Here is a 57,671-nt window from a genome sequence, read left to right on the forward strand (position 1 = left end):
GGTGTGCTCGCGCATGTTGGTGCTTCCGGTCTCGATCCAGATGGTGTGGTGGACGATGCGGTCCATGATGGCATCGGCGTGGACGCCGCCGCCGAGTCGCTGGTGCCAGTCCTTCTTGGCGTACTGGGTGCAGAACACCGTCGACGCTTCGTCGTAGCGACGCTCGAGCAGTTCCAGGAGCATGCTGCGGACATCGCCGGTGGGCGGGTCGAGGAGCCATTCATCGATCACGAGGAGCGTGAACGCCGCGTATTTGCGCAGCCACTTGTCCTTGCCGCCGGGCCGGTCCTTCGCCGCGACCCACGATTCCTCAAGGTCGGGCATGCGGATGTAGTGGGCGCGGTAGCGGTGCGTGCAGGCCTGCTTCGCCAACGCCGATCCCAGATACGACTTGCCCGATCCCGTGAAGCCTTGGAACACGACGTTCTGATGGCGGGTGATGAACTGGCAGGTGCCCAGCTGCGCGATGACGCCACGGTCCAGGCCGCGCTGTTCGAGCAGGTCGAGCCGTCGCAGGTCGGCGTCGGGGTAGCGCAGTCCGGCGCGACGGATCAGGCCATCGACCTTGGCGTGCGTGTAGGCGGCGTGGGCGTCATCCACGGCGAGCTTGATGCGCTCCTCGAACACCATCCCCAGCGTGAGTGCCTCGTCCTGGGCGTCGAGGGCGTCGACCAAGGTCGCGACGCCCATCTCTCGTAGCTTGCGCTTGGACTCGACGTCGATGCGGCTCATCGGGCACCACCGGCGTAGTAGTCCGCACCACGCACATAGCCGCTCGTATCGGCGGCCGACGCAGGTTGCTCGGCTGCATGGCGTTGCAGTTCTTGGCGGGACTCGAGGATGGGGCGCAGGTGCGCGTAGCGGGGCGAGTGCACCGCGGTCAGCGCGATGCCGGCGGCCGCTTCGACACGTTCACCGGAGTAGCGGCGTGTCAGGCGCAGCACCGCCAACGCCGCATCGAGGCCTTGCTCGTCGATGGCGACGGATTCGAAGATCCGGTTCACGACCGTGGTCGTGTCGGGACCGATCCGTCCCGCCCACTGGCGTACCCGAGCAGCGTCCCACGGTTCGTAGCGGCCACCGTCAGGGACATGGCTGTCGTGGGTGCGGTAGTCGTTGACGACCCCCGGCGGGGCCAGCAGGTGCGACGCGATGCGCTGATCGGAAGCGAAGATCTCGACCATCGAGTCCGTGACGCGCAGATCCACCGCCGTCCCGATGTGGGCGTACGGCACCGAGTAGAAGTTCTTGTCGAAGACCACGTGGCCGTTCTTCTGCACACGACGGCCGTAGACCCAGGAAGCGATCTCAAACGGCACGGCCGGCAGCGGCCGCAGCAGCGGGCGCTCCTCAGACGTGAAGACGCTCGTGCGGGATCCGGCACGCTTTTGGAACGGCTCGGCGTTGAAGACTGCGACGCGCTCATGGATCGCGGCCCGTAGGTCCGCCAGGGTCGCGAAGGACTCGTGGCGCAGCGTGGCGATGACGGCGGTGGCGATGTTGCCCACGGTTCCTTCCACCGACGCCTTGTCCTTCGGCTTGCGAACGCGGCCCGGCAGCACTGCGGCCGAGTAGTGCGCCGCGAGTTCCCGATACGCGTCGTTGAGGACGATCTCGCCTTCGCGGGGACGCTTGGTGACGCCGGTCTTGAGGTTGTCGGGCACGATCCTCGGCGTCGTGCCGGAGCCTGTCAAGTTGTTTGTGTAAGGCGCGGGGTTCATAGGTAGGGCTCGATGCGCTCGGGGTAGGCCAGCGCGAGTTGTTCGAGGGCTTGCTTCCAGTTGGTGGTGACCTGGCCCTCGACGAGTCGTCCGGATGCCTTGCGTTCGGATGCGGGTGCTCCGCGTTCTCGTTGCCGGTCGCGTGCGCGCTTGTCCTCGATGTCGCAGATCGCCAGCCACAGCAGCTTGATCGCGGCTTGGTCGTTGGGGAAGTGGCCGCGGTTCTTGGTGACCTTGCGCAGCTGGAAGTTCAGCGACTCGATCGCGTTGGTCGTGTAGATCACCCGCCGCAGCGCGGGCGGGAACGCGAGGAACGGGATGAACTTCTCCCATGCGTCGCGGAATGCCTTCACCGTCGACGGGTACTTGACGCCGAGTTCGGATGCGGCGAACTCCTCGAGCGCCTCAGCGGCGGCATCGACGGATGGGGCCTGGTAGATCGGTTTCAAAGCGGCTGCGACGGTCTTGCGGTCCGCGTAGTTCACGAACCGCATAGCGGCGCGGATGAGGTGCACCACGCACGTCTGGACGGTCGCTTCGGGCCAGGTCGCGCCGATCGCCTCAGGAAAGCCGGTCAGTCCGTCGCAGCACACGATGAGGACGTCACGCACGCCCCTGTTGGCGAGCTCGGCGCACACCGAAGCCCAGAACTTCGCTCCCTCGGTGGTTTGGAGGCTCTTCGCAGATGGGGCTGTAGCGCCGTCGCACGGGTGACTGGTCGGGGGTAGGGGTCGAGGTCCCCCAGGATGGAAGTTCCTACACACCCATCCGGAAGACCTCGACTTGCTCAACGCTACCTTCGGCGCGCCCGACCTCACGACCTTCTGCAACCTCGACGCCCTCGGCTTGACCGTCACCGGGCAGCGGATCGACACCCACCGCGCGGTGCTCGAGTGCCGCGTCGCCATGATCGACGATGTCTGCCACGAGTGCGGTGACCGGGGCCGTTCCCTGGGTACGCAGTCGCGTTACCTCGCCCATGAGCCCTTCGGGTGCCGACCTACGACGCTGCTGGTGCGGGTGCGTCGCTACCGGTGCGAGCCGTGCGACAGGTTCTGGCTCGACGACCTCCGTGCGGCGGCGGAGCCACGCGCGAAGATCTCCCGCGGCGGACTCGCATGGGCGCTGCGCGCGCTCGTCGTGGACCACCTGAGCATCTCCCGCATCGCTGCGGGCCTCGGCGTCGCATGGCACACCGCGAACGACGCGGTCCTGACCGAGGGGCACCGCCAGCTCATCAACGACCCCACCCGCTTCCAGGGCGTGCGCGTGCTCGGCGTCGACGAGCACGTGTGGCGACACACCCGCTACGGCGGCAACTACGTCACGGTCATCATCGACCTCACCCCGGTACGCGACGGGGTAGGTCCGGCACGGCTGCTCGACATGATCCCTGGCAGGTCGAAGGCGACGTTCCAGACGTGGCTGGCCGAACGGCCCCGGTGCTGGAGGGAACGGATCGAGTCGATCGCCATGGATGGCTTCAGCGGGTTCAAGACCGCCGCCGCAGAAGAACTCCCGACCGCGACCGCCGTGATGGACCCGTTCCACGTCGTCAAGCTCGCCGGCGACGCCCTCGACCAGTGCCGTCGCCGACTACAGCAAGCCATCCACGGCCATCGAGGACGGGCCGGCGACCCGCTGTACATGGCCCGCCGGATCCTCCACACCGGCTTGGAGTACCTCACCGACCGCCAGTGGGCACGCCTCGAGGCGCTGTTCGACACCGACGACCATGCTGAGGTCGAAGTCACCTGGGGTGTCTACCAGCGCATCATCACCGCCTACCGCCACCCCGACCGCGTCGCCGCCCGCGCCAACTTCGCCGGCCTCATCGAGTCACTGCGCACCGGCGTGCCGGCACCGCTCGTCGAACTGCGCCGCCTCGGCCGGACCCTGAGCCATCGCGCCGCCGACGTCCTGGCGTACTTCGACCGGCCAGGAACCTCGAACGGACCCACCGAGGCCATCAACGGTCGCCTCGAGCACCTCCGCGGATCAGCCCTGGGCTTCCGCAACCTCACCCACTACATCGCCAGGTCCCTCCTCGAAACCGGCGGCTTCAGGCCGCAGCTACAGCCTCATCTGTGAAGAGCCGGTTTGGACCCAGATCCCCAGGACGTGCTTGATGCCGTCCATGTCGACGCCGACGGCGATGTGGGCGGCCTTGTTGCGTACGTGGCCGCCGTCGCGGATCTTCACCACGATCGCGTCGAGGTAGATCACCGGATACAGGGGCTCCAGCGGGCGTGACTGCCAGGCAAGGACCTCGTCCGATACGGCGTCGACGATCTTCGAGATCGTCTCGTGGGACAGCTCGGTGCCGATGGTGGACGCCAGATGGTGGCCGATGTCACGGATCGTCATCCCGCCCGCGTACAGCGAGATGATCATCGCGTCCAGGCCGTCGAGTCGGCGCTGCCCTTTGGGGATCAGCATCGGGGTGAACGTGCCATCACGGTCGCGCGGGATCGCAAGGTCCACGTCACCGATCTCGGACGCGACCGTCTTCGCGTAACTGCCGTTGCGGGAATCGGGCAGGTACTGGCCGGCGGGGTCGCCACGTTCGTAGCCCACGTGAGCGGTCAGCTCGGCCTCGAGCCCGCGTTCGAGGGTGGCTTTGAGCATGCCCTTGATCAGACCCTCATGGCCGGTCAGGGGCTCGCCGGCATCGATGAGCGCGAAAACCTCATCCAACGCGCCCGACGCTTTCAGCGCGTCAGCGACCTGCTCCTGCTGACGACGCCGCAGTTCACGCTCCGGGTCCGTACTCGCCATGGACATCAGTGTTCTCCGATCAGATCGGAACCACAGCCTTTACACAAACCATCTGACACGCCCGCTCAGAGCCCGCTACAGTTCGAGAACACCCACCCATCACGAGCACTCGACTCCTCAGACGCGAGCCCGTGAAACCGGGGCAGGATCACCGTGTCCACGAGACCGGGTCAGGCTCCGGGCGCATCACTCGAGCACGCCGACACAACCCTTGGTTTGGGCTCCGACGCCGACTCGAAAAAGCGACATCCTTCTCGGTGCGACAGCGGCAAGGTCCCAACCATCACCCGGTTGAACAACCTGCCCGAGCACTACACCTAGCCGTCGATGCGGCGAAGCTTGCTCAGCGGAGCCAATTCGCCGGGAAAAACCTTCTTGACTCCATCGCCAAGAGCCTCCTCAATGATCCGGATATCCCGGCACAGCGAGATGAACCCCTTGGGCTCCAGCGACGCCGCATGATCCGAACCCCACATGGTGCGGTCAAGAGTGATGTGGCGCTCAACGGCCACGGCGCCCAACGCCACAGCGGCGATCGAAATCTGCAAGCCCGGCTCGTGACCTGAGTAGCCCACGGGCACGCCATAGCGGTCCTTGAGCGTTCGAATCATCAGGAGGTTCGCCTCGCCCGGGGGCAACGGGTAGGTCGACGTGGCATGCAAGATGATGAGGTTGTCCTTGCCGAGGGTCTCGACCGCGGTGTCGATCTGCTCGATGGTCGACATGCCCGTCGACAGGATGACCGGCTTCCCGGTCGCCCTGATCCGGCGCAACATGCCCAGATCCGTGACCGAGGCGGAGGCGATCTTGTAGGCGACCGCGTTCATCGACTCAAGGAAGTCGACGCTCGGCTCGTCCCACGGCGAGGCGAACCACACGACGCCCTTCTCCTTGCAGTACCCATCGATCTCGGCGTACTCGGCCTGCTCGAACTCCACCTTGAAGCGGTACTCGAGATAGGTCATCGTGCCCCACGGCGTCTCGCGAGGGGTCGACTTCATGTGCTCCGGGGTCGCGATCTCTGGGGTGCGCTTCTGAAACTTCACAGCTTGGGCACCAGCCTCGACGGCGACGTCGATGAGCCTCTTCGCGTTCTCGACCGAACCGTTGTGGTTCAGCCCGATCTCTGCGATCACGTAGACCGGCTGGTTGGCACCGACGAGGTCCGCGCCGATCTTCACTGTGTCAGCCACGAGGGGCTCCTTTCGTCCCGTTGCTCGTGCTCAGCGTAGTCGCTTCTGCAGGCCTACCGCGCCGCAGCAGTCGGACTAGAGGCCGCAGCGAGCGTGTGGCATGCCGGGCGGTTCTCCCCAGGATTCGGCGCAGCGCGAAGTCCTCGTCACCAAGCGCCTCGAAGCGACGTCGAGAGCGGTTTGCAATCCCCACCGCACCGCGACGAGGAGCACGATATGACGGACGCGCACCACCCTCTGCCTCGCCGAGTAGCCGGGTCGCCGCGGCTACCCAATCGTCAGCGTCTGATCCGTGGAAGTAGTTGTCTCGCATCCAACCAGGGTCGGGGTGGCGGAAGTCGAGCCGAGTGAGGTCCGCGAGCGTTCCGAACAGACCCGAACCTTCGAACACGACATTGATGGTCTTGGCGTCGACGCCGAAGTCGGAGAGACACAGCACCGGCACTCCCGCCGCGATGGCTTCAAGCGCAGCGGTCGAACTGACGGTGACGAAACCCGCGCAGCCGGGGAGGTGCTCGCGAAGTGGCCCATAGCCGAATCCCAAGTTCAAGGGCCACCTGTGCTCGGGAACCTCTGCGGCGAGTTCGGGGAAGGATGCGAACTCCGCGTGCGTCTGCGCCTCGCCCTCTTCTCCGCGCAACTTGATCACGAACTCGAGCTCGGGGTGCTGGTACGCGGCCGTGACAAGACCAGCGAGCAGCTGTCGTCGGTCGCCGACGGTGCGAGGCACGAGTGCCTGGGGAGCGAATACAACTGTGCGCGGCGGCGCACTCGCCAGCGCATCCGTCGAGATCAGCGATGCGAGCCCCGTGGCACGCAGGTTCCCGAGCGGCAACAGGGCGCCCACGTGCTTGCGCTCGCGCTCGCTGTGCACGATGATCAGGTCTGTCGCTGACCTCAACTCGAGGCCGAGCCGCGTGGGCGGCATCCAGATTCCGGGAATGCCCGCGATCGCCACCCGGCACGGGGGGGTACCCGCGAAGGTCTCCTCGAGCAACAGTTGAATGAGCGGGCCACGGCACGCGAGCAGAAGAAGATCGGGCTCGTCTGTGCGTAGCCGCGCGACGAGTTCGGGGTAGCCAATTACGGGCAGGTCATCGAGACGACCGTCGACTGCCGCTTCCCTTTGGGCGGCACTGGGGGTCACCGCGTTTCGCACCACGACCACCTCGACGTCCCACTCGGGCGGCGCCTCGAGAGCGCGGGTCACCCCCCATTTCAGGTATGAATCCGAGTCCGCGACGATGAGCAACCGCACCCGGCGTGGCGGCGTCATCCGAGCTCCCGCGCCACGAGAATCCGCTCAGCCAGCTCGCGCAGGGCGCCCGCCCCGCCAGGACGAGTCAGCGTGACGCGCGCCGCGCGCGCCGCGTCAGGGTGCGCGTCCGGCACCACGACGGGCCACCCGACGATCTCCAGCGCCGGAACGTCGTTCACGTCGTTGCCAACATAGGCCACGCGCTCCAGGTCGAGACCGTGGCCGACGCACCACTCGCGCAATGCAGTGGCCTTGTCGTCGACGGCGTGGAGCACTTCGATGCCCAGCTTCGCCCCGCGTGCGGCGACCACTGGGTTGCGCTCCTTTGACAGGATCAGCATGGGGATACCGGAAGCCCGGAGCTTCCCGATGCCCATGCCGTCGGAGCGGCTCACCCGCACCGCCTCGACACCATGCTGGTCGACGGAGACGGTGTCGTCCGTATGCACCCCGTCAAAGTCCATCACCAGCGCGTCGACATCGATCGGCTCCATCCCGTCGAGGAACGAGGCAAGTGTTCGAGCGAGATCCAGTTCGTGGACCGCATCAATCTCAACCCCTGCGGACTGCTCGACCTCGGCGATGCCGACACGGCCAAAGAACCGGAAGCCGCGGTCGCGGAAGCCGGCGGTCTCCATCACGTAGAACGCGCCGGTCTCCTGATAGTGCGGCTCCCGGTCCTGACGACGGGGTCGAAACGAGCGATCATGGTTGACCCCAACGGCGCCCTCGGCGCTGTCTGCCCACAGGAAGGCGTAGGTCTCGAACGCCGAGAACATCGAGTCGTAGTTGCCGTCGAGCACTGAGCGCACGGCGGAGTCGAGCGCAGCGGAGTCGATGAACGGCGAAGTCGCCTGGAGAAACGCAAGGACCCGCGGCTCGATGCCGTCCGCGGCGAGTACGTCGAGCGCATGCAAGAGCGCAGACTCGGAGGTCGCGGTGTCGCCCGCGATCTCCGAAGGTCGGTCAACCACCCGTGCGCCCGCGGCGCGGGCGACAGCGGCGATCGCGGCATCGTCCGTTGACACATACACAGCGTCGATGCTGGGCGCCGCGAGCGCGGCGCGCACCGCGCGGGTCACCAGGGGTACACCGCCGACGCGCGCGATGTTCTTGCCCGGAACGCCCTTCGATCCTCCCCGCGCAGGAATAATGGCTACGGCCTTGGTTTCGGGTGATGACACCTCTAGCTCCTCGGAACGGTATCGGATAGCGCGCGCCGCATGCTGGCATCTGCCGCATCGGTCCACCAGTGCGGAGGCACGGGCTCGATCCGGTGTAGCACGGCGCTTGGCAGCACATGAGCGAGAGTTGCAGCTGTGCTCGACGGCAAGGAGATCACCGACCTCAGTCCGGGCGACGTTGCTAGCACCAGTTCAGCCGGCAACTCGGTGCGCACCACGTTCAAGCCCGCATCGGTGAGTCTGTACAGGACTTCGGCGGACTCGCGGCGATGCGGGAGGTACGTGGCGCCCGGGCCTCCGGCCGTAGTTGCCCAACGCTCATAGGCATCTGCATCGATGTAGCCGTCTGCCGCAAGGGCCGAGCCGATGACCACGTGCTGCCCGACTGCGTGCGGTTCCAGTGGCGTCACGGACCGCACCCACTGGTAGCGGTTCATCGTCACGGTCACGCCCAGGTCGACGAGGCCCCGTACCTCGGCGACGTCATAGGCTGTGAAGAGTTCGAGGCGGCCGGCGCTGGCGGCCCTGACGAGGCGCGCGCGCGTCGCGAGGCCGAGCGCACGTGCCACGGTTGACTCGTGCTGCCCCATACGGCCAAAAGCCTCCCCATGCCGGAGAACCCTCGCCAGGTGAAGGGTAGCGGAACCGTCGTCGACGACCACAGCCTCACGGGTCGTGGAAAGCACGGTCAGTAGCCGGAAGTGACCGGAGAACGCGTCGCCGACCACCCATCGTGTTGCAGACCGTAGCCCCGCGCGGAACGGGTCCGCAGCCGTCACCATCTCGACATGCGGAATCGAGTTGGTCACCAAGGGCAGCAGCCGTGCACGCAACGGATCTAGCGACGGTACGCCACTGCGCAACACGACGTTGCACGGCTCGCCCGTGGCGTGCGCCCACTCGAGGACGTTGAGTGCTTGAAGCGGCGATTCGACCCATGCAGCGGTGGTCACTTCGACCTCTCGTATGCCCTGATCACCTCTTTGGGCGTACCGTCCATCTTGAGAACTCCGTGGTCGATCCAGATGACACGATTGCAGGTGTCGCGGATCGATTTCATCGAGTGGCTCACCAGGAACACGGTGCCCGCTTGATCGCGAAGATCCCTGATACGTTGCTCGCTCTTCGCCTGGAACTCCTTGTCGCCTACGGCGAGCGCCTCATCTACGAGCAAGATCTGGTGGTCCCTCGAGATTGCGATGGAGAACCGCAGCCTCGCCTGCATGCCCGACGAGTAGGTCTTCATGGGCAGGTCGATGAACTCCTCGAGACCCGAGAATTCGACGATCTCGTCCCTGATCCCGTCGATCTCGTCAAGGCCGTGGCCGAGCGCTAGCGCACCCAACGTGATGTTCTTGTCTCCGGACAGGTCGGGGATTAGCGCCGCGTTGACACCGAGCAGGGCTGGCCTACTGGCGGCGTGCACGCTCCCGCGGGTGGGTGCCTGTAGACCCGCGATCGTGCGCATGAGAGTGGACTTGCCGGAGCCGTTGTGACCGATGACACCGATCGACTCGCCCTCGTGTGCAACGAACGACACGCCCTTGACGGCGCGGACGATACGCACGCCGCGCTGTCGCTTGAGCAACGCGCGCCTATCGCTTGCCGCCTTGCCGGACGCAAACGTGCGGTATTCGACATGGACCCCGTCGACGACGATGTTCGGCCTACCGATCTCAGCCACGGCCGTACCTCTCCTCGGCCCGCCAGAAGAAGACAAGGCCAGAGACGAGGAACACGACCGCCGCAACGGACGCGGTGACCCACAGCACTCCCGGCACATCTTGCGTCTCTTGCAGCGCGCCCCGCGAGAGCTCGATGAATGCATGCACGGGGTTCAGCTGCGCGACCTGGAGCACCCACGCCGGGTGCTTCGGAGGCGCGAGGACCAGCTCGAGCGAGTAGAAGATTCCCGACATGTAGAAGATGATGCGGGTAATGATCGGGATCAACTGCGAAACGTCGCGCAGATGCACGGTCAGTCGAGCCGCGATGAGCGCGATGCCGGTATTGAACATGGTCATCAGCACGAGGATGGGGACCATCATCAGCCAGGTCCAGCTCGGGAACTCACCGAAGCCGACAAGGATCACCGCAAGCACCGCGAGCATCGGCACCAGTTCATACAGTTGGCGCATGACCGCGGAGATCGGCAGGAGCATGCGCGGGAATGCGAGGCTGCGCACCAGTGAGAGGTTCGCCGAGATCGACTTTGCGCCCTGCGAAAACGACTTCGAGAAGAACGTAAAGATGAAGAAGCCGGTGACAAGGAACGGGATGAACTTAGGTGGGCGTGACTCGCTTGACATGATGACGCCAAAGATGAGTCCGTAGACGGCGGCCTGCAGCAGAGGGTTGAGGACCACCCACGCCAGGCCGAGCCGGTTCTCCGCCATGGTCGCCTCAACCCGGAACCGCGCCATCGTGGATGCGAAGTGCCGGCGTCTCCACAGTTCGCGCATGTAGGCGATGAACGGTGCCCGCGCCCCCACGCGCGGCAGCCCCGCGTCCCGCGCCACCCCGCCGTAGTCGATCTCGCTCACATCTCTCCTGGATCCTGCGCAGCCGTCAACGCCCCGCGTACGCGTTCTGCCCCTCAGGGGCTTTCACGATACCCGCGATGCAGCCCGCCCCCCACGCGGCGTGCATGGTGGGCAGCACCGCCAGCAGCCGAACGCGCAGCGCCGGCGCCACGTCCGCGCGCGAGGCGGTCCACGCCAGCCATCCACCGTAGACGATGAACGGGCTGGCCCCAAGCCCGGCCACGAGCCACGCGATCGCGCCGTGCAGCGCGAGCGGCCCCACGACGAGCAGCACCGCGCCGATGACGAACGACACCACCAACGCGGGCGGCACGAAGTAGCGGATGGGTTGGCTCGCCCCGAGCCTGCGAATGAGCTCGCCGCGCCACCGGCCGGAGGCGTGGAACTGGCGCACCAGGGCGGGCAGGTTGGGGCGGGGCCGGTAGACCACCTCGAGTTCGGGCTCGAACCACACCACACCGCCCGAGCGCGCGAGGCGCCGGTTGAACTCCCAGTCCTCGCCGCGCGCGAGATCCTCGTCGAACCCCCCGATGGCCAGGACCGGCTCACGGCGGAAGACGCCCAGGTAGGCGGACTCCGCGAGGCCGGCCTCGCCGCCCGTGTGATAGATGGCGCCGCCGAGACCGGCGGGCGAGTTGTAACCCCACGCGACCGCCCTCTCGAAGCGGGACACGCCCTCGGCGCGCATGCGGCCTCCCACGTTCGCCGCGCCCGTCCGCTGCAGCGTGCGGATCGCCGTCTGCGCGTAGTCGGGCGGGAGCACCGCGTGCGCGTCGACCCGCACGATGTACGGGTGCACCGCCTCGGCGATGCCGATGTTCATCGCGATCGAGATCGCGTTGCGCGGATTGGGCAGCGCCCTCACGCGCGAGTCCTCTGCCACGAGCCGCGCGACGATCTCGTCGGTGCGGTTGCGGTTGCGGGAGCGCCCGAGCATCACGAGCAACTCGAACTCCTCGAGCCCGCGTTGCGCGAGCACCGATCGGATCGCGGCCTCGACGTGCCGCTCCTCGTCGGGCACAGGTATGACGAATGTCGCCGCGAGGCGCGCGGGGCGCGCATCCATGCGACGCTCGCGCGGCACCCCCGGCTCGCTCACGCCTCTCCCCTCATGCGCCGCACCACGGCATGCGGTTCATCGTCCATCACGACCACCCCATGCTCGAGCAGGATCCCGCGATCGCACAGGTCCGCCACCATGTTGAGATCGTGGCTCACGATCACGAGCGTCTTGCCCTCGGCGCGCAGCGAGCGGATGCGGTCCAGGCACTTGCGCTGGAACGGCTCGTCGCCCACGGCCAGGATCTCGTCGACCAGGAACACATCGGGATCAGTGTGCACCGCGACCGCGAACGCCAGGCGCAGAAACATGCCCGACGAGTAGAACTTGACCTCCTGGTCGATGAACTCCTCGATCTCGGAGAACGCGACGATCGCCTCGAAGCGCTCCTCGATCTCCGCCTCGGTCATGCCCAGGATGGCACCGTTGAGGTAGACGTTCTCGCGGCCCGTGAGGTCCGGGTGGAAGCCGGCGCCCACCTCGATGAGGCCCGCGATGCGGCCGCGCACGCCCACCTGGCCCTCGTCGGGGGTGAGCACACCGGAGATGCACTTGAGCAGCGTGGACTTGCCAGAGCCGTTGAAGCCCAGCAGCGCCACCGTCTCGCCCTCGGCGATGGTGAGCGAGACATCCTTGAGCGCGGTGAACTCGTCGACGTTCTCCGAGCGGCCGCGCACCCACCGGGCGACGGTCTCCTTGAGCGAGTGGACGTGGCGGAACCGGAAGCGCTTGACCAGCGCGTCGACGACGATGGCCTCGCGGCCCGTGGCGGACCCCATCACAGCTCCTGCGCGAACGTGCGGGACATGCGGGTGAACACGCGGTCGCCCACCCACAGCAGCACCACGCTGACCGCGAGCGCGATGACGCCACGGGTCATGACGTGGTCGACCAGGGCGCCGTCGCGGATGCCCGGCTCGGCGGCGTTCCACCAGAAGGCCCGGTGGAACAGCTCGACGGCGATGGTGAGCGGGTTGGCCTGGTAGAGCCAGGTGAGCCAGCTGTCGGCGCCGAAGTGGTCGCGGACCAGGGCGATGTTGTACAGCACGGGCGAGAACCACACGGCGACCATGAGGATGAGGTCGACCGTGTTCTCGGTGTCGCGGTAGGCGACGTTGATCGCGGCGAACAGCAGGCCCAGGCCCAGCGCGAACACCAGGGTGAGGGCGATGCCCAGCACGCCGGCGACCACGCCCAGCAGGTCCGGCCGCCATCCGGAGATGAGCGCGCCGACGACGAGGATCACCAGCTGCGGCAGGAAGTGCACCAGCGCAACCAGGACGGAGGACAGCGGGAACAGCTGGCGCGGCAGGAAGATCTTGCGCACGAGCGCGCCGTTGCCCACCACGGAGCGGGTCGCGTTGCCCAGGATCTCCGAGAACAGGTTGATGACCACGATGCCGGAGAACAGGAAGATCGCGTACGGCGGCAGCGACCGGGACAGATTGAGGAACTGCCCCATGACGAAGTAGAAGACGGCGAACTGCGCGCCGGGCTTCACATAGGACCAGGCGAGGCCCAGCACGGAGGCCTGGTAACGCACGCGCAGCTCCTTGCGGACCAGCAGCGTGAGCAGGTAGCGGTCGCGCACCAGGCTCAGCAGCCCGCGCGCGACCCCCGGACGCTCCATCCCCTCGGGAAGGGGACGGAGCGCGGCGTCAGTCATCCGTGTCGACGGCGTTCGCCTCGAACGTCGCCTGCCACGCCTCGGGCGAGGTCAGCTCGCCGTGGGCGGCCTGGTACTGCGCCTGGACGCGGTTCCACCGCGCCGCGAGGCGGCGGTGCAGCGCCGCGCTGCGCATCAGGTAGCTGCGGAACTTCTCCGGGTCGCGGACGTACAGCGACGCCCCGGTGCCGTCCGCGGACGTGACCACGGCCGAGTCGAGGTGCGACAGGCGCCACCACTTGGCGGCCATCGCCGCCACGCGCTCCTCCGGGACCTCGAGCGCGGCGGCGCGGACGGGGCGCATCTGACGCATGGCGCCCGTGATCGCGGAGGCCACGAAGCCGACCGCACTGTGGGGCCGCTCCGGGTCCCTGCCACGGGCCGGCGGGCGGTGACGGCGAGTCAGCGGGTACGCGGCAGGGTCCTTGCTCACGCGGGCGTCAGGGTGCTCGGCGCGCATGGCGCGCACCTCGGGAAGCGAGGTGCCCAGCGTCCGGTGCAGGTGCGCGGGGCCGTTGAGCAGGTCCTCGAGCGCCTTGAGTCGCAGCTCCACCGCCGAGTACTGCAACTGCAGCAGGTGGCGGATGTCGTTCTGGAAGCTCTCGCGGATGAGCGAGCCGCCTCGCATGTAGGGCGAATAGATCAGCGCCATCAGCCAGCGGTTGCGCTGGTGGTAGTACGCCTGCCAGTCGATCGTGTCGTCCTTGTCCGTCCACGGCACGTGCCACACGGCAGCGCCCGGAAGGGTCACGGTCGGGTAGCCCGCCCTAGCCGCGCGCAGCCCGAACTCGCAGTCGTCCCACTTGATGAACACGGGCATCGCCAGGCCGATCGCCCGCACCGTCTCCACCGGGATCAGACACATCCACCAGCCGTTGAACTCGGCGTCGAAGCGGCGGTGCAGCCACCGCGTCGCGGAGAGGTTCTGCTGTGCGAAGTCGTGAGCCTCCTCGGTGCCCGGGAAGGGCCCCCAGAAGAAGCGGTACTTGTTGACGCGTTCGGCCCAACTGTGCAGCTGCGCTTTCGAGTACATCGAGAACATGTGCCCGCCCACGATCGACGGCTGGCGGCAGAAGTCGGCGAACATGACGGCGCGGCGGATGCCCTCGGGCTCCGACACCACGTCGTCGTCGAGCAGCAGCACGTAGGTCGAGTCCTGCGCCTGCGAGGCCTCATACATGCCGCGGGCGAAGCCGCCCGATCCGCCCAGGTTGCCCTGGCGGATGAGCGCCAGCCGGTCGCCCAGGATCTCCTGGGCCTCCTCGAAGCCGGGCTCGTCCTGCACCAGCTTGTTGCCCTGATCGATCACGAAGACACGGTCGATCACGTCGTTCAACGCGAGGGCCGAGCCGAGCACCTTGAGCTGCGCGACGCAGTAGTCGGGCCGGTTGAAGGTGGTGATGCCGATGCTGGCGGTGCCCTCGCAGCGGCGGAACGAAGACGCGACGCTCCACTCCGCGGAAGTGAGGACCACGTCCTCATCGTTCGCGTGGAGGTCGAACCAGTACCAGCCGCCGTCGCCGAACGGCGCGAGCGGCAGGTCCACCGTCGAGGTTCCCGCGACCGCGTTGATGAGGGTGACCCGCTGCGACTCGCCGCGGGAATTGGACTTGTAGACCACCACGGTGGCCTCGCCCTCGAGCTCGACGGACAGGCGCACCTTGTCGACGTCGGTCCACCGCCGCCAGTAGGAGGCCGGGAACGCGTTGAAGTACGTCGCAAACGAGACTCGCGAGCCCTTCTCGAGGCCGAGCGAGCGGCGACCCAGAATCCCGACCCCCGCATCGGTGCCGATCGCTGCAACCGCGCCCACGACGGGCTGCGGATTCTTGCCCGAGGGGCCCTCGGCCGCGGGGCGCGCCATGGCGAAGTCGAGGTACAGCGGCAGGGTGTCCGGGTCGCCGCCCTCGGGCAGCACCACGCGGTGCACCACGGTTCGCTCGCCGGTCTCCTGCGCGGTCGAATCGGGTGCCACGACGGTCACTTGGTGCCTCCGAACATCGCCTCGAGCTTGTTGTCCACGAGCGACAGCGCGGAGCTGATCGCCATGTGCATGTCGAGGTACTGGTAGGTGCCCAGGCGACCGCCGAAGAACACGTCCTTCTCGCCCGTCATCAGGTCGCGGTACCTCTCGAGGCGCTCACGGTCCTGAGGGGTATTGATGGGGTAATAGGGCTCGTCGCCGCGCTCGGCGAAGCGCGAGTACTCCTTGACCACGACGGTCTTGTCCTTCGGGTACCAGTCGCGCTCGGGGTGCAGGTGGCGGAACTCGAGGATGCGCGTGTACGCCGCATCGGCGTCCGCGTAGTTCATCACCGAGGTGCCCTGGAAGTCGCCCACCGGAAGCACCTCCTGCTCGAAGTCGATGGTGCGCCACGACAGGTCGCCGGCCGAGTAGTCGAAGTAGCGGTCCACGGGGCCGGTGTAGATGACCGGGACCTGGCCCACCACGGCGTCCTTGTTGACGGGGCTCGCGGAGTCGAAGAAGTCGGTGTCCACCCGCACCTCGATGTTCGGGTGGTCCGCCATGCGCTCGAGCCACGCGGCGTAGCCGTCGACCGGTAGGCCCTCGTACGTGTCGTTGAAGTAGCGGTTGTCGTACGTGTAGCGCACCGGCAGGCGGCGGATGATGGACGCCGGCAGGTCCTTGGGGTCCGTCTGCCACTGCTTCATCGTGTAGCCCTTGATGAAAGCCTCGTACAGCGGACGGCCGATGAGGTTGACGCCCTGCTCGTCGAGGTTCTGGGGCTCCTTGCCGCCGAGCTCCGCGGCCTGCTCGAGGATGAGCGCCTTCGCCTCCTCCGGCCCCATGGCGGCGCGGAAGAACTGGTTGATGGTGCCCATATTGATGGGCATCGGGTACACCTCGCCCTGATGCGTCGTGTAGACGCGGTGCACATAGTTCGTGAACGCGGTGAACCGGTTGACGTACTCCCACACGCGCTCGTTCGAAGTGTGGAACAGGTGGGTGCCGTATTGGTGGACCTCGATGCCCGTCTCCGGCTCGGGCGCGCTGTAGGCGTTGCCGCCGATGTGGGGACGCCGGTCGAGCAAGAGGACCTTGGCGCCGAACCGGCTCGCGAGTTGTTCGGCGACGGTGAGGCCGTACAGGCCCGAACCCACCACGATTGCGTCGGTCATGAATGCACTCCTCGAGGTCGACGGGCGTCCGCTAGGGTCCCAGCACGACAGTATCAACCATGAGGCCTGGGACCGCGAGCAGAGCCCGGCCCGCCGCGGGCCCGTCCGGTATCCTCCTGAACCGAACCCGCGCCGCGACGCGCGCCGCTGACGGAACCGCAGCGCCGGCCTCCGGCGCCTCAGACCAAGGAATCCTCGATGCGCCTCACCTCCTCCCCGATGCCCTTGAGCTTCACCGGGGAGAGCCCCAAGCCCCAACTGCGCGACAGCCGCTGGTGGTGGGTGCTCGCCGCGGTGTCGGTGGTGGTGCTGATCGTCGTGACCATCGTCGTCGCCCGCTCCGCGTGGGCCCCGCGCACGCCGTGGGACGAGAACGGCGTGCTCATGCTCGCGCGCGTGATCGCCGGCGATGACGACGTCCCGCTGATGATGACCCGCGGCTACTACCCCGCGACGTCCTTCCTGGTGGCGCCGGTCTACTGGTTCACCCACGATCCGCTCGTCGTCTACGGCTGGGCCAACGGCATCACCAACGTCGTGGGCCTCGCCACCATCCTCCCGCTCATCGGGATCGCGCGCCGCGTGGGCCTCAACCTGCCCCAGGCGATCACCGCATCGGCCATCGCCCTGTGCATGCCCGGCCACACCGGCCTGTCCGACTACGTGCTGACCGAGCAGCCGCTCCAGCTGTTCGTCGCCGTGGCGATGTACGCCGCGCTGCGCTTCTGGGAGACGCCGCGTTGGGGCTCGGGCGCGCTGCTCGTGGGATCGTCCCTGCTCGCGCTGTTCACGCACCCGCGGGCCATGATCGCGGTGGTGGTGGCGGGCATCTGGCTCGCGGGACTGCTCATCGACCGCACGCGCCGCATCCCCGCGCTCATCGCGCTGGCGCTCCTGGTGCCGGGCGCGCTCCTCACCAAGGCGGTGGGCGACCACATGGCCGCGCTCATCATCGTGGGCGACTTCGGCCAGGGCGCGTCGCTGTTCCAGGCGCTGACCGACCCGAACTTCTTCCTCATCGGCAAGATCACGGTGATGCAGACCTGGGCGCAGATGGTCGGCACGCTCGGCATGATCTCGCTGGGCCTCGTGGTCGTGTCCCTCTGGACCTACGTCGAGATCGTCCGCCGCCGCGGGTTCGGCCCCGGCGTGTTCATCTTCGGCATGACCGTGGGCGGCGCAGTCATCTCCTTCCTCAACTGGTCCACCGAGGCCAGCCAGCTGGACCAGGGCAACCCGCGCTTCGACTCGTGGGTCTACACGCGCTACATCGACCCGTTCGTCACCGTCGCCGTGCTGCTCGCCATCGCGGCGCTCTTCATGCGCCTGTCGTGGCCCGTGATCGCCTCGGCGCTCGCCTTCACCGGCGTCTGGTGCCTGGTCGCCGTCTACGTGTTCGGCGACTCGCTGCCCACGTGGGGCTCCTCCGCCGGGCCGGGCAACATCGCCGCGCTGCGCGGCTGGGACTGGTCGTGGCCCACCGAGGCGCACGAGATCCCGCTGACACCCACCTTCACCAGCGCCAACCGGTTCTGGCTGCTTGCCTCGGTCACCACGTTCGCGGCGCAGCTCGTCAGCGCGCTGGCCTCGCGACACCCGCGCCTCCTCGCCGGCGGCCTCATCGGCGCGTACGGCGCGTACTCGCTCGTGTCCAACCCGGAGCTCGCCCGCGAGACGCCGTACCGCATGGAGCGGGCGATCGACGAGGTGGAGCAGTACACCGGCGGCGCTCAGGTGAGCATCGACTTCGATATCGAATGCGGCACCAACCTGGCCACCCGCGAGACCACCATCAACTGGCTGGGGTACTGGTTCGCGCCGCGCGACGTCGACGTGATCTGGCCCAGCGAGGAGGAGGCCGATGCGGAGGTCATCGTCGCCTGCGCCGGCTGGGAGCGCGCGGACGAGTACGGCGCGGTGGCCGTGATCGACTCGAACAACTACGGCTACGAGGTGTGGGTGCCGGAGGGCGCCCTCCAGGACGTCCTGGTGGCCACGGGCTACGCGATCGAGCGCTGACGCCCCCGCCGAACCCCGGGTTCGTCAGCGGGCGAGCGCCCGGACGCGGTCGATGAGCGTCCGGCCGAGCGCCTCGGGGCTGTAGGTCGCGGCGGCGAAGTCGCGCCCGCGCGCGGCCAGTGCCGCGGCCCGGGAGCGATCGGCTGCGAGCGCCTCCAGCGCATCGGCCAACGCCACCGCGTCGCCCGGCGGGACGAACGCGACCGCGTCGCCGAGCATCCGGCGCTGCGGCGGGGTGTCCGAGGTCACCACCGCGCATCCCGCGGCGAGCCCCTGGTAGACCTTGTTGGGCACCACGCGGGCGCCCTTGTCGGTGGTGCCCACGATGCCCAGGCACACGTCGTGCGACGCGACCAGCGCGGGCAGCTCGGCGGGCTCCACCCAGTCGCGCCACTCGACGTCCGCGTCGCCCGCGGCCTCGCGGGTGGCCTCGAGGTCCTGCCCCGAACCGATCATGGTCAGACTCACCGCCGCGCCCCGGTCGGCGAGGATGCGGGCGGCGGCACCGATGGTGGGCGCGCCCTGCAACGGCGTGTAAAGGCCGTAGAAGACCACGCGCAGCGGGCCGTCGTGCGCGCCGGCCGGCGCGCGACCCTCCCCCACCGCGAACCACTCCCCGGGCGCGCCAACAGGGACCACGACACCCTTGGGGGCCTGGCGCGGGGACAGCATCGCGAGGTGCTCCTCCGTGTCGAGCACCACGACGTCCGCAGACGCGAGCGCCCAGCGGTCCAGCAGCTTCAGCGCCGCGCGCATCGCACCCCCGCCCACCTGCCTGTCGCTCGCGGTGTCCGCGGCGAAGATGAGGTGGTCGAGGACGATGCGGGCGCGGGGGAACATCAGGCGCGCCGCGATGACGTCGAGATGGCCCAGGTAGCCCACCAGCAGCACGTCGCGCTCGGGCAACGCGCGCGTGCGCCGGTGCAGCCTCGCCCACACGCGGGGCATCTTCGCGACGCGGCCGAGCGCGGCCCGCTTCGACGCAACCTGCGCCACCCGGTCCGCGGTGGATGACGTGTCCGGCTCGTTGACCTCGACCACGCGGGCTCCGGCCGCGCGCAGGCCGGCGAGCAGAATACCTGCGCGGGGGTGGCGGGCGGCGTCGTAGGTGCCCCAGCCCACCACGGTCATGCCCTGACGAGCTCGCCGTTCGACGGCCCGATTCATGCCACCGACGCCGCGACGAGAGCCGACCCGTCAGACGCGGGCGAGGTGGACCGCATGGGCTCTTCCTCGGACGGGAGGTCACGGGGATGGATCAGCGCGTGACGCGCGGCTGGGCACCTGCCGAGCGGTGCACTCGTCACGCACGCGACACTCATCGGCCGTTGTTCCACCTCGGCCTCAAACGCCGTCGCTCAGCGGGGACGCCGGGCGGGCAGGTCCGTACTGGCGCTCCTTGAGCCTCTCGAGCGTCTGTTCATGCAGGATGCGCCCCGTCTTGAGCAGGTCGGAGAGGACTCCGAGCGCAATGGAGAGCAGCGCCCCGATGATGAGCAGCGTGCCCAGCATGAGCGACTGGAAGTGGTTGCCCTGGTCGTTCATCAGCAGCAGCACCGCGTACCGCACGAACGGGAACAGGCCGATGAGCCCGAAGATGGTGGCCAGGGTCGCGAAGATGGTCCACGGCTTGAACATGATGTACGAGCGCAGGATGGCCTGGCCGGACTTGAGCATGTGCTCGAACACGTTGGAGAACAGCCGCGACTCGCGTGTCTTGGGGTTGGTGTCGACCTCGATCGATGCGATCGCGAGGCGCTTGTTGCCCGCCTGGATGATGGTCTCCATGCAGTAGCTGAACTGGGTGACCACGTTGAGCCGGTACAGCGAGTAGCGGGAGTACGCGCGGAAGCCGGACGCCGCATCGGGCAGGTCCGTGCCCGCGGCCTTGTTCACCACCCACGAGCCGAACCGCTGCATCGTCTTCTTGAACGGTGAGAAGTGCTCGATGGTGTGCGTTTGGCGGTCGCCGATGACAATGTCGGCCTCGCCGCGCAGGATCGGCTGGACCAGGTCGTCGATCCGCTCCTGCGGGTACTGGTTGTCGCCGTCCGTGTTGACCACGATGTCGGCCCCGTTGGCCAGCGCGTAGTCCACGCCGTCGCGGAAGGACTGGGCGAGGCCCATGGGTTTGGGGTGACGCAACACATGCGCGCCGAACTCCTTGGCGATCTCACCCGTGCGATCCGAGGAGCCGTCGTCGATGATCAGCAGCTCGATCTCGTCGATTCCCTCGATGTGGCGGGGGATCGAGTCGAGGACGATCGCGAGGGTCGCCTCCTCGTTGAGACAGGGGACCTGGACGAAGAGCTTCACGCGAGCCAGGGTAGCCGAGCAGCGCCTCAGGGCGCGTGATGCGGGGCGTGAGCCTCACACACGGCCGAGATCTCGGCCACCGTCCCACCGACCGTCACCCAGCCCGCGGGCCGTCCCAGTCACCCACCAGCACCACGTCGTCAGGACGCCCGTAGTCCACCACGTGATCCGCCGCTCCCGAGCCGAGCGAGTTCTTGATGTGGTAGGTGCGACCCCGGCGGATGGTGAAGGTGTCGCGACCGTCGGCGTTCCAGTCGCCCACCAGGACCGCGTCGCCCACCCGGCCGTAGGTGAAGGTGTGATCGGCCCCGCCGCCCGCAAGGGAGTTCTTCACGTAGAGGGTGCTGCCGCGACGCACCGCGAGGGTGTCGACGCCGTCGCCATTCCAGTCGCCCACCAGCACCTCGTCGTCTGCGCGACCGTAGACCACCACCGCATCGGCCTCGCCACCCGTGAGCGAGTTCTTGAAGTAGTACGTGGCACCACGGCGCACCGCGAGCGTATCGATACCGTCACCGTCCCAGTCCCCGACAAGGACCTGGTCCGCGGGCCGGCCGTAGACGGCCACCACATCGGCCTCCCCGCCCGTGAGCGAGTTCTTGAAGTAGTACGTGGCACCACGGCGCACCGCGAGAGTATCGGTGCCACGACGCCACGGGCTGAGGTGCAGCCACTCCTCCGGGGAGACGACCTTCACCGCATCCGTCCCCTCCTGGGTCAGCACCATGTTCTGGAACTCGATCGCGCAGAGCCCGTCGAGGCATCGCAGCTCCGTGGTGGGCCAACCGAAGTCGCCCGCGGGACCGCCCGCGGCGATGTAGGCCTCGTGCATCGCGGTGCCGGCCTCGAAATACGCGCCCGTGCCGGTCGCGGTCGAGTGGTAGATCGTGCCGAAGTCGAAGGTCTGGTACCAGCCACCCCCATGGGCGACCTCCTCGATCGCGGAGCTGATGGGGCCGCCCAGCGTCTCCTGACCGCCGCGCGCGTTGTAGGTCTCGAGGATCGGCGAAGTCACCGGCAACCGGGTGGTCGAGCCGAACCACGAGGTGTAGTAGCCGTAGAAGTTGCGATTGCCGTAACTGGAGCAGACGTCGCCCTTGCCGAAGCCGGCGTCGAGGGCCGCCTGGTTGGGCACGTACGGGGTGTAGATGTACAAGCCGGCCGTGGCCTGGTTCTCGATATACACGTCGACCGTGGGGCAGTCCTTGGTCGCGTCGGTATCGGACGGGTGGTGCTTGATGATGTTGGTGCGCCCCGCCTGATAGTTGTACCGAGTCGGCAACGCCTGGTAGCGCTTGAATTGCCAGGCGGCGGTGTAGACCTGATTGAAGAAGCCCGCGTACTCGGGTTTGCAGCTCCCGTCGTCAGGGCAGGCATATCCCATCGCCTTGCGGTAGCGGAAGTCGCTCGGCCACGTGTGGGTGACCAACCCCTGCTCCTTCTGGAGCGTGACCAGGAGGGTCTTCTGGCTGATCCCGCACGAACGGGCGACGGCGTCGATGATCTGCGCCGCGGTTTGCACGAGGCCGCCCTCGTAGCCCCTGCAGAAGTCGTCGGCGGAACGCTCGGAAGTAGTGGTCGAGTAGTCCTTGAGGCACACGATCGGATCGTGCTCGCCGGCGCTGAGATCCTCCCGGCAGGTCTTCACCTTGCCTTCGAGGAACGTCTGGATCTGCGCCGCGGTCATCGAGTTGGAGTCGTAGAACAGATCGTCGGTGATGATCATTCCCGGGTCGAAGTCGTCCATGATGGACGACGCCGCCGCGGACTCCCCGTTGCCGGGCACGATGAGCGCCGCGCTCAGCGCGACGCCCGCGGTCAGCGCGAGCGCGCGCCTGACAATGCTCACGGAAGCGTCACCTCTCTCGGCGCGCTGGCGCCCTCGAATCCGTCGGCCGCGTAGCGGACCACCAGCGTGGCTGTCTCGCCGGAGTGTCCCTCGACCCGCACCTCGAGGTCGGCGGCGCAGCTCGACGAGGTCGCTGAGCGTTCGGCGGGGCCGGTGGCGGTCTGCAGGGTGCCGGCAACGGCCACCTCGAGAGTGCACTCGCCGTCCTCGGCCACCACGGCCTCGACCAACGCGGAAGCGCTCAGGAAGCCCGCGTCCACGCCCCAGCCGGTGAGCTGCACCACGACCTCGGCCACGTCCTCGCCGCCCGTGGGCGTCGGGGTGTGCTGCGGAAGGTCCACGGCGACGCCATCGTCCGGGTCGTTCGAGATGGTCGCGGTGGGCGCGGGCTCGGGGATCGCGGGTGCCGTGGAGGTGGGCTCCGCGGTCGCCGATGCGCCCGGAGACGGGCTCGCACTCACCTCCGGGGCAATACTTGGCGCCTGGGTGGTCGGCGCATCGGTCCCCGCGGTCGCGGTGACGCGCGGCACCGAGGCCACGGGCGACGCGCTCGCGCCCACCTCCCGACCGGCGCTGGTGCACCCGGCGAGCACGACCAGCGCGCTCACGGCCGCGCACGCCCCAGCGACTCTCGACACCGCTATTCTCCGACTCACGTGGCCCATGGTGTCGGAAAGCCCGGCGACTATGGCCGCGCCACGCGGATTGTGACGCGGCTCACTGCTGCTTGCTGCCGAACACCCGCCGGTAGAGGTTCCGGCGCACCACGGTGGGCACCAGTCGGTAGCCTCCCCGCACCACGATGTTGCGCGCGTATTCGGCGCGCGTGGTGAAGCCGATGCTGCGGAAGGCCCGTTGCACAGCGACCTCCGAGCGAAGCATCTCGAGGCCGCCGCGGCGCTCGTACGCGCCGGCGTCGACGCGGTAGCCCAGGAGCGGCTCGGCGACGTTGTCCACGCGCGCGCCGCCGTGGATCATCCGGGCCCACAGCCAGTAGTCCTCCATGCGCCCCAGCGGCTGGAAGCCTCCCGCGGACCGCACCGCCGAGCGCCGGAACACCACCGTCGGGTGGTTGAACGGCGAGTGGAAGCGCGCGAATGGGGCAATGGCAGCGCCCGTGGGAGGGATGCGCGAACGGACCACGTGCGTGAGGTCGCCGTGGAACTCGACCAGGCCGGAGCCGATCAGGTCGAGGCCCTCGTCCATGCGGGCCACCTGCCGCGCGAAGCGTGGGGGCAGGGACAGGTCGTCGGCGTCCATGCGGGCCACGACATCGTGCGCGACCGCGTCGAGCCCGCGCTCGAGCGCGGTCGCCAGGCCCATATTCGCCTCGAGGTTCACCCGGTTCACCGGCACCGGCGAGGCCGCCGCGAGAGACGCGAGCGCGTCCTCGAGATCGTGCGAGACCGGGCCGTCGCGCACGATGACCACCTCGGCGGGCTGCCGTGTCTGCTCGTCCACACTCGAGCGGAACGCGGACGTGACGTGTTCGGGGACGTCGCCGCCGTAGACCGGCAGGAGCAGGGAGAAGGGTGCGTCAGCCATCGGCGCCCCCGTCGATTCCGCGCACCGCGTCACCCAACCCGGCGAGCACCAGGGAGTTGGGGCGGGGGTCGGTGGTCCAGCCCTCGCGCCACCCCTCGACGAAGGCCGCGCGGAGCACGTCGCGCTGAGCCGACTTCGCGAACGTCCGCGCCCAACGCATCACCGACGACCCGCCGTACATGACCTTCTCGCCCGCCACGAGGGACCGCGACCGGCGCAGCATCCACACCTTGTTGCGCACCTCGAAACGGAACCGCGCACCGGGGTCCACGTCGGTGGCGCCCAGTTTGGCGGTCTTGTGCACCACCACGGAGGCGGGCACGAAGATGCCGAGCCGCTCGCGCAGCACCCGGGTGGAGAACTCGAAGTCGTCGTTCCAGATGAAGTAGTCGGCGAGCGGCAGCCCTGCCTCGCGCACCGCATCGGCCGCGACCAGCATCGACACGAACGACGAGGAACGGACGCTGATCGCCCCCACGGCCGCGGCGGCGGCCGCGCGTTCGGGCGCGTCGAACGCGCGGGCACGCGGCGTGTTCATCGGGTGGTCCGAGCCGTCGTGCCACACGACGCGGGAGCCCGCGACCGCGGCCCCGGAGGCCGATGCGGCGTCGACGAGCTCCGCGAGCGCCGTGGGCGTGGGGATGGTGTCGTCGTCCATAAGCCACACCCAGTCGGGCCTATGCGCGGCGACTGCGCGGTGCAGGCCCACGGCGAAGCCGCCGGCCCCGCCGGTGTTGCGCGCGAGCGCCACGACGTCGGCACCGGGGGCAGCGACCCGCGCCGCGTCCGCAGAGCCATCCGTGGACGCGTTGTCCACCACCACGACCGCGTCGGGCAGGCGCGTCTGGGCCGCGAGCGCCTCGAGCGCCTCGACCAGCAGGTCGCGGCGGTTGTACGACACGACCACGGCGACGACGCGCTCGCGGGTGGATGACATGGCGCCAGTCTCTCAGGTCGAAGCGGCCGGAAGAATTCGTTCCGTCCCGGTCAGCGCGCGGCGAACGGTGCGTCCGCGAGCGCGGCGAGGAATGCGTCGTTCTCCGCGGGTGCGCCGATGGTGACGCGCACGCCCTCGCCTGCGAACGGGCGCACCAGGATGGCCGGGCTGAGCCCGCCCAGGTGCGTCGCGAGGGGGATGGCGTCCTCGCCCAGGGCGAGCCACACGAAGTTGCCCTGCGCCTCGGGGAGCGTCCACCCGGCGGCGCGGAGCGCATCGGTCACGCGGGCCCGCTCGGCGACGACGTCCGCGGCCCGGGCCGCCACCTCCTCGGCGGCGTCGAGCGCGGCGACGGCGGCGGCCTGCGCGGGGCTCGAGACGGAGAACGGGGTGACGCACGCGCGAATGGGCGCGATGAGCGCGGGGACGCCCACCGCGTAGCCCACGCGCAGGCCCGCGAGGCCCCAGGCCTTGGAGAAGGTCCGCAGGACCACCAGGTTGGGGTGGCGGTCCAGCAGCGCGAGGCCATCCGGGGCGTCGTCGGCGCGCACGTACTCGAGGTACGCCTCGTCGAGGACCACCAGGACCCGGCGCGGCACGGCGGCGAGGAAGGCCTCGAGCTCGCCGGTGCGCAGGGTGGGACCCGTGGGGTTGTTGGGAGAGCAGACCATCACCACCCGGGTGCGGTCCGTGACCGCGGCGGCCATGGCGGGCAGGTCGTGGCGGGCCTCGGCGTCGAGGGGGACCGTGACGGGCTCCGCGCCGGCGATGCGCGTGAGGATCGGGTAGGCCTCGAAGCTGCGCCACGCGAACAGCACCTGGTCGCCCGGGCCCGCGTACGCCTGGAGAAGGTGCGCGAGCACGGCGACCGAGCCGGCCGCGACCGCGATGTGCTCCGCGGGGCGGCCCACGTGCGCGGCGATCCTCCCGGTGAGCGCGGTCATGGCCATGTCGGGGTAGCGGTTGACGCCCTCGGCCTGGGCCCGCGCGGCAGCCGTCACGGCCGGCACCGGCGCCAGCGCCGACTCGTTCGAGGACAGCTTGATGGGCGGGACGTCCGCGTCCCCGCGGGCTCCGGGGACGTAGGCGGGAAGCGCCGCGACCGAGGCGCGGGGCGTGGGCAGGGCGTCGTGCTCCGGGGTCATGGGGGCAAGGATGGCATGTGGAATGCTTCAGCCATGCGTTTCGTGATCGTCTCCGCCATCACCGCCGTGGCCGTCTGGCTCGTCACCCTCCTGCCCCTCGACGTGGTCGTCGACGGCGGGGAGACCGGGACCTGGGCTCGCCTGGGCGTGTACCTGCTCATCGGCGCGGTGATCGCGCTGGCCAACATGATCGTCAAGCCCATCGTCGACGTGCTCACCCTGCCGGTGAAGATCCTCACGCTGGGACTGTTCTCCCTGGTGGTGAGCTGGTTCATGCTGTGGTTCGCCGCATGGCTCACCACGCTGGTGCCGTGGGCCGAGCTGTCGATCGGCGGCTTCTGGCCCACCCTGGGCGCCGCGCTGCTCATCTCGATCATCACCGCGGTGCTCAGCGCCGTGGTGCCGGGGGCGCGCAAGCGCTGAGTTCGGGGCGCTCGGGGCGCTCGGGGCGCTCGGGGCGCTCGGGGCGCTCGGGGCGCTCGGGGCAGGCGACACGATTCGCTCCCTGAGACGCATCCGCGGCTCGAAAGCGACACAATCCGCTCTTCTCGGGTCGGCCGGTTCAGGAAGCCGGGCGATACGCGGTGAGCGTGGCGGGGCCGGGTTCCAGGAACGGGCTCGCGCCCTGGCGCCAGGCGGTGGACGATGCGGTGAGCCCCTCGTCCACGAGCGCGGCCGTCTGGGCGTAGCCCTCGAGGGCGTGCGCCTGGCCCGGGGTGGTCGACCGGTCCGGGGCGTCCGCGCGGGTCGAGGCACGGCGGTCGTGGACCACGGTGGTGCGATTCGCGGCGGCGGGGTTCGTGCGGCCGTCGAGCCCGGGGACCAGGTCGCGCGAGTTCTCGAGATGGAGCGTCTGGACCGCGGCCGGGACGGCGATCCGGCCCGTGGGCGAGCCCGCGGTCACCACGTGGGTGACGGTGAACCGCGGCGCCGCGAGGGCGTCGCCGGTGCCCGGGCGCGGCGGCCCAAGTGCCGCGACGGCGCCGGGCCCCGCGTGGGCTCCCGCGGCCGGCGCGCCGCCGAGCCACCCTCGCGTCGTCGCCCCGACGGTCGCCGCGAGCAGCGTCGCGATGATGCCGCCCTGGCTGTGGCCGGCGAGCATCACGGGCTCGGTCCGCCCGATGCCGTGCGCCTCCATCGCCTCCACGACGAGCCTCGACATGTCCGACGGGTCGCCGGTCACGGCGCGCGCGTTGGCCTCCATGTCCGCGGGGTTGACGTCCCTGACGCCCCAGTCCTGGGTGCCCGGGATGTAGACGATGTGCCGCCGTCCGGACGCGTCCTCCCGGGTCTCGATCGCCACCGCCGCGCCGCCGAGCGCCTCGACCGCGTCGAGCCGGGCCATCACCGAGGACAGCGAGTTCGCTGACTGTCCCAGAGCGGGTGCGGCGGCGGCCGCCGAGCCCGCCCGCGCGGCGGCTGTGAGCTCCGCCTCCAGGTCCACGATGGTCTCCAGCTCGCCGGACTCGGGCTCCAGGAGCCCCTCGGCGCGGGCGAGCGCCTCCGCGAGGGACCGTGCCGACTCGTCGTAGTCGTCGAGCCGGGCCATCGCGGCCGACGTGTTGGGCTCGTTGACCAGGCCCGTGATGGCGGGCATCGCGGACCGAGGCAGCAAGGCGTCGGCGACCCCGGGGACGCGGGCCGGCACCGCCATCCCCACCGGCGTGGTCCAGACCAGCACTCCCGCCCACGCCCGCCGCGCCCAATCCGCGATTCCCGGCAGGTCCGTGAGGACGCCGCGCGCCCCTCCCACCTCGCGCACCCGGGCGAGGACCCTCGCCTCGGCGTCCAGGTACGCGGCGCAGGCCGCTGCGGCGCGTGCCGCGAGGTCGTCGAGCCGGCCGGACTCAGCGGCCGAGGCGGCGGCGGCCTCCCCCAGCCCGACGGCGCGGGCCGCGGGCCCATCGTGCATGCCCGTCGCCACCCCCGAGCCGGCCAGTCGCGCCGCGACCGCCAGCGCCCGCGCCGCCGCGTCGAGCATGCGGGCCGCGTCGCGCATGGCGACCGTCGCGGACTCGAGCTCGTCGACCGCCACCTCGACGCCGCCGACACCGCCGTACGTCCAGGCCTCGGCCGCCTCAGCCACCCGACGCTCCCCAGCCGGCCAGATCCCGGACGCGCTCCCGCAGCATCGCGGCCGCGCGAGCCCGGTCCTCGAGGGACCGGCGGTAGCCGTCCGCGGCCGGGCCGCGGTAGTCCACCCGGGCCGCGCTCGCCAGCACCGCGAGAGCGTCGGAGATCTCCCTCTCCGCCGCGGCGATGAGCTGGTCCACCTCCACCCCGTCGACGGTAGGAGCGCACCGACACCCGAGCCCCGGCGCGGCCCGGGCCTGGGGATCGGGTGCTGCGCGGCGGCCTGGGAGCATCGGCGGAGCCGGGCAGGGCCGGGCAGGGCCGGGCAGGGCCGGGCACGGCCGAGCAGGGCCGGGCACGGCCGAGCAGGGCCGGGCGGGGCCGAGCAGGGCCGGGCACGGCCGAGCAGGGCCGGGCGGCGCCCGGCGGGTCCCCACCCGGCCCCCGTCCGCGCATCGTCCCCATGGAAGAATGTCCGCGTGACCTGGAACTCCCTTGCCGACCTCCAGCCCCCCATCGCCCTCGGGCCGCTCGACGGCCGCTATCGCGGCGCCGTCGCGGGGCTGGTCGACCACCTGTCCGAGCCGGCGCTCAACCGCATGCGCCTCCACGTCGAGGTCGAGTGGTTCATCCACCTGTGCGCGACGGCCGCGGTGCCGGGTGCGCGCGAGCTCACCGACGAGGAGACGGCGCTGTTGCGCGGCATCCCCGCCGGGTTCGACGCGGAGACCATCCGCGAGCACGCCGAGTTCGAGAAGGTGACGGTCCACGACGTCAAGGCCGTCGAGTACGTCATCAAGGCGCGCATCACGGGCACGAGCCTCGAGCCGCTGAGCGAGCTGGTGCACTTCGCGTGCACGTCCGAGGACATCAACAACCTCTCCTATGCGCTCATGGTCAAGGGCGCGGTCGAGGACGTGTGGGCGCCGGCCGCCGCCGCGCTCATCGAGGACGTGAAGTCTCTGGCACGCGCCGCGAAGGCGACGCCCATGCTGTCGCGCACGCACGGCCAGACCGCGACGCCGACCACGCTGGGCAAGGAGTTCGCGGTGCTCGCGCACCGGCTCGAGCGGCAGCTCTCGCGCGTCGGCCGCCAGGAGTTCCTGGGCAAGATCAACGGCGCGACGGGCACGTTCGGCGCGCACACCGCGGCGGTGCCGGGCACGGACTGGATCGAGGTCTCGCGCACGTTCGTCGAGGGCCTCGGGCTCACGTGGAATCCGCTCACCACGCAGATCGAGTCCCACGACTGGCAGGCCGAGCTCTACGCGGACGTGGCCCGCTACGGCCGGATCCTGCACAACCTCGCGACCGACGTGTGGACGTACGTGTCGCTCGGCTACTTCGCGCAGGCGACCACCAAGGGCTCGATCGGCTCGTCCGCGATGCCGCACAAGATCAACCCCATCCGCTTCGAGAACGCCGAGGCGAACCTCGAGATCTCCGCCGCGCTGTTCGACACGCTCGGCGCGACGCTCGTGACCTCGCGCCTCCAGCGCGACCTCACGGACTCGAGCTCGCAGCGCAACATCGGGGTCGCGTTCGGGCACTCGCTGCTCGCGATCGACAACGTCCGGCGAGGCCTGAAGACCCTCTCGGTGAACGATGCGGCGCTCGCCGCGGACCTGGACGCCTCCTGGGAGGTGCTCGCCGAGCCCATCCAGTCCGCGATGCGTGCGGCCGCCGTCGCCGGCGTGCCCGGGATGGACAATCCGTACGAGCGTCTCAAGGACCTCACCCGCGGGCACGCGATCGACGCCGACGCGATCCGCGCCTTCGTGGGCGGGCTCGACCTGCCCGCGGATACGGCGGAGCGCCTCGCGGCGCTGACGCCGGGCGGGTACGTGGGCCTGGCCGAGTCGCTCGTGGACCGGTTCCTCCAGTAGGACGACCACCAGCTACCCCTGGGAGGCGGAGACGTGGCAGAACCGACCACCAGCTACCCATTCGGGGCTGAGGGCGCGGCGGCACCCGCGGGAGCGAAGTCGTCGGGCGTGAGCAGGCCGCGGCTGCGGGCCGAGGTGCTCATCGTGCTCGGGCTGTCGCTCGGGCAGTCGGCGATCTTCGCCGCGATCCGCCTGGTCGAGCGGTACATGGCCACCACGCCCATCGGCGGGCAGTCGACCACGCTCAACCCGTCCGCCTCCCAGATCGACTGGCTCGACTTCTTCCTCCAGCTCCTGCGGATCGGCTTCTCGCTCATGCCGGTGGCGCTCACGCTGTACCTGCTGAGCCAGCGCGGCGCATCGTGGGCGCGGCGGCTGGGGCTGACCGGCCCCGGCCGCGCCTGGTGGCGCGACGTGGGCTGGGGCTTCATCCTCGCGGCGTGCATCGGCCTGCCCGGGCTGGCGCTGTACTCCATCTCCCGGGCGATGGGCCAGACGGTGCGCATCGACACGTCCGGCCTCCCCGACCTGTGGTGGTCGGCGACCGTGCTGCTGCTCGCGGCCGCGGCGGCGGGCGTGCTCGAGGAGTTCATCGCGGTGGGCTACCTGGCCACCCGGCTCAAGGATCTGGGCTGGTCCGTGCCGGCGATCATCCTCGCGTCCTCCCTGCTCCGCGGCGCCTACCACCTCTACCAGGGCTGGCCCATGGCGCTGGGCAACGTCGTGATGGGCGTCGTGTTCACCTACGTCTACCTGCGCCGGGGCCGCCTCGCACCGCTGGTGCTCGCGCACTGGACGCTCGACGCGGTGGCGTTCGTCGGCCCCGAGGTGGTGCCGCATTCTTGGATGACGGCACTTGGTCTCACGTAGCGGACATTCGCCCTCTTAGACTCGGGCCATGACGTCGGCCGAGCCCCTCGCGAGCGAGGACGCGCACCCGGACAGGCCTCCGGTGCGGATCGTCGACGAACCCCAGACGCGGGTGCGCCGGACCACGGACCTGCTCGCGCTGATCCTCACGCTCGTCGGCGTCGTGCTGGTGCTGCTGCTCGCCGAGTACGCACTGTCCACCACGCAGGGCATCTCCCAGGACATCGCCGACCTGTCCCCGCTGCTCCAGCGCATCCTCGTGGCGCCGGTGAACCTGTTCACGGGCATCGTCGCCATCGTCATCCCCGGCGTGATGATCGTGGACCTGCTCGTCCGTCGCGAGCCCCGGCGCCTGGTCGAGATGCTCGGCGCGGCGCTGCTCGCGCTCGTGCTCACGGTGGTCGTCGCCATCGCCGTCGTGTCCTGGGGCGACACGGACCTCATCACCGCGATGTCCCCGCGGGGGGCGCCGGCGCCGCAGTTCCCCGCCACCGTCGCCGCGAACGTCGCGCTGCTCACCGCGGCCGGCCGCCGCAACGCCCGCCGCACCCTGGGCCTGTCGTGGAACATCCTGTGGGTGGCGCTCGCGATCGGCACCATCTCCGGCGTCGTCACCATCCCGGCGACGCTGCTCACCATCCTCCTCGGCCGCCTCGCGGGCCTGGGCCTGCGCTACTGGCTCGGCTCGACCGCGGACCGCGCCTACGGCCGGGACTTGGTCGAGGGCCTCGAGCGCGCCGGCTTCCAGCCGCGCGCGATCGTGCGCGCGGACATGACGCACGAGCACGAGCACCCCGAGCTGGACGCGGTGACCGATGCGCTGGCCAGGACCCGCTCCGGCCGCGTCTACGCGGTGACGACGGTGGAGCAGTTCCACCTCCTCGCGGTCGCGCTCGACGGCGACCAGCAGGCCGCCGGCTTCCTGTCCAGGCTGTGGAACTCGATGCGCCTGCGCGGGATCGACACCCGCGCGGACGTGTCGCTGCGCCAGACCGCGGAGTCCACGGCGCTCGTCTCGCATGCGGCGCGCGTCGCCGGCGTGCGCACCGGCCGTGTGCTGGGCATGAGCCAGATCCGCGACACCATGCTCGTGGTCTATCAACGCCCGCCGGCCTCGCAGCCGCTGTCCGACATGCCCGACGAGGAGGTCACGGACGCGCTCCTCGACGCCATCTGGGCGGAGATCGCGCGCAGCCACGCCGCGGGCATCTCGCACCGCGGACTCACGGCCGACTCGATCCTGGTGGCCGAGGGCCCCACCCCGGAGGAGCCGCTCGTGTGGCTCACCTCGTGGGAGATGGGCGAGACCGCCACCTCGGAGCTCGCCAAGCGCATCGACGTCGCCCAGGTCCTGGCCGCCACGTCGGTGGCGGTGGGCGCGGAGCGAGCCGTCGCATCGGCCTTCCGCACCCTGGGCGACTCGGACGTCGAGCAGGCCGCCCCGCTGCTGCAGACGATCGCCCTGCCGCGCGGCACGCGCGCGGCCATCAAGGCGAGCGACGACCACAAGCTGCTCGAGTCCGTGCGCGGCGCCATCCTGGCGCGCTCGCCCGAGGCCGAGGTACAGAGCGAGGACATCACCCGGTTCGGGTGGAAGACCGTCATCACGATCGGCCTGGGCCTGGTCGCCGTGGGCGTGCTGGTCGCGAGCTTTAATACGCAGGACTTCATCGACGCGGTGCAGCAGGCGAACCCGTGGTGGCTGCTCATCGGCTTCGCGTGGGCGCTGCTGACGTTCGTGGGCGCGGGGCTCGCGCTGGCGGCGTTCAGCCCCATCAAGCTGCCGTGGAGCCGGGTGCTGTTCACGCAGGTGGCGGCCGCGTACATCTCGATCGCGGTGCCCGCCGGCGTGGGCCCGGCGGCGCTCAACCTGAGGCTGCTGACGCGGCGCAAGGTGGCCACGCCGCTGGCCGTCGCGACCGTGGCGCTCGTGCAGGTGAGCGCGGTGGTCGTGACGGTGGTGGGCCTGATCGTGCTCACGCTCGTGTCGGGGTCGAACGGCGCGCTGGCGGCGCTGCCGAGCACCTCGGTGCTCATCGGGCTGGGCGTCGTGGTCGCGGTGTGCGCCGCGGCGCTCACGGTGCCGGCCGTGCGGTCGTGGGCCTCCAAGCGGATCATGCCGACGCTGCGCCAGACCTGGCCGCGCCTCACCCAGGTGCTGGGCCAGCCGTGGCGCCTCGCGCTGGGGCTCAGCGGCAACCTGCTGCTCACCGTGGGGTTTGTGGGCGCGTTCCACGCGTCGCTCTCGGCGCTCGGCCAGGAGCTCGCGATCATCGACGTCGCGGTGCTGTTCTTCGTGGGCAACGCGGTGGGTGCGGCCGTGCCGACTCCTGGTGGTCTGGGTGCGGTGGAGCTCGCGCTGACCACGGGTCTCACCGGTGCGGGAGTGCCGTATCCGATCGCGCTGTCGTCGGTGCTGATCTACCGTCTCTTGACCTATTGGCTCCGGATGCCCCTGGGCTACGCGGCCATGAAGTTCCTGGAAGGCAAGGGAGAGCTGTAGCTGTGTCAGTTGGGAGCGCTATTGTAGCGACGCACCCGATCGTCTATCGCTCGAAGGTTAAACTCCATGCCGATTCCGCCAACGTTGAAGGCCCAGATTTCGCTCAACACGGTCCAACCAGCATTCGCCATCAACGTCGACTCGTGGCGTGAGTGGCTCAACGGTGTCGGGGTCAACTTCGACGACTTTGGGATTCCCGACCGGCTCGATCGCATGGCCGTTTCCACGATTGTGCACGAGCGCCTGGCGAACGGCCTCACCTCCGCTTCGAACGCGAGCGGGATTACGTGCGCATACATTGCTGTGAACGCTTGGGGCTACGGAGACGCCGGATATGGGCCGCATCGGGTGGCGGAGGCCCTCGCCGGAGGCCCCCAGACTGGACACCGAACGGTCGACTCCACTGTGCTCGACCGGCTGGGCGAGGGCGCCAAGCTGGTGCTCGACCCTGACTACGCGCGAGCATCGGCCGAGACTCAGGGGTGGAAAGCAGGCGACTTCGAACTCGACCCCTCGACGTACGGGTACTACTACCTGAACAACGACGTCGGCCACGTTCGTGGCCTTGGGCCAGCGTTCTTCACGAAATGGCTGTGGGCAGTCTCCACACAGGGAGACCCCGAGACGGCATCGGCGCTCCCGATCCTCGACAAGCGGGTGCTCACATGGATGAATGCCAACTCAGATCTGGAGCTGGTCGACGGGCGCACGCCGTCATATGGAAAGTACGTCGAGCGGATCCGCGAGTGGGCTCGCGAGGCTGACACCACGCCGGGTCGGGTCGAGGAAGCCATCTTCGCTTTGACCGCACGCTAGGCGAACTGCCCCCAGGCCAGAATGCCGATCAGCCGGCGGCTGCGCCGAAATCGGTTCACGAAGGGGCCAGGCCCGGCCGACAACGGACTGGATGCACCTGGGAATTGCTCAGATACGAAGGCACCGTTTCGCGGCCTCCAGCCCGCCGCCCGAGCCCGTCTCGTGCTCAGACCCATCTGAGGAATTGCTCACCTACGGATGGATCTCACATTTGTTGCGCGGGAGGCGTGTGGCGACGCTCCGCTCCAGTTGCGACATCGACGAAGGCCAGTAGCGAGACTCGCCCCGGCCGCGCGCCGGCCCGATGCCTGTGAGTTCCGTCACGCCCCTCCAGGAGCGCCCGATCGAGCGGTCTGAGCGCGGCTGCGCCGCCGCTATTCTGGCACCGCTCTCCAGCCGCGCACCTTGCGTGTACGCCATCCCCAGGGAGCTGTCCCCGGTCCACCCCACCGGCACAGTCACGCCCACCTTGGAGGCACTAGGTGTCACAACTCCGTTCGACTTCTGCACCCCTGCGCGCCTCGATCCTTCGCGGGTGGGCAGGAGCCCTCGCCGCTGCGGTGCTGGTGACCGCAGGCCTGACGAGTGCGTCGGACGCCGCGGCGACCAACACCGAGACCGCGGCGCCGGGCGCGCTGACGGCGAGTCCGGGGAGCCGCGGCACGGATACGCTCGCGGTGCGCCGCGGCAACACCTACTTCATCAAGAACTCGCTCACGCCCGGGGCGGCGGACATCACCTTCGCGTACGGCCGCGCAGACGACGTTGTGCTGGTGGGCGACTGGAACGGCGACGGCATCGACACCCTCGCCGTCCGCCGCGGACGCACCTACCACTTCAAGAACTCCCTCGACGGCGGAGCCGCCGACGCCGTGGTCGTCTACGGCCGCGAGAACGACACCGTCCTCGTCGGCGACTGGAACGGCGACGGCATCGACACCCTCGCCGTCCGCCGCGGACGCACCTACCACTTCAAGAACTCCCTCGACGGCGGAGCCGCCGACGCCGTGGTCGTCTACGGCCGCGAGAACGACACCGTCCTCGTCGGCGACTGGAACGGCGACGGCATCGACACCCTCGCCGTCCGCCGCGGACGCACCTACCTGATCCGCAATGCAGTTTCCACCGGGATCGCGGATCGCGTGGTGAACTACGGGCGGGAGGACGATGCGGTGCTCGTGGGCGACTGGGATGGCGACGCGGCGGGGTCGCCCGACGACGAAGCCGCGCCCGAGTCGCCTGACGACGACGAAGACTCGATTCCCGTGAGCGGTCCGCTCAGTTTCGACGCCGCTGTCGCGACGGTTTCGGAGTTGGGCGCCGCCTGGGCGGGCAGCTCGGTCAACGCGACCAGTTTCCGCCGCAGCGCCATCGTCTCCGGAACCTACGAGGGTGTCGAATTCCAGGTCGCCTCGTACTACTCGCCTACGGGTGACGTGATGCTCGCCCGCAGGGACGAGGGCGAGGCGGAGTGGACCGTCACGCGGACCGGGCTCACGGGCAACGTCGACGACGCGCACAACGTCATCTCGCTCGGCGTCGACGGCAACGGCACCGTCCACCTGTCGTGGGGCATGCACAGCGCGCGACTGCGCTACGCCACCTCGGCCGAGGGCGGCCAGGGCGCGGTCAGGGAGGTGCCGATGCTGGGCACCGACGAGGCTCATGTCACGTACCCCGAGTTCTACACGCGCACCGACGGCGACCTGTTCTTCCTCTACCGCAACGGCGGCAGCGGCCACGGCGACCTGGTGCTCAACAGGTTCGACGCCGCAAGCGGCGCATGGTCGCGCGTGTCGACCGCCGTGATCTCGGGCGAGGGGAAGCGAAGCGCCTACTGGCAGGCCGCGCTGGACGCGAACGACTGCCTCCACCTCACGTGGACGTGGCGCGAGACTGCCGACGTCCGCACCAACCACGACGTCATGTACGCCGTGGCGACCGATGACACGGCCACCCGCTGGCAGCGGCACGACGGCACTCCGTACTCCCTCCCCATCACCGCGGCGACCGGGGACGTGGTGGTCCCGATCCCGCAGGGCTCGAACCTCATCAACCAGACCGGCATGACCGTGGACGCGGCGGGCGTGCCGTACCTCGCCACGTACTGGGAGATCGGGGGCGTCACTCAGTACGCCGTCGTCACCCCGCGGACGGGCGAGTGGACCGTCGAGAACACGGGCATCCGGACCACCATGTTCGATCTCGGCGGCATAGGCACGCGGGCGCTGCCGCTGTCCCGCCCCGATATCGCCGTCACCGGGTCCGGGGACGATGCGGTGGCGTATCTCATGCTGCGCGACCAGGAGCGCGGCAACGCGTTCACGATCGCGTCGCGCCGGCTTGCGGGGGACGATGCGTGGTCGCTTCGCGACGTCACCGCCTCGTCCGTCGGCCGGTGGGAGCCCTCATACGACCGTAGCGCGTGGCATCGTTCGGGCGAGCTGACGCTCTACGTCCAGCAGGTGGCGCAGATCAACGGCGACACGGTTGCGATGGATAGCGCGGCGCCGGCCTATGTCGTCGACCTCGACCTCGGGGCGCTCGCCCGGTAGGACCCGTGCGGCACGCCGGAGGCGCGCCGCACAGACCCCTGGGCTACTCCTGCTCGGATGCCGGCGCCGCCGCGAGCGTCACGGCGACGATGCGCCGCGCATCGGCCTCGACCACCTCGATCTCGTGATCGCCGGCCGGCACCACGTCGCCCTCCTTCGCGAGCGCGCCCAGCCGCTCCACCACGTAGCCGCCGACGGTGTCGTACGGGCCTCGCGGCAGTTCGACCCCGGTGAGCTCCTCGAACTCGTCGAGGGTGACGATGCCGTCGGTGCCGCCGTACTCGTCCACCACCACCGCGATGTGCGAACCCGCGGTGCGGAGCTGCGACAGGGTGGGCACCACGCGATTGGTGACGGGCACGGACGCGATGGGGCGCATCAGTCCGGCGATCGGCTCGTCCGACCCCCGTCCCAGGAGGTCGCGGACGTGGAGGAAGCCCACCACATCGTCCACGTCCTCGCCGATGACGGGATAGCGCGAGTAGGGACGCTCGGCGACGGCGCGCGTCGCCGCACCGACGGTCATGCCGGCATCGAGGAACGCGACCTCGCCACGCGGTCGCAGCACGGCGCCGATCGAGCGGTCGCCCGCGTCGATGACGTCGCCCAGGATGCGGCGCTCATCCTCCTCGAGCGACTCATGCGCGGTGACCAGGTCGCGGATCTCGTCCTCCGTCATGGCCTCACCGGTCGCGCGCGGGTCTCCGCCGAGCAGCCTCACCACCGCATCGGTCGAGACCGACAGCAGCCACACGACGGGCCGCATGAGCATGGCGAAGCGGTCGAGCGGCGGGCCGACCAGCCGGGCCACGGCGGTCGAGCGCTGCAACGCGATGCGCTTGGGCACCAGCTCGCCCAGCACCAGCGACAGGAACGCGATGACGAGCGTGAGCAGCACGAGCGCGACCGTCTGGGCCGCGCCCGTGCCCAGCCCCAGGCCCTCGAACACGGGGGCCAGGGAGGGCGCGATGGACGAGGCGCCGTACGCGGCGGAGGCGAAGCCCGCGACCGTCACCCCGATCTGCACCGCGGCGAGGAAGCGGTTGGGGTCGCGCGCGACCCGGGCGACGCGCGCGCCGCGCCGGCCCGACCGCTCGAGCTGGCGCAGTTGGCTCTCGCGCAGCGAGACGAGCGCGAGCTCGGTGCCGGCGAACAGCCCGCCGATCAGAATGAACAGCAGCACGAGCCCGACGCTGAGCCACACCGACTGGTCCACGGTCACCACCCCCGACACGCTCGGGCGGCCCGGGGCCGCGCAGGGCAGGGGTGGCCGGCTCTGCCGGTGGGGTCATCCATGGCCCGCAGTGAAGCAAACCCGGCACGCCGGGTCAAACGGCCCGACCCGGGCTACGGCACCCGGTGCACCACCTGGGCGGACACCTGGTCGCGCGGCATGATGAACACGTTGTCGATGTTCACGTGCGACGGACGGGAGGCGATCCAGCGCACGGTCTCGGCGATGTCCTCCGCGACCAGCGGCGTCATCCCCGCGTAGACCTTGTCCGCCTTGTCCTGGTCGCCATCGAAGCGCACCACGGAGAACTCGGTCTCCACCAGACCCGGGTCGATCTGCGACACCCGGAGCGGCCGACCGATCATCTCCTTGCGGAGCACGCCCGACAGCGCGCCCACGGCGTGCTTGGCCGCGTTGTATCCGCCGCCGCCCGGGTAGGGCTCGCGGGCCGCGATCGAACCGATCGTGATGACCTGCCCGTCGCCTGACGCGAGCAGCTGCGGCAGCAGCGCGCGCGTCACCCGCAGCGTGCCCATGACATTCATCTCGTACATGCGCAGCCACTCGTCGTCCTTCGCCTCCGCAATGGAGGTGGTGCCCAGCGCGCCGCCCGCGTTGTTGACCAGCAGGTGGCACGCATCGACCCGCGCGGCGAACTCCTCGACCGACTCCGGGTCGGTGACATCCAGGCGCAGCGCGGTGCCCCCGATCTCCGCGGCGAGCGCCTCGAGCCGGTCCAGGCGGCGGGCCGCGACCACCACGTGCCAGCCATCCGCGGCCAGCGCCCGCGCGCTCGCCGCACCGATTCCGCTGCTCGCTCCCGTCACGACCGCGACACGCTGGGACATGGATGCTCCGTTCACTCCGCGCCGGCCCGGCACCTCCGGGGGCGACGCGACCAGCATGGCGAGCCGGAACGCGCCGGGCCAGTACCAGAGCCCGTGTTGTCGCAGGTGCCACCGTGTTTCCCCGACGTAAAGACTGACCCCGCATCGTGGCCCCGCGTGGCCCTGGCCGTTCCGACCGCCGGACCCCACACTCGAGAACCATGACCAAGGAACCGCCCCGATGACCCCGCTCGCGTGGGCTCTGGCGGCGCTGATCGTGGTGATCGCCACGGCGGTCCAGGCCGGCACCGGCTTGGGCTTCGGCATCGTCGCCGTGCCGCTGCTCGCGATCGGCGCGCCCGGCCTGGGCATCGGCGCGGTGCTCACGCTCACCGTGCTGGTGATGGTCGCCGTCGCCTGGGCCGAGCGGCACTGGCTGCGACTGGGGGACCTGACCCTCGCGTCAGCCGCCGCCGTTCCCGGCCTGGTCGCGGGCACGGCACTGGCGGGTGTGCTGCCACCGGCGTCCACCCACGTGGCGATCGGAGCCGTCGTGGTCGCCGCGTCGGGGGCGGCGCTGACCACCTGGACCGTGCGCACCACGCCCGCCTCGCTCGCCATCGCGGGGGCGCTCGGCGGGCTCCTCACTCCCGTCGCCGCACTGCCCGGCCCGCCGATGGCCCTGGCCTACCGTCCGGACGACGTGCGCACCATGCGCGCCACCCTCAGCGCCTATTTCGCGGTGGCATCGACGTTGTCCCTGGCATCGCTATCCTTGGCCGCAGGCGACAGCGGCGTTGCCACCCTGGGACGCGACATGCTGGCGGGAGCCGGCCTCGCACCAGCGGTGATCGCGGGGGCAGCCGTCGCGGCACCCGTGGTGCGGAGCCTGTCACCCGAGTTCGTGCGGAGGGCGGCCCTGGTGCTCTCGCTGGTCTCCGGCGCGGCGCTCGTGGCTCGCGGGGTGGCGACGTAGACCCCCGGACGCTGCGCCGCGAGGAGGACTGGTGAAGGTCGAGCCCCTGGCGGACTCGGACGAGGCGATCGGCGCCCGCGCGCGCCAGTACATCGACCCCGACAGCAAGGAGCCGCTGTTCCAGCAGGTGCGGCGCTTCCTCGAGCAGTCATTGCTCGAGGGGCGCTTCAAGCCGCATCGTCCCCTGCCGTCCTCGCGCCACCTGGCGGGCGTGCTCGGGGTGTCGCGCAACACCGTGAGCGCGGCCTACCAGGAGCTCACCGCCCTGGGACTGATCGAGTCCCGCCCCCGCAGCGGCCTCTACGCAGCCGCCGCCGTCGACCCCGAGTCGTCGCCCTCGGCCCCGGCCGGGCCCGGAGCCACGCCGCCCGCCGCACCCTCCGCCCACACCCGAGGCGTGCACACCGGCCAGGTCGACTGGGGCGCGCGGGTGCCACGTCCGCTGGGCGACGACCTGCCGCACGCCGCCGCGCACGTCGACTGGAACCGCCACCCCTTCCCGTTCCTGCCCGGCCAGCCCGAGCTGGGCACGTTCCCTGCGCGCGCCTGGCTTCGCGCCCTCAACGAGGCGCTCGCCGGCCCGCACCTGAGCGCGAGCCTGCGCGACAGCGTCGACGGCGACGACGAGCTCCTGGTCCAGGCCATCTGCCGTGAAATCCTGCCGCCGCGGGGCATGTCCGTGACCCCGTCCGAGGTGATCGTCACCAACGGCGCGCAGCAGGCGCTGTCACTGCTCGCAGACCTGCTTATCCGGCCCGACAGCACGGTGAGCGTCGAGAACCCCGGCTACGTCGACGCGTGGCACATCTTCCGCAACGCGGGAGCCACGCTGCGCCCGCTGGCCGTGGACGCGGGCGGGGCCCGCTTCACCAGGGCCGATGCTGCGGCATCCGAATTCGTCTATCTCACCCCCAGCCACCATCACCCGACGTCGGTCACCACGACCTACGCGCGCCGGGCCGCCATCCTGCGCGCTGCGCAGAGCGAGGACGCGCTGGTGATCGAGGATGACTTCGACTCCGAGGTGCGCTTCCGCGGCCGCCCCACGCCGTCGCTCAAGTCCCTCGACCGCACCGGTCGCGTCATCTACGTGGGCACGTTCTCCAAATTCGTGGCGCCGGGACTGAGGCTGGGCTTCATCGTGGCCGATGCCCCGCTCATCGCCGCGCTACGTCGCCGTCGGCGGTACCTCACCAAGCACCCTGCGGGACACCTGCAGCGCGCGCTCGGCATCTTCATCGAGTCGGGCGAGTACCACCGTGCGCTCCGCGCGCACAGGCGCCACCTCGTGCGCAAGTGGGAGGCGGTGACGGAGGGGCTCGAGCGGCACCTGCCGTTCGACCTGCCGCCCGTTCCCGCAGGCGGCCTCAGCGTCTGGGTGAGCGGCCCGCCGGAGTTCGACGGGACGCGGGCCACAGAGCTCGCACGCACCCGCGGCGTGCTCGTGGACGCGGGCGAGCGGTTCTATCTCGCGGACCCGGAGCGCCACCACATCCGCGTGGGCTTCAACGCGATCCCGTTGCAGGCGATCCCACGCGGGCTGGAACTGCTCGGCGAGGCCATCCGGGAGCAGCTCGCCGAGTAGCCCGCGTTGGGCTGTTCTCCCGCTCCGCGCGGACGCTCCGCACGGATTGGCCGGGGACACGCCGCCGGGGACCGGGCCTGGCGGCCCGATCCCCGGGGTGTCGCACGCGATTCCGTGCGGAGCGTCCAGTCGTGCGACGCGGGGTCAGCCCCCGATCGACTCGAGCGCGCCGGTGTAGACCGCGCCGGCGTAGTGCTCGTCGTCCGCGGCGGCGTCGATCTCGCCCTGCTCGGCGAGGAACGCCGCGGTGTCCGACAGCACCGGCGCGAGGTCGCCCCCGAAGTACCCGTCGAGCAGCTCCGCGGCCGTGAGGTAGCCGGTGCCCGCCAGCTGGCCCTCGACCACCGCCGCGTCGGAGCCCATCTGAATCGCGATCGCCTCGGCGGCCTGCGCCGGCGAGTCCTGGATCAGCTGGACGGCCCAGTCCTGCGCCTTGGTCCAGGCCTCCATGAAGGCGGGGTTGGCCTCGATGAACGCGGTCGAGGCGACGCTCAGGTCGAACGTGGGCGCACCGATCTCCGCGGCCTGCGTGCTCGACAGCAGCTGGGTGCCGTCGGCGAGGATCTCGCTGAGGGTCGGGTCCCAGATGTAGGCCGCGTCGATCTCGTCGCCCTTCCACGCACCCAGGATCGCGTCCGGTGCGAGGTTGATGATGGTGAGGTCGGTCGCCGGGTCCAGACCAGCATCGGTCACCGCGGCGAGCACGGAGAAGTGGGCCGTGGAGCCGAACGGCACCGCGATAGTGGTGCCGGCCAGGTCCGCCGTCGAGGCGATCGCCGCATCCTTCACCACGAGCGCCTCGGCGTCGCCGATCACGTCCTGGACGTAGACCACCTGCACGTCGAGGTCGAGCGGCGCGGACAGCGCCTTGACCGTGGGGCTCGATCCCACGGTGCCGATGTCCACCGAGTCGGACCCGAAGGCCTGGACCACGTCGCCGCCAGAGGCGTACTGGGTCCACGCGATGTCCGCGTTGGGCAGGCACGCCTCGAGGATGCCGTGATCCTTGACGATCAGGTCGCCCGAGGGCAGCACCTGGAACGCGACCCGGACCGTGCCCGTCACGGACTCGTCGGCCTCGAACGGGCAGGCGGACGCGGTCGGGACGTCGGTGGCGTCGGCCTCCGCGTTCGCCGCCTCGAGAGCGTCGGAGCTCGAGGTGCAGCCCGCGGTGGCGGCGGTGGCGGCGAACAGGAACGGGATCGCGAACAGGTGCTTGCGTGCCATGTTGGTACTTCCTTTCGTGATGGGTGTGCGGAAATCAGTGGTCGACGGGCGTGGCGCCGTGGACGTTCTGCGCGGCGTAGATGGCCGCGGAGACCTTGTCGCGCAAGGCGACGAACTCGGGCAGGGAGCGCAGCTCGGAGCCAGCCTCGGGGCCCGCGAGGTGCACGGGCTGGTCGAGGATCACGCGTCCCGGGCGCGCGCTCATGACCAGCACGCGGGTGCCCAGGAAGATCGCCTCGTCGACGCTGTGGGTGATGAAGATGACGGTCTTGCGCTTCTGACGCCAGATCTCGAGCAGCTCGAGCTGGAGGCGCTCGCGCGTGAGGGCGTCGAGCGCGCCGAACGGCTCGTCCATGAGGATCACCTCGGGATCGTTCGCGAGGACGCGCGCGATCTGGCACCGCTGCTGCATGCCGCCGGACAGCTCGTACGGCCGGCGCTCCATGAACTGCTCGAGCCCCACGAGCGTGAGAAAGCGCTCGGCGAGCTCGCGCCGCTCCCGTGCCCGCACGCCGCGCAGGCGCGGCCCGAGCTCGACGTTGTGGCGCACGCTCATCCACGGGAACAGGTTGGGCTGCTGGAAGACGACGCCGCGGTCCTGGCCGGGTGCGGTGACGACGCGCTCGCCCACGCTCACCGTGCCGCCCGTGGGCGGCAGGAAGCCGGCCACCATGTCCATGAGCGTCGACTTGCCGCACCCGGACGGGCCGACGATGCACACGAACTCGCCTGGCTCGATGGCGAGGTCGACCTGGGCGACCGCGTGCACGGTATCCCCGCTGTCCGTGACGAAGTCCTTGGTCACCCCCGCGAGGGTGATGGGCGGGGTGTCGGCGGTCGCGGCGGGCGGGGAGTCGACGAAGGTCATGGCGTTCCTCTCGGCGGGGCGGGCGATGGCGCGGGCGGTGCGGACGATGCGCGGGCTGGCGAGGGTCATGGATCAGGCCTTCGCCTTCCCGTACCAGGGCACCGCCACGGCGCCGAGCAGCTTGAGCGCGGAGTCGAGCGCGATCGCGGCGAGGCCGATGACGATGATGCAGGCGATGACGAGCGGGGTCTGGAGCTGGGTGCCGGCCACGTACGCAAGCCCGCCGATGCCGGGGATACCGTTGTTGAGCTCCGCCGCGACCACGGTGGTCCAGGCGAAGCCCACCGCGATGCGCACTCCGGAGATGACGCCCGGCAGGGTCGACGGGAACACCACGTGAACCAGCACCTGCCAGCGGGACGCACCGAGCGACTCGACGGCGTGGATGCGGGACGCGTGGATGCCGCGCACGCCGGCGATGGTCGCCATGGTGATGGGCGGGAAGGCCGCGAGGAAGAGCAACCAGATCTTCGACACGTCGCCGATCCCGAACCACACGATCAGGAGGCCGATGTAGCCCAGCGGCGGAAGGGCCCGCAGGAAGTTGAGGTACGGCTCGAGCACCATGCCGAACCCGCGCATCGTCCCCATGAGAAAGCCGAGCAGTACGCCGAAGGCGACCGCGGCGCTCACGCCGATCGCGATGCGCTGGAGGCTCGCCAGCAGGTGTTCCCACAGGAAGTAGTTCTGTGCACCGCAGACGATGCGGGAGGACGTCTCATTCACCGGGTGGCACGTGTTCGCGTCGACGAAGGCCTGCCAGACCGCGGCGGGGCCGGGCAGGAACAGAGGGTCGATGAGCGACGCTGCGGTCACGCCCCACCAGGTCAGCATCAACGCGGCGAAGACGGAGGCATGGACGGCCCCGCGCCGCAGCCCAGTGGGCCAGGAGCGGGCGCGCCCGCGGGGCCCGCCCTGGGCCGGCCCGGATTCCGTCGCCGCGGTGGCGACCGCGGCGCTCACGCCGTCTCCAGGGAAGCGGTGAACGAGTCCGCCCAGGCGAGCGCCTCGTCGAGGATCGCGAGTCCCGCGCGTGCCTCGTCGTCGGAGACGGTGCAGGGCGGGACCACGTGGATGCGGTGGTACTGGTTGAACAACAGCAGGCCCGCGTCCCGGGCCGCCGCCAGCACGCCGCCGACCGCCGGCGAAGCGCCGCCGTAGGGCGCGAGCGGCTCCTTACTCTCCCGGTCCTTGACCAGCTCGAGCGCCCAGAACACTCCCAGGCCGCGGACGTCGCCGATCGCCGGGTGGCGCTCGGCGAGCTCGCGCAACCCCGGCCCGAGCACCTCGGCACCCACCCGGGCGGCGTTGGCGACCACGTCCTCCTCGTGCATGGCCTCGATGGTCGCGACCGCAGCCGCCGCGGCGAGGGGATGCCCCGAGTAGGTCAACCCGCCGGGGTAGGCGACGTTGTCCCAGGTGGCCGCGACCTCGTCGCGCATGATCACGCCGCCCATGGGCACGTAGCCGGAGTTGACGCCCTTGGCGAAGGTGATGAGGTCCGGAGTGATGCCGTAGTGGTCGATCGCGAACCAGGCGCCCGTGCGGCCGAATCCAGCCATCACCTCATCGCAGATCATGACGATGCCGAACCGGTCGCACAGCTCGCGGACGCCGGCGAGGTATCCCGGCGGCGGCGGCATGATGCCCGAGGTGCCCGGAACCGTCTCGAGGACGATCGCGGCGATGGTCGAGGGCCCCTCGAACACGATGGTCTGCTCGAGGTGCTCGAGCGCGCGGTCGCACTCCTCCTGCTCGGTGGTCGCGTGGAACGGCGAGCGGTAGAGGAACGGGCCGAAGAAGTGGGCCGTGCCCGCTGGGGCAAACTCGTTGGCCCAGCGACGGGGGTCGCCGGTGACCTGGATCGCCGTGGCGGTGGAGCCGTGGTACGAGCGGTACGTGCTCATCACCTTGGTGCGCCCGGTGTGCAGGCGCGCCATGCGTATGGCGTTCTCGATCGCGTCCGCGCCGCCGTTCGTGAAGAACACCTTCTCCATGCCCTCGGGGGTCAGGTCGGTGATCAGCTTCGCGGCGAGCGAGCGCTTGTCGTTGGCGTGCGACGGCGCGATCGTCGCGAGCGTCGCGGCCTGGTCCTGGATCGCCTTGACGACCTTGGGGTGCTGGTGGCCGATGTTCGTGAAGACCAGCTGCGACGAGAAGTCGAGGTAGCGCTTGCCGTCGGCGTCCCACAGGTAGCTGCCCTCGCCGCCCGCGATGACGAGCGGGTCGAGCTGGCGCTGCGCGGACCACGAGTGGAAGACATGGGCGCGGTCGAGCTCGTAGGCGAGGCGACCGGCAGGGTCCTGGGGAATGGGCACGTGCTGCTCCTTTGTCGACGGCCGGCGGGGATGGCTCCGATTCTTCGAGGTCCCGACGAAGGCGTGAAGCGCCAGTGACCAGGCCTTTGCCCGGGCCACCGTTCACGCGCCGGATACCTGGGTGTCTGTCATGTGACGCCCGGGGGTCCAGATGAAACGGCACGGAAACGCGCGCCAGCGTGGGCGCGCGCGCTGCCGACTCGCGAAACTCACTTGGCTGTCTACAGTGGTCGACGAGTGACGCCAGCAGCGAAGGACTTCCCGATGCCCGCCCCCGCAACGCCCGACCCCGCCTCCCGCGCGACCACCGATTCCCGCCGCGACCCCGCATACGACCGCCGCCGGCTGATCGCGTTCTTCGCCGGGCTTCTCGCCTTCTACGGAGGCGCGGTGCTGATCCTGCGCCCCGGCCCCGAGGACATCGACACGATCGCGCTCCCCGTCATGTTCGCGCCCGCGTTCGGCGCACTGATCGCCGTCCTGTTCGCACGCGGCCGGGTCCAGTTCGGGCGCCTCACCCGACACCTGTGGCTCGCATTCCTGCCGCCGCTGGCGATCCTCGCGACCACCTGGCTCGCGAGCTACGTCACCGATGTCGAGGTGCAGCCGGGCAACCTGCTGGGCGTGCTCGCGTTCGCGATCCCGTTCGGGCTGCTGGGCTCGATCACGGCGGTGGGCGAGGAGATCGGGTGGCGCGGCTTCCTGTGGCCGCTGATGCGCCGCCACACCGGCTTCTGGACGGCCGCCGCGATCATGCTCCCGATCTGGTGGCTCTACCACGTGCCCGCCGTGCTGTGGTGGGGGTACGGCTACGTGGGCGGGCTGCCTGCCTTCACCGTCGGAATGGTGGGCTTCATCCTCTTCGTCGGCGTCATCACCGAGCGCAGCAACAGCCTCTGGCCGTCGGTCCTCGCGCACGGCGCGTGGAACTCCCTGGTGGCGGCGGCGTTCCGCGCGGGCCTCGGCGGGCAGTCGCCGTCCTGCGACGGCACCGCCTGCGAGCCCTTCACCGCAGGGGCGAACCTGTTCACCGGGCCGCAGACCCTGCTGGGCGAGTTCGGCTGGATCGCGGCATTGACGATGCTCGCGCTGGGCGTGGCGACCGCCGTGTGGCACGTGCGCCGACCGCAGCCCTGACCGGCGCGCCGGGGCACCTCAGTCCCGCCGCGCCGCCAAGCGGATCTCGGCGCGATGGGCACCGCTGCGGAGCTTCGCGTCGCACGTGACGAGCGGCGCGCCCAGGCCCTCGGCGAGCGCCACGTAGCAGGCGTCGTAGGCGGTGAACTGATGCCGCAACTGCCATACGCGCTGGGAGAGCGGCGCGACCTCGTAGCGGGCGATGGAGAACTCGAAGAATGCCCGGCGGGCGCGCTCCGCGTCGGCGACGTCGAGCTTTCCCGCAAGCGAGAGCCCGCGAAGCACCGACAGAACCTCGATGTCGAGCAGGTGCGGCGCGTGCACCTCGCCTGCCAGCGCGTCGAAGAGTGCTGAGTCGACGTCCTTCCCGACGAGCGCCTCGACCATCGCCGAGGCGTCGACGACGATCACCGTCGTCCAGCCTCGAGTTCGGTCAGGATCTCCGCGGTCGACGGACCCACCGACCTGTCACGCTCGCGGAGTCGCGCCACGAGCTGGGCATTGGTCGGCCGAGCGGCGATCCTCACCAGTTCGGCGCCCACGAGCGCGGACAGCGAGCGCCCCTCCGACGCTGCGCGCGCCTTGAGCGCCTCCACGACGTCAGCGGGAACGTCCCGGACATACACGGTGGCCATGCCGCGACGCTAGCAATCAGCTAGCACCTGGGCAAGGGGCGGGGCCTGGTCGGCCCGGGCCGTCGTGCCTGCCCGACAACGGCCCGCTACCGGTCGAAGTAGCCGGCGGCGCGCAGCTCGTCCGAGATGCGGTCCCAGGTCCGCTTCTGCCCGAGCCCGTAGACGAACACGGCCGCGCCGGCCGCGAGCGCCCACCCGAACCAGTGGGCCTCGCCGTCGCTCGTTGCGAAGGCCGCGAGCGCACCCATGATCACGATGCTGGCGCCGATGAAGTAGGCGGAGTGCGCGTTGCTCAGGGCGCGCATCGACCTCCGATCGAGCGCTTCGAGCTCGGCGCGTGTACGCGAGCCGTTCACAGCAGGCCCATGTTGTGCGCCATCAGGTAGACCGTGCCGAATGCCAGTGCCGCGGTGCCGATCGCCCACGGCATGATGCGGCGCTTGAAGTCCGACCAGTCGCGGCAGCCGCGGTGCACCACGAACGCGGCGATCAGGGCCACGAGCCCGCCCGTGGACAGGGCGAACTCCGGCGTGTACCCGAGCGAGGCCACGGCGAGCATCTGCGCGACGGTCGAGGTGAGCGCCACGGTCGCCAGAGTCGCGCTGACGAGCTTCCACGTGGCCGGGCGCTCGGTCTTGACGGGAACGTCGGGGTAGGTGGGCTCGGCCATGGCTGCTCCATTGCTCGTGGGGACCCGGCCGCACTGACACGGGCCGCCCGAAGATGTGGCGCCGCCCGCTGTGTCCACGAAGCGGCTCGCCCTCACCGTACGCAGGCCTGCGCCGGGACCTCCGGGTCCGGCCGCGGTGACACTCCTCACACGCACGAACGGGGGTGCCCCCGATGAGACACAGATCACGCCGTCTCGGACCTCACGCACGAGCCAAGAGCCGCATCCTGGTCACACCCCGGTCGGGGCACGCCCACCCCGCGTCGCACCGAAGCTGTTCAACCCACCCGCGAGCGGAGACCCCCTGTGAACCCCACAGACGCCCTCGCCTCCGCGGGGGTGCGCGCCACCTGAATCGGCTCGCGATCCGGCGCGCCTAGGACGCCGCGGGCAGCCCCCGCAGGCACCCGGCCCGCCACTCGCTGGGCGTCATCCCGTGCTCGCGCCGGAAGGCCCGGGTGAACGTGGTCGCGTCCTCGAAGCCGGCGCCGGCGGCGACCTCGGCGATCGACAGCTCCGCGAAGTCGGGGTCGGCCAGCCGATCCGCCGCGAGCGTGAGCCGGTGACGGCGCAGGTAGTCGCTGGGCGTCGTGCCCACCTCCTCGAACACGTGATAAACGGTCCGGCGGGAGATGAAGAACTCCGCCGCGATGTCGTCCACCCGCACCCGCGGCAGGTTGACGGACACGAAGTCCTCGATCGCGCGCAGCAGCCCGCCGCGCGTGCGGGGCAGCACCCGCGTGCCCTCCGCGGCCGCGCGGATCATGGTCGAGGCCAGGTCGCGCGCGACCTCCCCGGCGGGGGACGATGCCTCGCCTCCCGGGTCTCCGGCGAGGCCCTGGTTGCGGTGCAGGTCGAGCGCGTACGAGAAGAACACCCGCGTGGCCGCCGAGGACGGCAGCGCGAGGCTGCTCAGGCCGCCCGCGATCGCGCCCCCCGGCGCGTCCAACGCCGCCCGCGACACCTGCACAATGAGCTGCCGCTGACCGGGCTCCGAGTAGTCGAGGTAGTACGGCGAGTCGGTGGCGTACATCGAGGCGGCGCCGGGGCGCACGGAGATCATCCGCCGCCCCTGGCGCACGGTGCCCCGCGAGGCGACCTGGAGGGACAGGTGGAGCGCGTCCCCCTCCGCGCGTGCCGCGAGCCGCTCCGAGCGGTCGACGGTGTGCCCGTCGGTCGCCACGCAGGAGATGGACACCGCGTCATCGAGCTCCAGCTGATCCATGCGCCCGCGGAAGCCCGGCTCGAACTTCCCGCAATTGATGGGGACGAAGCACCGTCCGACGACGTCGCGCCACTCGTCCGCGCTGTCCGCCGCGAGAACTACCACCACCGCCTCCTTGCGCTGATTCTTCGCAAACTAGGGCGCATCACCCCTGGTGTCAACGGAAGATGCGCGATCGTGATCAGAACGGGTACGTCGCGATCGACCCCTGGATGGTGACCCACTGGGTCTCCGTGAAGGCCTCGATGTTGGCCTCGTGGCCGCCGAAGCGGACGCCGGTGCCCGATGCCCCCACCCCGCCGAAGGGCGCCTGCGCCTCGTCGTCGACGGTCTGGTCGTTGATGTGAACGATGCCGCTGCGCATGCGGTCCGCGAGCTCGAAGGCCGCATAGGCGTCGCCGGCGAGGATGCCGAGCGACAGCCCGTAGGGCGAGGAGTTCACCAGCTGCACCAGCTCCTCCGTGGTGGAGAAGGACGTGACCGAGGCGACGGGGCCAAAGATCTCCTCCTCGAACGCCGCCTGGCCGGGCGCCACGTCCGCGAGCACGGTGGGCGAGTAGAACAGCGCGTCGTACGAGCCGCCCGCGAGCACCCGCGCGCCCGCGTCGACGCTGCGCGTCACGATCGAGTGCACCTTGTCCCGCTGACCCGCGTCGATGATGGGCCCCAGCGGCGCTCCGCTCGCGGGCGGCCCGGCGGACAGGCGCGAGGCCTTCTCCGCGAGCAGCTCGACGTAGCGGTCGTAGAGGCTCTCGTGGACCAGGTGGCGGCCCGTGGTCATGCAGATCTGCCCCTGGTGCAGGAAGGACCCCCACGCGCCGGCCGAGGCCGCGGCCTCGACGTCCGCGTCCTCGAGGACCACGAGCGCGTTGTTGCCGCCCAGCTCGAGGTGGGCGCGCTTGAGCAGCTCCCCGGCCCGCGCGCCGATCGCGCGGCCCGCCGGCGTGGATCCGGTGAAGGAGATGACCGGCACGCGCGGCTCGTCGACCAGCGCCGCGCCCACGTCGGCGCCGCCGGGGACCACATTGAGGACGCCGGGCGGCAGGCCCGCCTCCTCGAGGATGGCCGCCAGGTACAGGCCGCCCGCCACCGTGGTCCGCGGGTCCGGCTTGAGGACCACCGCGTTGCCCAGGGCCAGCGCCGGCGCGATGGACCGCGCGGCGAGGATGGCGGGGAAGTTGAACGGCGAGATCACGCCGACGACGCCCACGGGCACCCGGCGCGCGAGCGACGTGCGCGGCCGGCCGGTGCGCAGCAGCTGTCCGTACGGCATCATCGCGGTCGCCGCGGCCAGGTGGAACTCGGAGGCCACCAGTCCCGCCTCGAACGCGGCCTTGCCGTGCGCGGATCCGGCCTCGTCCGCGAGCCACGTCGCGAGCACCTCCGTGGTGCCCTCGAGCAGGGCCGCGGCCTTGCGCAGCACCGCCGCCTTCTCCTCAGGGGAGGTGGCCGCCCACGTCTTCTGCGCGCTCACCGCGAGGTCCACGGCCGTCTCCACGTCCGCCGCCGTGGCGACCGCGAAGGAACCCAGGCGCTCCCCGGTCGACGGGGACACCGCATCGGCCGTCGCCCCCAGGGTTGTCCATCCGCCCAGGTAGGTCCGCGAATCCCAGCCGTTCTGATCGAAGAGCAACATGCCCCCACCCTCTCCGGCCGCTACGGCCGTCTCGCTCGAAGTCTGCTTGTTCACCGTTCACTTCCCCGTTCCGGCCGCCATGGCCATCCGTCGCTCGCCGCGCACGCCCGCCCCGGGCGCCACCGCGACGACGCGATGGCCGATGGGGAAGACCGCGAGGTTGTACCGCGCCGACAGCGCCCCCCAGATGCCGCGGGGGAAGAAGAGCGTCACCGCGATGGCCAGCGCGCCGAGCACCACGAGGTACCACAGGCCCATCTGGCTGAAATAGAGATCCATGACGTAGTAGATGACGGCGCCGATGATGGGCCCCTCGATGGTGCCGATCCCCCCGATGAGCACCATGAACACCATGAAGGCGGAGTAGCTCACGGAGAAGATCTGCGACGGCGACTGCACCCCGATCGCCTGGAGGCAGATCACGGACCCCGCGAGCCCGGCGCCGATGCCCGCGATGACGAACACGATGCGCTTGGTGCGGGCGACGTGGATGCCCAGGGCGCGCGCGGCCACCTCGTTGTCGCGGATGGACTGCAGGGCGATGCCCATCCGGCTGCGCAGCAGGAACAGCGTCGCGATCAGGGTCGCGGCGAGGATGCCCAGCGCGAGCCAGTACGTGAAGAGGTTCCGCATCACGGGGTCCGACGTGTAGTCGGAGATGCTGCGGCCGCGGCCGGCGCCCAGCGAGTCGAAGCGGACCACGATCTGCCGGACGGCCTCGGCGATCACCCAGGTGCCGATCGCGAAGTAGCCGCCGCGCAGGCGGAACGCCACGAAGGACAGCGCGAACGCGATGATCCCGATCGCGACGGACGCGACGAGCGCGCTCGAATACGGGTCCAGCCCCAGGTCGTTGAACACGAAGATCCCGTACGCGCCCAGCCCGATGTACGCCTGCTGCCCCACGGACACCATGCCCGCGTAGCCGGCCAGCAGGTTCCACACGGTGGCGAGCGTGATGAGGTAGAAGAGCTTGATCCACGAACTCGTGACGGCGGGCTCGAACACGTACGGCGCGAACGCGAGCGCGACGATGATCGCGGCACCGACGATCTGCGTGACCGTCATGCGCCGGCGGTACCGGTCGACGCGCACGGCGTCGGCTGCCTCGGGGGACATCAGACCACCACCTTGCTGCGGACGATGCCCGCGGGCCGGAACATGAGGACGGCGAGGAAGACGAGGTTGCCGACGAGCAGCGGCAGCTCGGGGCTGACGACGCCGGCGAGGGTCTGCGCGACGCCCAGCACGATGCCGCCGGCGAGCGTGCCCCACAGGGACCCGAGGCCGCCGATGATCACGGCCTCGAAGGCGAACAGCACCGCGAGATGCCCGTCGAAGGGGGTGACGCCGCCCTGGCGCATCCCCAGGAAGATGCCGGCGAAGGCCGCGATGCCGAACGCGAGCGCCATCGCGAGCGCGTACAGGCGCCGGTGGTCCACGCCCATGAGCCGGAGCGTCTCGGAGTCGTCGGCGGCGGCCCGCATGTAGCGCCCGGTGCGGGTGCGGGCCAGGAACAGCTGGGTGGCGGCGATGAGCGCCACGGCCACGATCATGGTGATGAGCGGCAGGACGCCGATGCTCACCCCCTCGACCACCTGGATGCTGCGCACCGCGAGGCCGCCGGTGGCGATCTGCTGCTTGTTGGTGGTGAACAGCTCGATGAGCACGTTGGGGATGATGATCGCGATCCCGAAGGTCACCAGGAGTGGCGCGAGCTCGCTGATGCGGAGCGCCCGTTGCAGCAGCAGCCGCTGGACCCAGTAGCCCACGAAGCCCAGCACGGGCACCACGATGAGCATGCTCACCCACACGTTGAGGCCCGCCCACGACAGGCCGATCGCGGCGATGTACGCGCCGACGGTCATGATCTCGCCGTGGGCCAGGTTGACCACGCGCAGGACGCCGAACGCGATGCTCAGCCCCAGCGCGGCCATGGCGAACAGGCCGCCCAGCAGGATGCCCTGGACGAGGGCGTTGACGACTACCACCGGCCACCTCCGGACCCGGCCGCCGCCGCATCGTCCCCGGTCCCGCCGTGCAGGGCGATCGCGTGGCCGAAGTAGGCGTCGGTGATCTGCTCGTGAGTGAGGGTCGCGGGCGTGCCCGCGAGGACGGCCTCGCCCTCGAGCATGCAGACGATGCGGTCGGCGACCGCGAGCGTGCGCTCGAGGTCCTGCTCGACCAGGACGATGCCCAGGCCGGTCTCCCGGACCGGCGCGAGCGAGGCGTACAGCTCGTCGATGACGATGGGCGCGAGGCCCAGCGACACCTCGTCGAGCAGCAGCACCTCGGGGTTGGACATGAGGGCCCTGCCGATCGCGACGGCCTGCTGCTGGCCGCCCGACAGCTGCGACGCGTTGCGGTCCAGCAGGGGCGCGAGCACCGGCAGGGCGTCGGTCACCGTCCCCAGGTCCCACCGGCCGGAGCGCTGCGACCCTCCCCCCACCAGGAGGTTCTCCCTCACGGTGAGGCTCGCGAACAGCCGGCGCCCCTCGGGCACCAGGCAGATCCCGCGCCGGTTGCGCTCGAAGTCGCGCAGCCGGGTGACGTCCTCGCCCTGGTAGGCCACGGTGCCGGAGAAGGGACGATGCGCGCCGGCCAGCACGCGCAGGAGCGTCGACTTTCCGGCGCCGTTGGCGCCGACGAGGGCGAGCAGCTCGCCCTGGTCGAGGGTCAGGGACACGTCGGTGACGGCGCGCACGTCGCCGTAGCGGGCGTCGATGTCGTGGGCCTCGAGGAGCGCCATCACATGCCTCCGCCCAGGTAGACCTTGCGCACCTCGTCGCTGCGCATGACCTCGTCGGGCGCGCCGTCGGCGACGATGACGCCGGACGCGAGGCAGACGAGGCGCTCGACCACGGCCAGCAGCGCCTTCACCACGTGCTCGATCCAGATGATGGTGATGCCCTCCCGGTGCAGCGACCGGATGGTCGCGATGAGGCTGTCGCACTCGGCCTCGGTGAGGCCGCCCGCGATCTCGTCGAGCAGCAGCAGCTGCGGGTCGGTCGCGAGCGCGCGGGCCAGCTCGAGGCGCTTGCGCTTGAGCAGGGGAAGCGTGCCGGCGGGCGTGTTGGCCACGTCGAGCATGTCCGCCATCTCGAGCGCCTCGAGCGCCCGCAGGTCCGCGGCGTGGCCGTGCAGCCCGGCGCCGAACTCGGCGCCCGCCAGCGCGTTCTCGAACACGGTCAGGTGCGTGAACGGCCGCGGGATCTGGAACGTGCGGCCCATCCCGGCGCGGGCCCGGTCCGCCGGACCCACCGCCGTGACGTCGCGCCCGCCGAACCTCACCGTGCCCGCCGACGCCTTCTCCGTGCCGTTGATGACGCTCAGCAGCGTCGACTTGCCGGCCCCGTTCGGGCCGACAATTCCCAGGGCCTGGCCGGTGGGGACCGTCAGGTCGACCGCCGTCAGCACGTCGAGCGCGCCGTACGACTTCGCGACCTGGTCCACCTCCAGGAGGGCCGTGCCGGTCCCCACCGTGCCTGTCATGACCAGTCGAGCTCCGCGATGGGACGGTCGACGGGCAGGTCCGGGACGTCGCCGGCGTCGACCACGACCCACTCCCACTCGCCCTCGTCCGTCTTCTCCCACTGGCCCATGGCCGTCGGGATGGTCGCGATGCCCGGGAAGGGTCCGGACGTGAAGTCGATCTGTCCGCCCAGGGTCATCATGTTGATGTCGTCGAAGGCCGCGTGGACGGCGTCCTTGTCGAACGGGTCGCCCGAGGCCTCGAGGCCCACCTTGGCGACCTCGAAGAGCGCCCCGTTGAGCGGGGTGGCCTGGTTCCACACCAGCCCCTCACCCTCGGGGCTCGCGCTGAAGGCGTCGATCCACTCCTGCGGGGTGGTGCCGTCGAAGCTCGACTCGTAGGGGAAGGTGGGACCCCACCAGGTGGCGAATGCGAGGCCCTCGCCCAGGTCGTCCGGGATGGACGGCACCGTGGTCGGGAAGAACAGAGCCTTGCCCACGGTCGCGACCTTGGGCTCGAAGCCCTGCTGCGCGGCCTGCGTCCAGAAGGTGACGAAGTCCGGGGGGATCGGGATGCCCGCGATGATCTCGACGTCGTTGTCCTTGAACGTCTGGATGATCGACGTGAAGTCGGCGGTGCCGTTCTCGTACGCGCCCGGGTCGACCACGGTGTATCCGTGCGCCTCGACCAGCGGCGTGTAGCCGGTGTCGGGGTTGCGGAAGGCGCCGCCGTCCGAGTCGTTCGGCCACAGCACGCCCACCTTCTTGTTGGTGTCGATCTGATCCCACGCGAGCGGGTCGATGTCACCGAAGCCCTCGATGCCGAAGAAGAAGTGGTGGGTCCACTCGAGCGGGTTGTCGGGGCCGAATCCGGCGCCGAACACCACCGCCTGCCACGGCGCGTTCGCCGTGAGGCACGGCACCGCGTTCGCCTCGCACTGCGCGACCACCGGGTTGACCGTCTCCGGGGTCGAGGTGGCCATGAGCAGGTCCACCTGCTCGTCGACGATGAGCTCCTGCGCGAGCTCGCCCGCCTTGGCGGCGTCGGAGCCGGAGTCGCGGTCGAGGATCTCGACCTCGTAGGTGGTGCCGTCGATGGTGATGCCGTCCGCGAACTGCTCGCGCACCACGGACAGCATGTAGGGGTCGCCGTCCGTGAATCCGGTCAGTGCGCCGGTGACCGGTGCGATGTAGCCGATCTTGATGGTCTCGGCGGCCATGCCACCGTCGCCACCGCTGCCGGCGTCTGCGGTCGAGTCGTCGGCTGCGGCCGCGGTGGGCGCGTCGTCGTCCTCGGAACCGACCGGCGAGCAGGCCGCGAGTGCGAGGAGTGCGGCGGCTGAGAAGGGTGCCGCGACGAGCGCCGCGCGCCTCCCGCTCACCCACCGCGGATTGCCTGGTGCGTGCTGCGTCATGGGGACTGTCCAATCCGTCGTCGCCCACGGCGTTGTGGGCGGTTTCAGGCTAGGAAGGTCGTCCGCACAGGGGAATCGATCGGGCGCGTGCGTGCACAGAATGCCGATTGCTGCGCCCCGACGCACGACAGGGGCGGCGCGACCCCCCTTGGTCGCGCCGCCCCTTGGCCGTGGACGATGCGGCGGTCACCGCATCGTCACGGGTCGCCTGTGGCGACCCGGAGAGGTGGGTCAGCCGCTGACGCCGACCATCTCGTTCATCTCGACGCCCACCTCGACGGACTTCCACACGGCGCCGCCCACGTAGTCCACGATGTGCACGGTGCCGGTCGACGGCTCCGTGACGTACGCCATGCCGGCGAGGACGGTGAGGGCGGGGTGCGGGGTCTGCCACGCCTCGGGGACGTCCCAGGCCGCGGTGACGTCGATGGTGCGCAGCACCTCGCCGGTGTTCTCGTCGAGGACGCGCAGTGCGCCGTCGGTGCCCAGGACCAGGGCCTCGCCCTTGTCGCCGCGGGCGAGTCCGCGCCAGGTGTACTCGGCGTCGGCGCCCTCGAACGGGTCGACCACCGTGATGACCTCGGTCTCGGCGTTGACCAGGACCACCTCGTTCAGGCCGATGCCCTGCGCGGGGTCGGTCTTGCGGTCGCCCAGCACCACGTCGGAGCCGTCGACGGAGAAGAGGTTGCCGGTGCGGGCGTACTCCAGGCCGGACGCGACCTTGTGGATGTGGTCGCCGTGGAAGACGAGCACGCCGTCCTCGCAGCCGACCATGAGCAGGTCCTCGCCGCCGGCGGTGGTGAAGGCGGTCTCGCCGTGGACGCCGGGGCAGCGGTCGCTCGACACGATGGTCTCGCCGTCCGCGTCGAGCAGCATCGCGCCGGTGCGGCCGTCCGCGTCGCCGATGGTGACCATGAGCTCGCCGGCCGCGGTCGGGATCGCGACGCCGTGGTGGGCCTCGTCGGCGGTGTAGTCGCGGATCACGTGGAGGTGGCCGTGCTCGACCATGTCGACCCACTCGCTGGTCTCCACGATGGTGACCTCGCCGGTGCCGTCGTCGAAGAACGCGGTGAAGCCGTCGTGGGCGACCACGTGGCCGGGGACGTCCGCCTCGACGAGCACGTCGGTCAGCTGCGGCTGGGTCGTGTAGTAGTGGAAGTGGTCGCCGTGCGCCCAGGTCCACGTGCCCGCGTCGACGATCGCGAAGCCGCCCGCGGTGGACACCGCGACGTGGCGGTCGTCGCCCACCGGCTTGATGCGGTTGAAGCCGTCGAGCGCGAGGTCCGCCTCGACCTCGAGCGAGTTCGCGTCGAGGACCACCAGGCCGCCGTCGTAGGTCAGCACCAGGCGGGGGGTCTGGGTCGGCATCTCGACCTTGACCGCCGCCTG

50 protein-coding genes and 3 pseudogenes (1 of these 53 running past the window's edge) are annotated in these 57,671 nt (G+C 70.3%); 11 read left to right on the top strand and 42 right to left on the bottom strand.

The window, feature by feature from the left end; all coding sequences use genetic code 11:
• From AOM03_RS11590 to AOM03_RS11600, 3 genes and pseudogenes are all read right to left on the bottom strand, one after another.
• On the bottom strand, positions 1–732 hold a 732-nt coding region (locus AOM03_RS11590), incomplete at its 3' end, for an ATP-binding protein (RefSeq protein ID WP_062381668.1).
• Positions 729–1,685, bottom strand: a pseudogene (locus AOM03_RS11595) (Mu transposase domain-containing protein); the annotation flags it as partial. The gene AOM03_RS11590 and the pseudogene AOM03_RS11595, both read right to left, overlap by 4 nt.
• A gap of 32 nt (positions 1,686–1,717) precedes the next feature.
• Positions 1,718–2,395 (bottom strand): annotated as a pseudogene (locus AOM03_RS11600) (IS256 family transposase); the annotation flags it as partial.
• A 109-nt stretch (positions 2,396–2,504) separates the two neighbouring features.
• On the opposite strand from AOM03_RS11600, the gene AOM03_RS11605 reads away from it, so the two are divergent.
• Positions 2,505–3,812 carry an ISL3 family transposase gene (locus AOM03_RS11605; protein ID WP_062381546.1) on the top strand — a complete coding sequence of 436 codons (1,308 nt, stop codon included), beginning with the start codon at positions 2,505–2,507 and terminating at the stop codon, positions 3,810–3,812.
• A gap of 9 nt (positions 3,813–3,821) precedes the next feature.
• Here AOM03_RS11605 and AOM03_RS11610 read toward each other — a convergent pair.
• The 12 genes and pseudogenes from AOM03_RS11610 to glf form a co-directional block, all read right to left on the bottom strand.
• Positions 3,822–4,505: pseudogene (locus AOM03_RS11610) on the bottom strand (IS256 family transposase); the annotation flags it as partial.
• 311 nt (positions 4,506–4,816) lie between these two features.
• Positions 4,817–5,692: an N-acetylneuraminate synthase family protein gene (locus AOM03_RS11615; RefSeq protein WP_062381549.1), complete on the bottom strand. Its 876-nt coding sequence runs from the start codon at positions 5,690–5,692 to the stop codon at positions 4,817–4,819.
• A complete protein-coding gene (locus AOM03_RS11620) occupies positions 5,685–6,968 on the bottom strand; it encodes a DUF6716 putative glycosyltransferase (protein WP_156157741.1) in 1,284 nt (427 codons plus the stop codon). The genes AOM03_RS11615 and AOM03_RS11620 overlap by 8 nt, the downstream gene beginning before the upstream one ends.
• On the bottom strand, positions 6,965–8,134 hold the full coding sequence (locus AOM03_RS11625) for an acylneuraminate cytidylyltransferase (RefSeq protein ID WP_062381553.1): 1,170 nt from the start codon (positions 8,132–8,134) through the stop codon (positions 6,965–6,967). Before AOM03_RS11625 ends, AOM03_RS11620 begins: the two co-directional genes overlap by 4 nt.
• A gap of 2 nt (positions 8,135–8,136) precedes the next feature.
• The gene (locus AOM03_RS11630) at positions 8,137–9,087 is read right to left on the bottom strand and encodes a hypothetical protein (RefSeq protein ID WP_156157742.1); all 951 of its coding nucleotides are present in this window, start codon (positions 9,085–9,087) and stop codon (positions 8,137–8,139) included.
• Positions 9,084–9,818, bottom strand: coding sequence for an ABC transporter ATP-binding protein (locus AOM03_RS11635; RefSeq protein ID WP_062381557.1), 735 nt, complete (start codon positions 9,816–9,818; stop codon positions 9,084–9,086). Before AOM03_RS11635 ends, AOM03_RS11630 begins: the two co-directional genes overlap by 4 nt.
• Positions 9,811–10,677, bottom strand: a complete 867-nt coding sequence (locus tag AOM03_RS11640; protein ID WP_062381559.1) for an ABC transporter permease — start codon at positions 10,675–10,677, stop codon at positions 9,811–9,813. Before AOM03_RS11640 ends, AOM03_RS11635 begins: the two co-directional genes overlap by 8 nt.
• A gap of 25 nt (positions 10,678–10,702) precedes the next feature.
• Complete coding sequence (locus AOM03_RS11645) at positions 10,703–11,776, bottom strand: glycosyltransferase family 2 protein (protein ID WP_062381561.1); 1,074 nt, start codon at positions 11,774–11,776, stop codon at positions 10,703–10,705.
• Entirely contained in the window at positions 11,773–12,516 is a 744-nt protein-coding gene (locus AOM03_RS11650; protein WP_062381563.1) for an ABC transporter ATP-binding protein, read from the bottom strand. Before AOM03_RS11650 ends, AOM03_RS11645 begins: the two co-directional genes overlap by 4 nt.
• Positions 12,516–13,403 (bottom strand): ABC transporter permease, encoded by an 888-nt coding sequence (locus AOM03_RS11655; RefSeq protein ID WP_062381565.1) that lies wholly within the window; start codon positions 13,401–13,403, stop codon positions 12,516–12,518. Before AOM03_RS11655 ends, AOM03_RS11650 begins: the two co-directional genes overlap by 1 nt.
• A complete protein-coding gene (locus AOM03_RS11660) occupies positions 13,396–15,387 on the bottom strand; it encodes a glycosyltransferase (protein WP_062381567.1) in 1,992 nt (663 codons plus the stop codon). The genes AOM03_RS11655 and AOM03_RS11660 overlap by 8 nt, the downstream gene beginning before the upstream one ends.
• Complete coding sequence (gene glf / locus AOM03_RS11665; protein ID WP_062381572.1) at positions 15,384–16,544, bottom strand: UDP-galactopyranose mutase; 1,161 nt, start codon at positions 16,542–16,544, stop codon at positions 15,384–15,386. Before glf ends, AOM03_RS11660 begins: the two co-directional genes overlap by 4 nt.
• A gap of 198 nt (positions 16,545–16,742) precedes the next feature.
• On the opposite strand from glf, the gene AOM03_RS11670 reads away from it, so the two are divergent.
• Entirely contained in the window at positions 16,743–18,563 is a 1,821-nt protein-coding gene (locus AOM03_RS11670; protein ID WP_062381577.1) for a glycosyltransferase family protein, read from the top strand.
• A 24-nt stretch (positions 18,564–18,587) separates the two neighbouring features.
• On the opposite strand, the gene AOM03_RS11675 is transcribed toward AOM03_RS11670, so the two are convergent.
• The 7 genes from AOM03_RS11675 to hisC all read right to left on the bottom strand — a co-directional run bounded on the left by AOM03_RS11675 (position 18,588) and on the right by hisC (position 26,355).
• Complete coding sequence (locus tag AOM03_RS11675; RefSeq protein WP_082092386.1) at positions 18,588–19,694, bottom strand: glycosyltransferase; 1,107 nt, start codon at positions 19,692–19,694, stop codon at positions 18,588–18,590.
• Positions 19,695–19,907: 213 nt separating this feature from the next.
• Positions 19,908–20,879 (bottom strand): glycosyltransferase family 2 protein, encoded by a 972-nt coding sequence (locus AOM03_RS11680; protein ID WP_062381580.1) that lies wholly within the window; start codon positions 20,877–20,879, stop codon positions 19,908–19,910.
• A 94-nt stretch (positions 20,880–20,973) separates the two neighbouring features.
• Positions 20,974–22,728: an LGFP repeat-containing protein gene (locus AOM03_RS11685; protein ID WP_062381582.1), complete on the bottom strand. Its 1,755-nt coding sequence runs from the start codon at positions 22,726–22,728 to the stop codon at positions 20,974–20,976.
• On the bottom strand, positions 22,725–23,336 hold the full coding sequence (locus AOM03_RS11690; protein WP_062381584.1) for a hypothetical protein: 612 nt from the start codon (positions 23,334–23,336) through the stop codon (positions 22,725–22,727). Before AOM03_RS11690 ends, AOM03_RS11685 begins: the two co-directional genes overlap by 4 nt.
• Before the next feature lie 109 nt (positions 23,337–23,445).
• On the bottom strand, positions 23,446–24,273 hold the full coding sequence (locus AOM03_RS11695; protein WP_062381586.1) for a glycosyltransferase: 828 nt from the start codon (positions 24,271–24,273) through the stop codon (positions 23,446–23,448).
• Entirely contained in the window at positions 24,266–25,210 is a 945-nt protein-coding gene (locus AOM03_RS11700; protein WP_062381587.1) for a glycosyltransferase family 2 protein, read from the bottom strand. The genes AOM03_RS11695 and AOM03_RS11700 overlap by 8 nt, the downstream gene beginning before the upstream one ends.
• Positions 25,211–25,260: 50 nt before the next feature.
• The gene (gene hisC, locus AOM03_RS11705; protein ID WP_062381589.1) at positions 25,261–26,355 is read right to left on the bottom strand and encodes a histidinol-phosphate transaminase; all 1,095 of its coding nucleotides are present in this window, start codon (positions 26,353–26,355) and stop codon (positions 25,261–25,263) included.
• Between the two features lie 33 nt (positions 26,356–26,388).
• Between hisC and AOM03_RS11710 the strand changes: the two genes are divergently transcribed.
• Entirely contained in the window at positions 26,389–26,778 is a 390-nt protein-coding gene (locus tag AOM03_RS11710; RefSeq protein WP_062381591.1) for a phage holin family protein, read from the top strand.
• A 139-nt stretch (positions 26,779–26,917) separates the two neighbouring features.
• On the opposite strand, the gene AOM03_RS11715 is transcribed toward AOM03_RS11710, so the two are convergent.
• Positions 26,918–28,441: a hypothetical protein gene (locus AOM03_RS11715; protein WP_062381593.1), complete on the bottom strand. Its 1,524-nt coding sequence runs from the start codon at positions 28,439–28,441 to the stop codon at positions 26,918–26,920.
• Positions 28,434–28,634 (bottom strand): hypothetical protein, encoded by a 201-nt coding sequence (locus AOM03_RS11720; protein WP_062381594.1) that lies wholly within the window; start codon positions 28,632–28,634, stop codon positions 28,434–28,436. Before AOM03_RS11720 ends, AOM03_RS11715 begins: the two co-directional genes overlap by 8 nt.
• 273 nt (positions 28,635–28,907) lie before the next feature.
• Here AOM03_RS11720 and purB point away from each other — a divergent pair, with 273 nt between their 5' ends.
• From purB to AOM03_RS11745, 5 genes are all read left to right on the top strand, one after another.
• Complete coding sequence (gene purB / locus AOM03_RS11725; protein WP_062381596.1) at positions 28,908–30,314, top strand: adenylosuccinate lyase; 1,407 nt, start codon at positions 28,908–28,910, stop codon at positions 30,312–30,314.
• Positions 30,315–30,347: 33 nt separating this feature from the next.
• Positions 30,348–31,184: a CPBP family intramembrane glutamic endopeptidase gene (locus tag AOM03_RS11730; RefSeq protein ID WP_227589982.1), complete on the top strand. Its 837-nt coding sequence runs from the start codon at positions 30,348–30,350 to the stop codon at positions 31,182–31,184.
• A gap of 28 nt (positions 31,185–31,212) precedes the next feature.
• Positions 31,213–33,687, top strand: a complete 2,475-nt coding sequence (locus AOM03_RS11735) for a lysylphosphatidylglycerol synthase transmembrane domain-containing protein (protein ID WP_062381599.1) — start codon at positions 31,213–31,215, stop codon at positions 33,685–33,687.
• A gap of 66 nt (positions 33,688–33,753) precedes the next feature.
• Positions 33,754–34,503, top strand: a complete 750-nt coding sequence (locus AOM03_RS11740) for an 8-oxoguanine DNA glycosylase OGG fold protein (RefSeq protein ID WP_062381602.1) — start codon at positions 33,754–33,756, stop codon at positions 34,501–34,503.
• 482 nt (positions 34,504–34,985) lie between these two features.
• A complete protein-coding gene (locus AOM03_RS11745; protein ID WP_156157743.1) occupies positions 34,986–37,058 on the top strand; it encodes a BNR repeat-containing protein in 2,073 nt (690 codons plus the stop codon).
• A gap of 43 nt (positions 37,059–37,101) precedes the next feature.
• Here the strand turns inward: AOM03_RS11745 and AOM03_RS11750 are convergent, their stop codons facing one another.
• Both AOM03_RS11750 and AOM03_RS11755 read right to left on the bottom strand, forming a co-directional pair.
• Positions 37,102–38,274: a hemolysin family protein gene (locus AOM03_RS11750; RefSeq protein WP_062381670.1), complete on the bottom strand. Its 1,173-nt coding sequence runs from the start codon at positions 38,272–38,274 to the stop codon at positions 37,102–37,104.
• 131 nt (positions 38,275–38,405) lie between these two features.
• Complete coding sequence (locus AOM03_RS11755) at positions 38,406–39,140, bottom strand: SDR family NAD(P)-dependent oxidoreductase (RefSeq protein WP_062381605.1); 735 nt, start codon at positions 39,138–39,140, stop codon at positions 38,406–38,408.
• Between the two features lie 220 nt (positions 39,141–39,360).
• Between AOM03_RS11755 and AOM03_RS11760 the strand changes: the two genes are divergently transcribed.
• Positions 39,361–40,095 (top strand): TSUP family transporter, encoded by a 735-nt coding sequence (locus AOM03_RS11760; protein WP_062381607.1) that lies wholly within the window; start codon positions 39,361–39,363, stop codon positions 40,093–40,095.
• A gap of 31 nt (positions 40,096–40,126) precedes the next feature.
• A complete protein-coding gene (pdxR, locus tag AOM03_RS11765; protein ID WP_062381609.1) occupies positions 40,127–41,680 on the top strand; it encodes a MocR-like pyridoxine biosynthesis transcription factor PdxR in 1,554 nt (517 codons plus the stop codon).
• 144 nt (positions 41,681–41,824) lie between these two features.
• Here pdxR and AOM03_RS11770 read toward each other — a convergent pair whose 3' ends face one another.
• Genes AOM03_RS11770 through AOM03_RS11785 form a run of 4 tightly spaced genes read right to left on the bottom strand, consistent with a single transcriptional unit; the run spans position 41,825 to position 46,093 of the window.
• The gene (locus AOM03_RS11770; protein ID WP_062381611.1) at positions 41,825–42,907 is read right to left on the bottom strand and encodes a taurine ABC transporter substrate-binding protein; all 1,083 of its coding nucleotides are present in this window, start codon (positions 42,905–42,907) and stop codon (positions 41,825–41,827) included.
• A gap of 34 nt (positions 42,908–42,941) precedes the next feature.
• Positions 42,942–43,844, bottom strand: a complete 903-nt coding sequence (locus AOM03_RS11775; RefSeq protein ID WP_227589985.1) for an ABC transporter ATP-binding protein — start codon at positions 43,842–43,844, stop codon at positions 42,942–42,944.
• Between the two features lie 3 nt (positions 43,845–43,847).
• Positions 43,848–44,738, bottom strand: coding sequence for an ABC transporter permease (locus tag AOM03_RS11780; RefSeq protein WP_227589986.1), 891 nt, complete (start codon positions 44,736–44,738; stop codon positions 43,848–43,850).
• Complete coding sequence (locus AOM03_RS11785; RefSeq protein WP_169746432.1) at positions 44,735–46,093, bottom strand: aspartate aminotransferase family protein; 1,359 nt, start codon at positions 46,091–46,093, stop codon at positions 44,735–44,737. Before AOM03_RS11785 ends, AOM03_RS11780 begins: the two co-directional genes overlap by 4 nt.
• A gap of 264 nt (positions 46,094–46,357) precedes the next feature.
• Here AOM03_RS11785 and AOM03_RS11790 point away from each other — a divergent pair, with 264 nt between their 5' ends.
• On the top strand, positions 46,358–47,230 hold the full coding sequence (locus tag AOM03_RS11790) for a CPBP family intramembrane glutamic endopeptidase (RefSeq protein ID WP_062381612.1): 873 nt from the start codon (positions 46,358–46,360) through the stop codon (positions 47,228–47,230).
• A gap of 18 nt (positions 47,231–47,248) precedes the next feature.
• Here the strand turns inward: AOM03_RS11790 and AOM03_RS11795 are convergent, their stop codons facing one another.
• The 12 genes from AOM03_RS11795 to AOM03_RS11850 all read right to left on the bottom strand — a co-directional run.
• Positions 47,249–47,641 (bottom strand): type II toxin-antitoxin system VapC family toxin, encoded by a 393-nt coding sequence (locus tag AOM03_RS11795; RefSeq protein WP_062381614.1) that lies wholly within the window; start codon positions 47,639–47,641, stop codon positions 47,249–47,251.
• A complete protein-coding gene (locus AOM03_RS11800) occupies positions 47,638–47,865 on the bottom strand; it encodes a FitA-like ribbon-helix-helix domain-containing protein (protein ID WP_062381616.1) in 228 nt (75 codons plus the stop codon). The genes AOM03_RS11795 and AOM03_RS11800 overlap by 4 nt, the downstream gene beginning before the upstream one ends.
• Positions 47,866–47,951: 86 nt before the next feature.
• Positions 47,952–48,170: a hypothetical protein gene (locus AOM03_RS11805; protein WP_062381618.1), complete on the bottom strand. Its 219-nt coding sequence runs from the start codon at positions 48,168–48,170 to the stop codon at positions 47,952–47,954.
• A gap of 47 nt (positions 48,171–48,217) precedes the next feature.
• Positions 48,218–48,535 carry a hypothetical protein gene (locus AOM03_RS11810; RefSeq protein ID WP_062381621.1) on the bottom strand — a complete coding sequence of 106 codons (318 nt, stop codon included), beginning with the start codon at positions 48,533–48,535 and terminating at the stop codon, positions 48,218–48,220.
• Between the two features lie 376 nt (positions 48,536–48,911).
• Positions 48,912–49,865: an AraC family transcriptional regulator gene (locus tag AOM03_RS11815; protein WP_062381623.1), complete on the bottom strand. Its 954-nt coding sequence runs from the start codon at positions 49,863–49,865 to the stop codon at positions 48,912–48,914.
• A 76-nt stretch (positions 49,866–49,941) separates the two neighbouring features.
• Positions 49,942–51,396 (bottom strand): aldehyde dehydrogenase family protein, encoded by a 1,455-nt coding sequence (locus AOM03_RS11820; RefSeq protein ID WP_062381624.1) that lies wholly within the window; start codon positions 51,394–51,396, stop codon positions 49,942–49,944.
• Positions 51,397–51,453: 57 nt separating this feature from the next.
• Complete coding sequence (locus tag AOM03_RS11825; RefSeq protein WP_062381626.1) at positions 51,454–52,515, bottom strand: branched-chain amino acid ABC transporter permease; 1,062 nt, start codon at positions 52,513–52,515, stop codon at positions 51,454–51,456.
• Complete coding sequence (locus AOM03_RS11830; RefSeq protein WP_156157744.1) at positions 52,515–53,387, bottom strand: branched-chain amino acid ABC transporter permease; 873 nt, start codon at positions 53,385–53,387, stop codon at positions 52,515–52,517. The genes AOM03_RS11825 and AOM03_RS11830 overlap by 1 nt, the downstream gene beginning before the upstream one ends.
• Positions 53,381–54,145: an ABC transporter ATP-binding protein gene (locus AOM03_RS11835; RefSeq protein WP_062381627.1), complete on the bottom strand. Its 765-nt coding sequence runs from the start codon at positions 54,143–54,145 to the stop codon at positions 53,381–53,383. Before AOM03_RS11835 ends, AOM03_RS11830 begins: the two co-directional genes overlap by 7 nt.
• Entirely contained in the window at positions 54,145–54,888 is a 744-nt protein-coding gene (locus tag AOM03_RS11840; protein WP_062381629.1) for an ABC transporter ATP-binding protein, read from the bottom strand. The genes AOM03_RS11835 and AOM03_RS11840 overlap by 1 nt, the downstream gene beginning before the upstream one ends.
• Positions 54,885–56,282, bottom strand: coding sequence for an ABC transporter substrate-binding protein (locus tag AOM03_RS11845; protein WP_082092389.1), 1,398 nt, complete (start codon positions 56,280–56,282; stop codon positions 54,885–54,887). Before AOM03_RS11845 ends, AOM03_RS11840 begins: the two co-directional genes overlap by 4 nt.
• Positions 56,283–56,513: 231 nt before the next feature.
• Positions 56,514–57,671, bottom strand: the 3' portion of a protein-coding gene (locus AOM03_RS11850; protein WP_062381633.1) for a hypothetical protein. 201 nt of this gene lie beyond the right edge of the window; 1,158 of the gene's 1,359 nt are visible here — the last part of the coding sequence; its start codon lies beyond the right edge, outside the window — the gene reads right to left on this strand; the stop codon is at positions 56,514–56,516.

This window comes from Demequina pelophila, from assembly GCF_000971175.1.
GTDB classification, from domain to species: domain Bacteria; phylum Actinomycetota; class Actinomycetes; order Actinomycetales; family Demequinaceae; genus Demequina; species Demequina pelophila.

Coding starts and splice junctions, on each gene's coding strand:
- AOM03_RS11775 (WP_227589985.1), bottom strand. CDS start 43,844: ATGACCCTCGCCAGCCCGCGCATCGTCCGCACCGCCCGCGCCATCGCC.
- AOM03_RS11800 (WP_062381616.1), bottom strand. CDS start 47,865: ATGGCCACCGTGTATGTCCGGGACGTTCCCGCTGACGTCGTGGAGGCG.
- AOM03_RS11700 (WP_062381587.1), bottom strand. CDS start 25,210: ATGTCATCCACCCGCGAGCGCGTCGTCGCCGTGGTCGTGTCGTACAAC.
- AOM03_RS11620 (WP_156157741.1), bottom strand. CDS start 6,968: ATGACGCCGCCACGCCGGGTGCGGTTGCTCATCGTCGCGGACTCGGAT.
- AOM03_RS11655 (WP_062381565.1), bottom strand. CDS start 13,403: ATGACTGACGCCGCGCTCCGTCCCCTTCCCGAGGGGATGGAGCGTCCG.
- AOM03_RS11755 (WP_062381605.1), bottom strand. CDS start 39,140: ATGTCCCAGCGTGTCGCGGTCGTGACGGGAGCGAGCAGCGGAATCGGT.
- AOM03_RS11820 (WP_062381624.1), bottom strand. CDS start 51,396: ATGTTGCTCTTCGATCAGAACGGCTGGGATTCGCGGACCTACCTGGGC.
- AOM03_RS11695 (WP_062381586.1), bottom strand. CDS start 24,273: ATGGCTGACGCACCCTTCTCCCTGCTCCTGCCGGTCTACGGCGGCGAC.
- glf (WP_062381572.1), bottom strand. CDS start 16,544: ATGACCGACGCAATCGTGGTGGGTTCGGGCCTGTACGGCCTCACCGTC.
- AOM03_RS11810 (WP_062381621.1), bottom strand. CDS start 48,535: ATGGCCGAGCCCACCTACCCCGACGTTCCCGTCAAGACCGAGCGCCCG.
- AOM03_RS11670 (WP_062381577.1), top strand. CDS start 16,743: ATGCGCCTCACCTCCTCCCCGATGCCCTTGAGCTTCACCGGGGAGAGC.
- AOM03_RS11835 (WP_062381627.1), bottom strand. CDS start 54,145: ATGGCGCTCCTCGAGGCCCACGACATCGACGCCCGCTACGGCGACGTG.
- AOM03_RS11840 (WP_062381629.1), bottom strand. CDS start 54,888: ATGACAGGCACGGTGGGGACCGGCACGGCCCTCCTGGAGGTGGACCAG.
- AOM03_RS11760 (WP_062381607.1), top strand. CDS start 39,361: ATGACCCCGCTCGCGTGGGCTCTGGCGGCGCTGATCGTGGTGATCGCC.
- AOM03_RS11740 (WP_062381602.1), top strand. CDS start 33,754: ATGCCGATTCCGCCAACGTTGAAGGCCCAGATTTCGCTCAACACGGTC.
- AOM03_RS11805 (WP_062381618.1), bottom strand. CDS start 48,170: ATGCGCGCCCTGAGCAACGCGCACTCCGCCTACTTCATCGGCGCCAGC.
- AOM03_RS11770 (WP_062381611.1), bottom strand. CDS start 42,907: ATGGCACGCAAGCACCTGTTCGCGATCCCGTTCCTGTTCGCCGCCACC.
- AOM03_RS11790 (WP_062381612.1), top strand. CDS start 46,358: ATGCCCGCCCCCGCAACGCCCGACCCCGCCTCCCGCGCGACCACCGAT.
- hisC (WP_062381589.1), bottom strand. CDS start 26,355: ATGACCCCGGAGCACGACGCCCTGCCCACGCCCCGCGCCTCGGTCGCG.
- AOM03_RS11845 (WP_082092389.1), bottom strand. CDS start 56,282: ATGACGCAGCACGCACCAGGCAATCCGCGGTGGGTGAGCGGGAGGCGC.
- AOM03_RS11650 (WP_062381563.1), bottom strand. CDS start 12,516: ATGGGGTCCGCCACGGGCCGCGAGGCCATCGTCGTCGACGCGCTGGTC.
- AOM03_RS11675 (WP_082092386.1), bottom strand. CDS start 19,694: ATGACCGTGGTGGGCTGGGGCACCTACGACGCCGCCCGCCACCCCCGC.
- AOM03_RS11735 (WP_062381599.1), top strand. CDS start 31,213: ATGACGTCGGCCGAGCCCCTCGCGAGCGAGGACGCGCACCCGGACAGG.
- AOM03_RS11825 (WP_062381626.1), bottom strand. CDS start 52,515: ATGTCCCCCGAGGCAGCCGACGCCGTGCGCGTCGACCGGTACCGCCGG.
- AOM03_RS11710 (WP_062381591.1), top strand. CDS start 26,389: ATGCGTTTCGTGATCGTCTCCGCCATCACCGCCGTGGCCGTCTGGCTC.